Source organism: Streptomyces sp. NPDC104761 (genome assembly GCF_055583445.1).
The window spans coordinates 318,491-376,161 of record NZ_JBVJNZ010000009.1 but is presented as its reverse complement, the minus strand read 5'-3'; the positions used below and the strand labels follow the sequence as shown (position 1 = coordinate 376,161).

At 72.4% G+C, this 57,671-nt stretch carries 48 protein-coding genes and 1 pseudogene (2 of these 49 running past the window's edge); 30 read left to right on the top strand and 19 right to left on the bottom strand.

Annotated elements, in window-relative coordinates:
- The 16 genes in view from asnB to ACZ63F_RS25600 are tightly spaced (at most 17 nt apart) and all read left to right on the top strand, a layout consistent with a single transcriptional unit that may run on beyond the window.
- A protein-coding gene (gene asnB, locus ACZ63F_RS25675; protein ID WP_469713948.1) for an asparagine synthase (glutamine-hydrolyzing) crosses the window boundary here: on the top strand, positions 1–770 show its final stretch. The gene continues 1,165 nt to the left of window position 1, outside the view; 770 of the gene's 1,935 nt are visible here — the last part of the coding sequence; the start codon falls outside the window, past its left edge; the stop codon is at positions 768–770.
- A gap of 16 nt (positions 771–786) precedes the next feature.
- Positions 787–2,988, top strand: a complete 2,202-nt coding sequence (locus ACZ63F_RS25670) for a bi-domain-containing oxidoreductase (RefSeq protein WP_469713947.1) — start codon at positions 787–789, stop codon at positions 2,986–2,988.
- Positions 2,985–4,934, top strand: coding sequence for an alginate lyase family protein (locus tag ACZ63F_RS25665; protein WP_469713946.1), 1,950 nt, complete (start codon positions 2,985–2,987; stop codon positions 4,932–4,934). Before ACZ63F_RS25670 ends, ACZ63F_RS25665 begins: the two co-directional genes overlap by 4 nt.
- Before the next feature lie 7 nt (positions 4,935–4,941).
- On the top strand, positions 4,942–6,486 hold the full coding sequence (locus ACZ63F_RS25660; protein ID WP_469713945.1) for a right-handed parallel beta-helix repeat-containing protein: 1,545 nt from the start codon (positions 4,942–4,944) through the stop codon (positions 6,484–6,486).
- 1 nt (position 6,487) lies between these two features.
- Positions 6,488–7,732, top strand: coding sequence for an O-antigen ligase domain-containing protein (locus ACZ63F_RS25655; RefSeq protein WP_469713944.1), 1,245 nt, complete (start codon positions 6,488–6,490; stop codon positions 7,730–7,732).
- Between the two features lie 2 nt (positions 7,733–7,734).
- Positions 7,735–8,976 (top strand): glycosyltransferase, encoded by a 1,242-nt coding sequence (locus ACZ63F_RS25650; protein WP_469713943.1) that lies wholly within the window; start codon positions 7,735–7,737, stop codon positions 8,974–8,976.
- A complete protein-coding gene (locus tag ACZ63F_RS25645; protein WP_469713942.1) occupies positions 8,973–10,220 on the top strand; it encodes a class I SAM-dependent methyltransferase in 1,248 nt (415 codons plus the stop codon). The genes ACZ63F_RS25650 and ACZ63F_RS25645 overlap by 4 nt, the downstream gene beginning before the upstream one ends.
- Entirely contained in the window at positions 10,217–11,011 is a 795-nt protein-coding gene (locus ACZ63F_RS25640) for a sugar phosphate nucleotidyltransferase (RefSeq protein WP_469713941.1), read from the top strand. Before ACZ63F_RS25645 ends, ACZ63F_RS25640 begins: the two co-directional genes overlap by 4 nt.
- Complete coding sequence (locus ACZ63F_RS25635; protein WP_469713940.1) at positions 11,008–11,655, top strand: PIG-L deacetylase family protein; 648 nt, start codon at positions 11,008–11,010, stop codon at positions 11,653–11,655. Before ACZ63F_RS25640 ends, ACZ63F_RS25635 begins: the two co-directional genes overlap by 4 nt.
- Before the next feature lie 6 nt (positions 11,656–11,661).
- On the top strand, positions 11,662–12,687 hold the full coding sequence (locus tag ACZ63F_RS25630) for an NAD-dependent epimerase/dehydratase family protein (RefSeq protein ID WP_469713939.1): 1,026 nt from the start codon (positions 11,662–11,664) through the stop codon (positions 12,685–12,687).
- Between the two features lie 17 nt (positions 12,688–12,704).
- Positions 12,705–13,958, top strand: a complete 1,254-nt coding sequence (locus tag ACZ63F_RS25625) for a DUF4910 domain-containing protein (protein WP_469713992.1) — start codon at positions 12,705–12,707, stop codon at positions 13,956–13,958.
- Positions 13,955–15,262, top strand: a complete 1,308-nt coding sequence (locus ACZ63F_RS25620; RefSeq protein WP_469713938.1) for a hypothetical protein — start codon at positions 13,955–13,957, stop codon at positions 15,260–15,262. The genes ACZ63F_RS25625 and ACZ63F_RS25620 overlap by 4 nt, the downstream gene beginning before the upstream one ends.
- Positions 15,259–16,209, top strand: a complete 951-nt coding sequence (locus tag ACZ63F_RS25615) for a glycosyltransferase family 2 protein (RefSeq protein WP_469713937.1) — start codon at positions 15,259–15,261, stop codon at positions 16,207–16,209. The genes ACZ63F_RS25620 and ACZ63F_RS25615 overlap by 4 nt, the downstream gene beginning before the upstream one ends.
- The gene (locus ACZ63F_RS25610) at positions 16,206–17,438 is read left to right on the top strand and encodes a polysaccharide pyruvyl transferase family protein (protein WP_469713936.1); all 1,233 of its coding nucleotides are present in this window, start codon (positions 16,206–16,208) and stop codon (positions 17,436–17,438) included. Before ACZ63F_RS25615 ends, ACZ63F_RS25610 begins: the two co-directional genes overlap by 4 nt.
- A complete protein-coding gene (locus tag ACZ63F_RS25605; protein ID WP_352358663.1) occupies positions 17,435–17,986 on the top strand; it encodes a dTDP-4-dehydrorhamnose 3,5-epimerase family protein in 552 nt (183 codons plus the stop codon). The genes ACZ63F_RS25610 and ACZ63F_RS25605 overlap by 4 nt, the downstream gene beginning before the upstream one ends.
- Positions 17,987–17,993: 7 nt before the next feature.
- Positions 17,994–19,328 carry a glutamate-1-semialdehyde 2,1-aminomutase gene (locus tag ACZ63F_RS25600; protein WP_469713935.1) on the top strand — a complete coding sequence of 445 codons (1,335 nt, stop codon included), beginning with the start codon at positions 17,994–17,996 and terminating at the stop codon, positions 19,326–19,328.
- A 7-nt stretch (positions 19,329–19,335) separates the two neighbouring features.
- Here the strand turns inward: ACZ63F_RS25600 and ACZ63F_RS25595 are convergent, their stop codons facing one another.
- From ACZ63F_RS25595 to ACZ63F_RS25580, 4 genes are all read right to left on the bottom strand, one after another.
- Entirely contained in the window at positions 19,336–20,046 is a 711-nt protein-coding gene (locus tag ACZ63F_RS25595) for a phosphatase PAP2 family protein (RefSeq protein WP_469713934.1), read from the bottom strand.
- A 320-nt stretch (positions 20,047–20,366) separates the two neighbouring features.
- Positions 20,367–21,701, bottom strand: a complete 1,335-nt coding sequence (dacB, locus tag ACZ63F_RS25590; protein WP_469713933.1) for a D-alanyl-D-alanine carboxypeptidase/D-alanyl-D-alanine endopeptidase — start codon at positions 21,699–21,701, stop codon at positions 20,367–20,369.
- Between the two features lie 212 nt (positions 21,702–21,913).
- On the bottom strand, positions 21,914–22,615 hold the full coding sequence (locus tag ACZ63F_RS25585) for a hypothetical protein (protein ID WP_469713932.1): 702 nt from the start codon (positions 22,613–22,615) through the stop codon (positions 21,914–21,916).
- The gene (locus ACZ63F_RS25580; protein WP_469713931.1) at positions 22,612–24,258 is read right to left on the bottom strand and encodes a serine/threonine-protein kinase; all 1,647 of its coding nucleotides are present in this window, start codon (positions 24,256–24,258) and stop codon (positions 22,612–22,614) included. Before ACZ63F_RS25580 ends, ACZ63F_RS25585 begins: the two co-directional genes overlap by 4 nt.
- Positions 24,259–24,532: 274 nt before the next feature.
- On the opposite strand from ACZ63F_RS25580, the gene ACZ63F_RS25575 reads away from it, so the two are divergent.
- Positions 24,533–25,549 (top strand): ArsR/SmtB family transcription factor, encoded by a 1,017-nt coding sequence (locus tag ACZ63F_RS25575; protein WP_469713930.1) that lies wholly within the window; start codon positions 24,533–24,535, stop codon positions 25,547–25,549.
- Between the two features lie 38 nt (positions 25,550–25,587).
- Here the strand turns inward: ACZ63F_RS25575 and ACZ63F_RS25570 are convergent, their stop codons facing one another.
- Entirely contained in the window at positions 25,588–26,073 is a 486-nt protein-coding gene (locus ACZ63F_RS25570) for a hypothetical protein (RefSeq protein WP_469713929.1), read from the bottom strand.
- 315 nt (positions 26,074–26,388) lie between these two features.
- Here ACZ63F_RS25570 and ACZ63F_RS25565 point away from each other — a divergent pair, with 315 nt between their 5' ends.
- Positions 26,389–26,838, top strand: coding sequence for a hypothetical protein (locus ACZ63F_RS25565; protein WP_469713928.1), 450 nt, complete (start codon positions 26,389–26,391; stop codon positions 26,836–26,838).
- Between the two features lie 84 nt (positions 26,839–26,922).
- Positions 26,923–28,092 (top strand): hypothetical protein, encoded by a 1,170-nt coding sequence (locus ACZ63F_RS25560; RefSeq protein ID WP_469713927.1) that lies wholly within the window; start codon positions 26,923–26,925, stop codon positions 28,090–28,092.
- A gap of 319 nt (positions 28,093–28,411) precedes the next feature.
- On the opposite strand, the gene ACZ63F_RS25555 is transcribed toward ACZ63F_RS25560, so the two are convergent.
- Positions 28,412–28,816: a hypothetical protein gene (locus ACZ63F_RS25555; RefSeq protein ID WP_469713926.1), complete on the bottom strand. Its 405-nt coding sequence runs from the start codon at positions 28,814–28,816 to the stop codon at positions 28,412–28,414.
- Between the two features lie 1,231 nt (positions 28,817–30,047).
- Here ACZ63F_RS25555 and ACZ63F_RS25550 point away from each other — a divergent pair.
- From ACZ63F_RS25550 to ACZ63F_RS25540, 3 genes and pseudogenes are all read left to right on the top strand, one after another.
- Complete coding sequence (locus ACZ63F_RS25550) at positions 30,048–32,207, top strand: ricin-type beta-trefoil lectin domain protein (RefSeq protein WP_469713925.1); 2,160 nt, start codon at positions 30,048–30,050, stop codon at positions 32,205–32,207.
- Between the two features lie 453 nt (positions 32,208–32,660).
- Entirely contained in the window at positions 32,661–34,082 is a 1,422-nt protein-coding gene (locus ACZ63F_RS25545; RefSeq protein ID WP_469713924.1) for a DEAD/DEAH box helicase, read from the top strand.
- A 420-nt stretch (positions 34,083–34,502) separates the two neighbouring features.
- Positions 34,503–34,989, top strand: a pseudogene (locus ACZ63F_RS25540) (GNAT family N-acetyltransferase).
- 316 nt (positions 34,990–35,305) lie between these two features.
- On the opposite strand, the gene ACZ63F_RS25535 reads toward ACZ63F_RS25540, so the two are convergent.
- From ACZ63F_RS25535 to xylB, 8 genes are all read right to left on the bottom strand, one after another.
- Complete coding sequence (locus tag ACZ63F_RS25535) at positions 35,306–36,991, bottom strand: ribonuclease J (RefSeq protein ID WP_469713923.1); 1,686 nt, start codon at positions 36,989–36,991, stop codon at positions 35,306–35,308.
- Positions 36,992–37,346: 355 nt separating this feature from the next.
- Complete coding sequence (exaC, locus tag ACZ63F_RS25530; protein ID WP_469713922.1) at positions 37,347–38,870, bottom strand: acetaldehyde dehydrogenase ExaC; 1,524 nt, start codon at positions 38,868–38,870, stop codon at positions 37,347–37,349.
- Positions 38,871–38,972: 102 nt separating this feature from the next.
- Positions 38,973–40,229 carry a GAF domain-containing protein gene (locus ACZ63F_RS25525; protein WP_469713921.1) on the bottom strand — a complete coding sequence of 419 codons (1,257 nt, stop codon included), beginning with the start codon at positions 40,227–40,229 and terminating at the stop codon, positions 38,973–38,975.
- A 102-nt stretch (positions 40,230–40,331) separates the two neighbouring features.
- Positions 40,332–40,934, bottom strand: coding sequence for an N-acetylmuramoyl-L-alanine amidase (locus ACZ63F_RS25520; RefSeq protein WP_469713920.1), 603 nt, complete (start codon positions 40,932–40,934; stop codon positions 40,332–40,334).
- 53 nt (positions 40,935–40,987) lie between these two features.
- A complete protein-coding gene (locus tag ACZ63F_RS25515) occupies positions 40,988–42,001 on the bottom strand; it encodes an acetamidase/formamidase family protein (RefSeq protein ID WP_457739079.1) in 1,014 nt (337 codons plus the stop codon).
- Complete coding sequence (locus ACZ63F_RS25510; protein ID WP_469713919.1) at positions 41,998–43,485, bottom strand: APC family permease; 1,488 nt, start codon at positions 43,483–43,485, stop codon at positions 41,998–42,000. Before ACZ63F_RS25510 ends, ACZ63F_RS25515 begins: the two co-directional genes overlap by 4 nt.
- Positions 43,486–43,673: 188 nt before the next feature.
- On the bottom strand, positions 43,674–44,897 hold the full coding sequence (locus ACZ63F_RS25505; RefSeq protein ID WP_469713918.1) for an ROK family protein: 1,224 nt from the start codon (positions 44,895–44,897) through the stop codon (positions 43,674–43,676).
- A 54-nt stretch (positions 44,898–44,951) separates the two neighbouring features.
- Positions 44,952–46,397 carry a xylulokinase gene (gene xylB / locus ACZ63F_RS25500; protein WP_469713917.1) on the bottom strand — a complete coding sequence of 482 codons (1,446 nt, stop codon included), beginning with the start codon at positions 46,395–46,397 and terminating at the stop codon, positions 44,952–44,954.
- A 228-nt stretch (positions 46,398–46,625) separates the two neighbouring features.
- Here xylB and xylA point away from each other — a divergent pair, with 228 nt between their 5' ends.
- Together xylA and ACZ63F_RS25490 are read left to right on the top strand one after the other, a co-directional pair.
- Positions 46,626–47,792 (top strand): xylose isomerase, encoded by a 1,167-nt coding sequence (xylA, locus tag ACZ63F_RS25495; protein ID WP_469713916.1) that lies wholly within the window; start codon positions 46,626–46,628, stop codon positions 47,790–47,792.
- 467 nt (positions 47,793–48,259) lie between these two features.
- On the top strand, positions 48,260–48,538 hold the full coding sequence (locus ACZ63F_RS25490) for a hypothetical protein (protein ID WP_469713915.1): 279 nt from the start codon (positions 48,260–48,262) through the stop codon (positions 48,536–48,538).
- Here ACZ63F_RS25490 and ACZ63F_RS25485 read toward each other — a convergent pair.
- A complete protein-coding gene (locus tag ACZ63F_RS25485; RefSeq protein ID WP_469713914.1) occupies positions 48,524–49,840 on the bottom strand; it encodes an alpha/beta hydrolase family protein in 1,317 nt (438 codons plus the stop codon). The two genes, ACZ63F_RS25490 and ACZ63F_RS25485, sit on opposite strands and share 15 nt — an antisense overlap.
- Positions 49,841–50,130: 290 nt before the next feature.
- Between ACZ63F_RS25485 and ACZ63F_RS25480 the strand changes: the two genes are divergently transcribed.
- A complete protein-coding gene (locus ACZ63F_RS25480; RefSeq protein WP_469713913.1) occupies positions 50,131–50,313 on the top strand; it encodes a hypothetical protein in 183 nt (60 codons plus the stop codon).
- A gap of 66 nt (positions 50,314–50,379) precedes the next feature.
- Here ACZ63F_RS25480 and ACZ63F_RS25475 read toward each other — a convergent pair whose 3' ends face one another.
- From ACZ63F_RS25475 to ACZ63F_RS25465, 3 genes are all read right to left on the bottom strand, one after another.
- The gene (locus tag ACZ63F_RS25475; RefSeq protein ID WP_469713912.1) at positions 50,380–51,228 is read right to left on the bottom strand and encodes a hypothetical protein; all 849 of its coding nucleotides are present in this window, start codon (positions 51,226–51,228) and stop codon (positions 50,380–50,382) included.
- A gap of 160 nt (positions 51,229–51,388) precedes the next feature.
- Positions 51,389–51,694, bottom strand: coding sequence for a hypothetical protein (locus ACZ63F_RS25470; protein ID WP_469713911.1), 306 nt, complete (start codon positions 51,692–51,694; stop codon positions 51,389–51,391).
- Between the two features lie 139 nt (positions 51,695–51,833).
- On the bottom strand, positions 51,834–52,442 hold the full coding sequence (locus tag ACZ63F_RS25465; RefSeq protein WP_469713910.1) for a class I SAM-dependent methyltransferase: 609 nt from the start codon (positions 52,440–52,442) through the stop codon (positions 51,834–51,836).
- A gap of 141 nt (positions 52,443–52,583) precedes the next feature.
- Here ACZ63F_RS25465 and ACZ63F_RS25460 point away from each other — a divergent pair, with 141 nt between their 5' ends.
- The 5 genes from ACZ63F_RS25460 to ACZ63F_RS25440 all read left to right on the top strand — a co-directional run bounded on the left by ACZ63F_RS25460 (position 52,584) and on the right by ACZ63F_RS25440 (position 57,558).
- A complete protein-coding gene (locus ACZ63F_RS25460; protein ID WP_469713909.1) occupies positions 52,584–53,357 on the top strand; it encodes an MHYT domain-containing protein in 774 nt (257 codons plus the stop codon).
- Positions 53,358–53,394: 37 nt separating this feature from the next.
- Entirely contained in the window at positions 53,395–55,899 is a 2,505-nt protein-coding gene (locus ACZ63F_RS25455; protein WP_469713908.1) for a sensor histidine kinase, read from the top strand.
- Positions 55,896–56,333, top strand: a complete 438-nt coding sequence (locus ACZ63F_RS25450) for a roadblock/LC7 domain-containing protein (protein WP_469713907.1) — start codon at positions 55,896–55,898, stop codon at positions 56,331–56,333. Before ACZ63F_RS25455 ends, ACZ63F_RS25450 begins: the two co-directional genes overlap by 4 nt.
- An 18-nt stretch (positions 56,334–56,351) precedes the next feature.
- Positions 56,352–56,765, top strand: a complete 414-nt coding sequence (locus ACZ63F_RS25445) for a DUF742 domain-containing protein (RefSeq protein ID WP_351956076.1) — start codon at positions 56,352–56,354, stop codon at positions 56,763–56,765.
- Between the two features lie 187 nt (positions 56,766–56,952).
- A complete protein-coding gene (locus ACZ63F_RS25440; RefSeq protein WP_469713906.1) occupies positions 56,953–57,558 on the top strand; it encodes a GTP-binding protein in 606 nt (201 codons plus the stop codon).
- A gap of 8 nt (positions 57,559–57,566) precedes the next feature.
- On the opposite strand, the gene ACZ63F_RS25435 is transcribed toward ACZ63F_RS25440, so the two are convergent.
- Positions 57,567–57,671 carry the end of a PPOX class F420-dependent oxidoreductase gene (locus ACZ63F_RS25435; RefSeq protein WP_469713905.1) on the bottom strand. The gene runs 324 nt beyond the window's last position, so 105 of the gene's 429 nt are visible here — the last part of the coding sequence; the start codon falls outside the window, past its right edge; it ends in the stop codon at positions 57,567–57,569.

Here is a 57,671-nt window from a genome sequence, read left to right as displayed (position 1 = left end):
TGCGCTACCAGCTGGTCCCGCGGCCCCTGCGGCGCGGGGTGTCCGCGGCCGTGGACCGGCTGCCGGTCGCGACGAGCCGCCGCGGGTACCGGTCGGTGCGCTTCGCCAAGCGGTTCCTCTCCTTCGCCGACCTGCCGGAGGAGACCGCCTTCCGGCGCAGCTACACCATGTACGACCGGGACGAGCTGCTCGCCCTGCTCGATCCCGATCTGGCCGGGACGGTCGAGGACGTGCTGACCGAGCACGCGGACGTCTACGCGGACAACGACCTCGACGACTTCGTCAACCGCATGTGCCTCACCGACGCCCGGATGTTCCTGCCGGGCCTGAACCTCACGTACACCGACCGCTCCAGCATGGCCGCCTCCACCGAGGTGCGCGTGCCGTACGTGGACGTCGAGGTGGTCAAGGCCGCGTTCGCGGTGCCCGGCGACCGCAAGATCGTCGGACGGCAGGGCAAGGCCGTCCTGAAGGAGGCGGCCACCTCCGTCCTGCCCCGGGAGATCGTGTACCGGCCCAAGGGCCTGTTCAGCGCCCCGCTGCGGGCCTGGATGAGCCGGGACCTGGCACCGCTGGTGCGCGAGGTGGTCGACGACGGCGAACTCGTCCGGTCCGGGTTCCTGCGCCGTGAGGCACTGCAGCGGCTCGTCGCCGAGGACGCCGCCGGGCAGCGGGACAACTCGAAACATCTGTGGCACGTACTGACCCTCGAGTACTGGTATCGCGACGCGACCTCCGGGTCCGGCCAGCGCACTCGGCTGACGGCTTAGGAATCAGGGGACTTCGGTGAAACAGGTCGTACAGAACTACAAGAGCGGCGAGCTGGCGGTGCTCGACGTTCCGGTCCCGGGGTGCAAGCCGGGCGGGGTGCTGGTCCGCACCGCCTACTCGCTGATCTCCACCGGCACCGAGCTCATGAAGGTGTCCGAGGCCGGCATGTCGATGCTGGGCAAGGCCCGCTCCCGCCCCGACCAGGTGGCCAAGGTCATGCAGAGCGTGGCCACCAACGGACTGCCGGCCACCTACCGCAAGGTGATGGGCAAGCTGGACTCCTACACGCCGCTCGGCTACTCGCTGTGCGGGGTGGTCGAGCAGGTCGGCGCCGGTATCGACGACGTGAAGGCCGGCGACCTCGTGGCCTGCGCCGGCAACGAGCACGCGCTGCACGCCGAGCTGAACTGGGTGCCGAGGAACCTCTACACCCCGGTGCCGGACGGCCTCGCACCGCGTCATGCCGCCTTCGGCACCGTCGGGTCGATCGCGATGCAGGGCGTCCGCCAGGGCGAGCCGCAGCTCGGCGAGGTGGCCCTGGTCATCGGCCTCGGCCTGATCGGCCAGCTGGTGGGCCAGCTCCTCACCGCCTCCGGGGTCCGCGTCGTCGGCGCCGACCCCGACCCGGCGCGCTGCGAACTCGCCGAGCGGCTGGGCGCCGTGGCCTGCGGCGACCCCGCGTCCGCGGCCCTGGAGGCAGCCGTCGCCGAACTCACCGACGGGCACGGCGTGGACCAGGTGTACCTGGCCGCCGGCGGGGGCAGCAACCAGCCCGTCGAGCTGGCCGCCCGGCTCTGCCGGGACCGCGGCCGGGTCGTCGACATCGGCAAGTGCCGCCTGGACCTGCCGTGGAACGCCTACTACGAGAAGGAGCTCGACGTCCGGTTCTCGCGGTCGTACGGCCCCGGACGCTACGACCCGGAGTACGAACTGGAGGGGCGCGACTACCCGATCGGCTACGTGCGCTGGACCGAGCGCCGCAACCTCGCGTGCTTCCTCGACCTCGTCGCCCGCGGCAGGGTCGACGTGGAGCCCCTGGTCTCCCACGTCGCCGACTTCGAGGACGCTGTCGAGACGTACCGGCGCCTGAAGGACGGCGAGCTGAAGGCCGTGGCCGTGCTGTTCCGCTACCCCCAACAGCCTGAGGAGGCGCGGAAGGGCGGCGAGGCGGCCCAGGCGCCGTCGGTGGCCGTGCCCGCGGTGCGCCGCAGCGGGGCGGCGCCCGCCCCGGCCCGCTCCGCCGGCTCACCGGTGCGCCTCGCGTTCGTCGGCGCGGGGAACTACGCGACGTCGATGCTGCTGCCGCACCTGGCCCGGCGCGAGGGCGTCGAGCTGTCGACGGTCGTCACCACGACCGCGCTCTCCGCGGCCAACGCGCAGCGTAAGTTCGGCTTCGCCGAGGCGACCACCGACCTCGACGCGGTGCTCGGCGACAAGTCGATCGAAGCGGTGTTCGTGGTCACCCGGCACAGCTCGCACGCCGAGCTGACCCGCAGGGCGCTGCTCGCCGGCAAGACGGTGTTCGTGGAGAAGCCCCTCGCCCTCACCGAGGACGAACTGGCAGGCGTCCTCGCGGCGGTGGAGGAGTCCGGCAACGACCGCCTCCAGGTGGGCTTCAACCGCCGGTTCGCACCGCTGCTGACGGAGGCCAAGCGGCGCTTCGGTGCCCGGACCGGTCCGGCGAGCCTGCGCTACCTGGTCAACGCGGGCCAGTTGCAGCACGGCAGTTGGTATCTCCGCCAGGGCACCGAGGGCTCCCGGTTCGAGGGCGAGGGCGGCCACTTCGTCGACACGGCGAGCTGGCTGCTCGACGCCGACCCGGTCTCGGTGTACGCGGTCGCCCCGTCCGGCAACGAGGACCTGCAGGTCGTCCTCCGCTACCCGGACGGGTCCACCGCCACCATCAGCTACGTCACCACCGGCGCGCCGGGCTTCCCCAAGGAGACCCTGGACCTCCTCGCCGACGGCAAGGTGCTCAAGCTCGACGACTTCGTCCGCGCTTCGGTGTACGGCCGCAGCCGCTGGCTGAGTTCGCGGCTGCCCAAGGCCCGGGACAAGGGCCAGAACGCCGAACTGGCCGCGTTCGTCAAGGCCGTTCGGACCGGCGGGCCGATGCCGGTGCCGCTGGAGTCGCTGGTCGCGACCACCGCGGCCACCCTCGCCGTGCGCACCGCCCTGGCCTCCGGCACGTCCGTGGAGCTGGAGCGGGCCCGATGACCATGAGCGCGGGCTGGTACCTGCGACGGCTGTCCCGGATGGGGCCGGGGGAGGTCGCGGGCCGGGTGGGCGACACGGTGCGCAGACGGCGGTGGCGGTCCGTCCGGCCGGACGGACCGGCCGTGACCGGCGCCCGGTTCACCGCGGTCCTGCCCGCCGGGACGCTCGCGGCGGTGTCACCGGACGCCGCCAAGCGCCTCGTCGCCGAGGCCGACCGGCTGATGTCCGGGCACGCCGAGTTCTTCGGGGTGGTCCGCGACGACCTCACCGACCCCGACTGGTGGTACGACCCGAAGACCGGGCGCCGGGCTCCCTGGGGCTACGCCTTCGACGTGCCGTACCGCGACGAGGACGCGGTCGGGGACATCAAGCAGATCTGGGAGCCGTCCCGGCACCAGTACCTCACCGTGCTCGCCGCCGCCTACGCGGTCACCGGGAACGAGCGGTACGCCGAGCGCGTGGCCGAGCACCTGCGGTCCTGGTGGACGGCCAACCCCCCGCTGCGGGGCGTGCACTGGATCAGCGGCATCGAACTGGGCATCCGGCTGCTGTCCTGGGTGTGGATCCGCCGGCTGCTCGACGACTGGCCGGGCGCGGCCGGGCTGTTCGAGGAGAACCCGGTGGCGCTGAACCAGATCTGGCACCACCAGCGCTGGCTGGCCGCCTTCCCCAGCCGGGGATCCTCGGCCAACAACCACGTCGTCGCCGAGGCCGCCGGGCAGTTCGCCGCGGCCTGCGCGTTCGGCTGGTTCCCCGCCTCGGCGCGCTGGCGGGCCGACGCGCTGCGGTCGCTGGAGCGGCACCTGCGGAGCAACACCTTCGTCTCCGGCCTCAACCGCGAGCTGGCCACCGAGTACCACGGACTCGTACTGGAGCTCGGCCTGGCCGCGGTCGCCGAGGCGGACGCCGCGGGCGTGCCGGTCCCCGCCTCGGTCCGGCTGGTGCTGCTGCGGATGACCGACGCCCTCGCGGCCGTCGTGGACAACCGGCTGCGGCCGCCGCGCCAGGGCGACGCGGACGACGGGCACGGCCTGGTCGTGGACGGCGCGGGCACCGACCGCTGGGCCTCGCTCCTCGCCACCGGCGACGCCGTGTTCGGCCGGCTCGGCTGGTGGCCGGAGGTGACCGGCACCGATGTCCGCACCCCGCTGCTGGCCGCGCTCGTCAAGCGCACCCAACCGTCGGCGACCCGCCCGGCAGACCGGCCCGCGCACTTCGCCGACGCGGGCATGACCATCCTGCGCGGTCCCGGAGAGATCTGGTGCCGCTGCGACGGCGGTCCGCACGGCTTCCTGTCCATCGCCGCGCACGCCCACGCGGACGCGCTGTCCGTGGAGGTAAGGCACGACGGCGTCGACGTGCTCGCCGACCCGGGGACGTACTGCTACCACGGGCAGCCCGCCTGGCGGCAGTACTTCCGGTCCACCCTCGGCCACAACACGCTGCAGCTGGACGGCGCCGACCAGTCCGTCTCCGGCGGTCCCTTCCTGTGGACCCGGCAGGCCCGCACCCGCGTCCTGGCCGTGGACACCTCCGGCGAGGGGGCGGCCCACTGGTGTGCCGAGCACGACGGGTACCAGGGCTCCGTGCACCGCCGCCGGGTGGAGCTGACGGCCGCGGGACAGGAGCTGAAGCTGGTCGACGAGGTGCGCGGCCCGCGCCGGACCGTGCGGCTGGCGTTCCACCTCGGCCCGGAGATCGCCGCGGACCTGGTCGGGAACCAGGCGGTGCTCACCTGGATCCGGGACGGCGAGGGGCGTTCCGCCGTACTGGACCTGCCAGGCGAGCTGTCCTGGCGGGCGCACCGCGGCGCGACCGACCCGCCGCTGGGCTGGTACTCCGCGGGCTTCGGGCGCAAGGAACCCACGACGACGCTGATCGGCACCGGCACCAGCCCCGCCGCCGGCGCGGGCGGGTTCACCACCGTGCTCAGGTTCGGCGGCTAGGGGGCACGTGGTGATCAAGAGGCGGCACTGGGCGCCGGCGGTGGCAGCGCCGGCGCTGGCCCTGCTGCTGACAGCGACAGGCTGCGACAGCACGTCGGGCGCCGGGGCGGCGGAGCCGACCGCCGCGCCGTCCACGTCCACGTCCGCGGCCCGCGCCGTGGCCCGGGTGTGCGCCAACCCCGCGGCCGGGCCGGCGAAGGCGCCGCCGGGCGCGGTCACGGTCGACCCCGCGGTCGTCGGGGACCTGGCGGCGAAGACCAAGAACAGCCCGCCGCACACCACGTTCTGGCTCCGGCCGGGCAGGCACCGGCTCGATGCGGACCGCTACGCCCAGGTGATCCCCAAGACCGGGGACCGCTACCTCGGGGCGCCGGGCGCGGTGCTCGACGGCGGGAAGAAGAACCAGTACGCGTTCGCGGGCACCGCCCGCGACGTCACCATCCGCTTCCTGACCGTGCAGCACTTCGTCGCGCCGCAGAACGAGGGCGTGGTCAACCACGACTCGGCCGACGGGTGGGTGATCGAGCACGCGACGATCCAGGACAACTCAGGGGCGGGGCTGATGGCCGGTGCCCACCAACAGGTCCGCGCCAGCTGCCTGCGCGACAACGGGCAGTACGGCATGAACGCGTACAAGGGCGGCGGCGGGATCCGCGACCTGGTGGTCGAGGACAACGAGATCGTGGGCAACAACACCGACGACTGGGAACGGCGTCAGCAGGGCTGCGGCTGCACCGGAGGCATCAAGTTCTGGGCCGTCGACGGCGCGGACATCCGCGGCAACTGGGTGCACGGCAACCACGGAGCCGGGCTGTGGGCCGACACCGACGACAACGACTTCCTCATCGAGGACAACGTGCTCGACGCCAACGACGGTGCCGCGCTGATCTACGAGACCAGCTACAACGCGGTCATCCGGGACAACACGATCCGGCGGAACAACTGGGTCGAGGGCCGCAGGTACGCCGACCGCGGGGACAACTTCCCCTACGCGGCCCTCTACCTGTCCGAGTCCGGCGGCGAACCACGGGTCCGGGCCCGCACCGACAAGATCGACATCTACCGGAACGTGCTGGAGAACAACTGGTCCGGGATCACCCTGTGGGAGAACGCCGACCGGTTCTGCAACAGTCCGGCCAACACCTCGTCCGGTGACTGCACGCTGCTGGTGAAGAACACCCACCGCTGCGCGCAGCCGGCCATCGACAAGGCACCCCTGTACGCGGACTGCCGGTGGAAGACCCAGCGGGTGGACATCCACGACAACCGCTTCGTGCTCGACAAGTCCGTGGTCCAGTGCACCGATATGTGCGACCGCATGGCGGTGCTGTCCAACTACGGAACCTACCCGGACTGGTCCCCCTACAAGGGCGAGAAGGTGGCCGAGGCGATCACCCTCAAGCAGGACAACCACTGGCACGACAACGTCTACCGCGGACCGTGGCAGTTCGTCGCCCACGACCCGAGCCGGGTGCTCGACTTCGACGAGTGGCAGGGCACGGACTACCGGCAGGACGCGGGCAGCACCCTCCACGCAGGGGCCGGTGACTGAGATGGACACACGGACGGACAGCCAGACCGCCGCGGAACCGGCCACGGCCGGCACCCCGCGCATCGTCGGGATCGTCTGGGGACTGCTGGTCCTCAACACGCTCGGCTCCGCCGGGGCCAAGACCATCGTCCCGCTGCCCCGCTCCCTCATCCAGATGGTCACCATGGGCGCCCTGGTCGCCGCGTTCGCGCTGGCGCTCGCGGTCAACCTCCGGCTGCGCATCCGGCCCAGCGCCTACCTGCTCCTGCTCAGCCTGCTGCTGGTGACGAGCGTGCTCTCCAGCGCCCACCTGGAGTCCGGGTTCGGCGCGCTGTTCCGGTGCTTCAGGCTGGCTCTCTTCGTCGGCACCCTGTGGCTGCTCAGCCGCTGGTGGGACGGCAGCCTGACGTTCGTCCGGTACCACGTCCGGGCGTACTTCGCGGTCCTCGGCTCGGTCGCCGCCGGCCTCGTCGTCTCACCCGGCGCGGCCCTGCCCGACCTCTACGGCGGCCGCCTGGTCGGCGCGCTGTGGCCGCTCACCCCGCCGCAGATCGGGCAGTACGCGGCGGTGATCATCGGACTCACCGTGCTGCTCCTCATGGGCCGCAGGACCGACCGGACGAGCGCCGCGGTGGTCGTCGTGCCGTCCTTCGTGCTGCTCGCGCTGACCCACACCCGCACGGCCACGCTCGGCCTGCTCCTCGGGCTGGCGCTGGCGATCGGCTCGCTCGTCCTGACCAGCGCGGCCGCCCGCCGCTTCTTCGGCTGGGCGGTGCTGGTCGGCGCGGTGGCCGCGGTCGGGTTCGCCTCCGCTCTGCAGACGTGGTTCCTGCGCGGGCAGACCAAGGAGAACTTCTCCAGCCTCACCGGCCGGGCCAAGGTCTGGGACGCCCTCCTCGCCGCCCCCCGGACGACCTCGGAGCAGCTCCTCGGCGTGGGCCTGGGCGACAAGTCGTTCGGCGGGCTGCCGATCGACAACAGCTGGCTGGCGGTCTACAACGAACAGGGCCTGGTCGGCGTCACTCTGGTTGCGATCGTCATCGTCGTCCTCGGCGGGGTCGCGCTGCTGCGGCCGCCGTCGCTGCAGCGGGCCTGCGCGATCTTCCTGATCAGCTACTGCGCCATCGCCTCGTACACCGAGGCCGGTCTCGGCGACGCCTCCCCGTACCTGCTGCACCTGGCCCTGGCCGCCTCGCTGCTGGCGGCACCCGCCGCGGCGGCCCCCCTCCCGGCGCCCGAACTCCCCAGACGATCGGAGGTGACCTGACCATGCACGTCCTCGTGGTGCACAACCGCTACGGCTCCGCACAGCCGAGCGGGGAGAACAAGGTCGTCGACCAGGAGGTGGAGCTGCTGCGGGCGGCCGGCCACCGGGTCGAGGTGTTCGAGCGGCGCAGCGACGACATCGCCGCCCGGTCCCTCCTCGGCAAGGTCGCGGTGCCGCTCCTGGTGCCGTGGAACCCGGCGGTCCGCTCGGAACTCGCCGCCCGGCTGCGCACCGACCGGCCGGACGTGGTGCACGTCCACAACGTCTTCCCGCTCCTGTCGCCCGCGGTCCTCGCCGCATGCGCCGACGCCGGGGTGCCCGCCGTCGCCACACTGCACAACTACACCCAGGTCTGCCCGCCCGGCACCCTCCAGCGGGACGGCCGGCCGTGCACCGAGTGCGTCGGCACCGCACCCGTGCCCGCCGTCCGGCACGGCTGCTACCGGGGCTCCCGCCTCGCGACGGTGCCGCTGGCGGTCAGCCTGTCGGCCAACCGGCGCCGGTGGTGGACCGGTGTGGAGCGGTTCCTCTGCATCTCCGCGGCCCAGCGCGACGTCCTGGTGCGGTCCGGCATGCCGGCCGAGCGCCTGACGGTGAAGCACAACTTCGTGCCCGACCCCGGCAGTTGCCGCGAGGGCGAAGGAGAGCACCTGCTCTACCTCGGGCGGCTCGCGGAGGCCAAGGGCGTACGGCTGCTGATGGCCGCGTGGGACGAGCTCGCGGCCGGCGGCGGGGTGGGCGTACCACTCGTGATCGCCGGCACGGGGCCGCTGGAGCGAGAGGTGACCGCCTGGGCGGCGGGCCGGGACGACGTCCGCTACGCCGGTCTGCTGGACACGGCGGAGTGCCGGAAGGCCATCGCGCGGTCGGTCGCCGTGGTGGCTCCCTCGACGTGGCTGGAGGCGTTCGGCCTGGTGGTCGTGGAGGCGATGGCGGCCGGGGTGCCGACCGTCGCCGCCGGCCACGGCGCCTTCGTCGAACTCGTCGAGGACGGGGTCACCGGGCTGCTGCACCGGCCCGGCGACGCGGGCTCGCTCGCGTCCCGCATACGCCGGATCGCGGCCGACCCGGACCGTAACCGGGAGCTGGGCCGGGCGGCCCGGCGCCGCTACGAGCAGGGATTCAGCCCGGCCGTCGGCCTGGCGCGCCTGCTGGAGGAGTACCGCACCGCGATCGCGGGGCGGTCGGCACAGGCTCGCGGCGGGCAGACCCGCGCGAGCAGGGGGGATGGGGACACCACATGACACGATGCCGACTCTGCGGCTCGCAAGCGATGGCGAGCGTCGTCGACCTGGGGGCGACGCCGCCGTGCGAGAGCTTCCTCGCCGCGGACCAACTGGACGATCCGGAGCCCGCGTACCCGCTGCACCTGCGGGTCTGCACCGACTGCTGGCTCGCGCAGATCCCGCCGCTGATCACGCCGGAGGAGACGTTCAAGGAGTACGCCTACTTCTCCTCGTACTCGACGTCCTGGGTGGAGCACGCGCGCACCTTCGTCGACGGCGCCGCGGAGCGGCTGGCGCTCGGCCCCGACTCCTTCGTGGTCGAGGTGGCGAGCAACGACGGGTACCTGCTCAAGCACGTGGTGGGCCGGGGGATCCGCTGCCTCGGCATCGAGCCGTCGGTGAACGTCGGCGCCGCGGCACGGGAGGCGGGCGTGCCCACGCTCACGGAGTTCCTCTCCCCCGAGACCGGCGCCGCCGTCCGCGCCGAACACGGCCCGGCGGACCTGGTCGTCGCCAACAACGTGTACGCGCACATCCCCGACGTGGTCGGCTTCACCCAGGGGCTGCGCGCCCTGGTCGCCGACGACGGCTGGGTCTCCGTCGAGGTGCAGCACCTGCTGACCCTGATCGAGGAGAACCAGTACGACACGATCTACCACGAGCACTTCCAGTACTACACGGTGGCTTCGGCGATCCGGGCCCTGGCGAGCGGCGGACTCACACTCGTGGACGTCGAGTTGCTGCCCACGCACGGCGGCTCCATCCGGCTGTGGGCCCGGCCCGCCGAGGCGGCCGGCGAGCCGACGCGACGGGTGGCCGACGTCCTGGCCCGGGAGAAGGCCGCCGGCCTTCAGGAGCCGTCCGGGTACGCCCAGTTCTCCGCCCGGGTGGCCAAGGTCCGCCGGGACCTGCTGCGTTTCCTCGTCGACGCGGCCGAGCGCGGCGAGACGGTCGTCGGCTACGGCGCCCCGGGCAAGGGCAACACCCTGCTCAACCACTGCGGCATCCGCCCCGACCTGCTCGCCTACACCGTCGACCGCAACCCCTACAAACACGGCAGGTTCACCCCGGGCACCCGCATCCCGATCCTGGCGCCCGAGCGGATCGCCGCCGACAAGCCGGACTACGTCCTCGTCCTCCCGTGGAACCTGCGGGCCGAACTCGTCGAGCAGCTGGCCTTCGTCCACGAGTGGGGCGGCCGGCTCGTCTTCCCCATTCCGGAACTGAGCATCGTCGAGGCCGCGAAAGAGGTCACAGCATGAAGGTCGTCCTGTTCTGCGGCGGTTACGGGATGCGGATGCGCAACGGCACCTCCGACGACGTGCCCAAACCGATGGCCATGGTCGGCCCGAGACCGCTGATCTGGCACGTCATGCGCTACTACGCGTACTTCGGGCACAAGGAGTTCATCCTGTGCCTCGGGTACGGGGCCCACCACATCAAGGACTTCTTCCTCAACTACGAGGAGACCACGTCCAACGACTTCGTCCTGCGCGGCGGGAGGACCGAGCTGCTCTCCACCGACATCGCCGACTGGACGATCACGTTCGCGCAGACCGGCATCGAGTCCCCCATCGGGGAGCGGCTGCGCCGGGTGCGCCACCACCTGGACGGCGACGAGATGTTCCTCGCCAACTACGCCGACGTGCTCACCGACGCGCCCCTGCCCGAGATGATCGACAAGTTCGCCGCGCGCGACGCCGGGGCGTCGATGATGGTCGTGCCGCCGCAGTCGTCGTTCCACTGCGTGGAGCTCGGCGAGGACGGCCTGGTGGGCGGCATCACCGCGGTGAGCGAACTGCCGCTGTGGGAGAACGGCGGCTACTTCGTGCTCCGCCAGGAGATCTTCGACCACATACCGGAGAACGGTGACCTGGTCGCCGACGGCTGCGCCCGACTGGCCAAGCAGGGACGGCTGGTGGCGCACCAGCACCGCGGCTTCTGGAAGCCGACCGACACCGTGAAGGAACGGGCCGCGCTCGACGAGGCCTACACCCGGGGCGACCGCCCGTGGGCCGTGTGGGAACGGGACACCGCCGGAGTCAGGGCGTGATCCGGCTCGGGGCCGGCCCCCTGGACCGGATCGTCGCGGTGGGCGCGCACTGCGACGACATCGCCATCGGCGCCGGCGGCACCCTGCTGACGCTGTGTCAGGCGCGTCCGGGCATCCGGGTCGACGCGCTGGTCCTCACCGGTGGCGGCAGCGAGCGCGAGCAGGAGGAGCAGGCCGCGCTCGCCGCCTTCTGCCCGGGCGCCGACCTGCGGCTGACCGTGCACAAGCTGCCCGACGGCCGCTTCCCGGCGCACTGGGAGGAGGCCAAGTCCGCGGTCGAGGAACTGCGCACACAGACCGACCCGGACCTGGTGCTCGCGCCGCGCACCGACGACGCCCACCAGGACCACCGCGGCCTGGCCAAGCTGATGACGACCGCGTTCCGCGACCACCTCGTGCTCGGCTACGAGATCGTCAAGTGGGACGGCGACCTCGGCCGGCCGGCGGCCTACCAGCCGCTGGCACCCAAGACCGCCGAGGACAAGGTGCGGCTGCTGCAGGAGCACTACCCCTCGCAGCGGCACCGGCCCTGGTACGACCGGGAGGCCTTCCTCGGCCTCGCCCGGATCCGCGGCATCGAATGCCACGCGCGCTACGCCGAGGCGTTCGCCGTCACCAAACTCACGCTCAACCTGGGGGGTTGAACAACCTTGCGCGTACTACTGACCGGACACCAGGGCTATCTGGGCACCGTGATGGCCCCGGTCCTCAAGGCCGCAGGGCACGACGTCGTCGGCCTCGACTCCGGCCTGTTCGCCGACTGCGTCCTCGGCCCGCGGCCCGAGGACCCGCCGGGGCAGCGGGTGGACCTGCGCGACGTCACCGCCGAGCACGTGGCCGGGGTGGACGCCGTGATCCACCTGGCCGCGCTCTCCAACGACCCGCTCGGCTCGCTGGCGCCCGAACTCACCTACGACATCAACCACCACGCGTCCGTCCGCCTCGCCCGGCTGGCCCGCGACGCCGGGGTACGGCGCTTCCTGTACGCGTCCACGTGCTCGGTCTACGGCGCCGCCGGCGGCGACGACCTGGTGACCGAGGACGCCCCGCTGCGCCCGGTGACGCCGTACGCCGAGTCGAAGGTGCGGGTGGAGGACGACCTGCACGCGCTGGCCGACGACGACTTCACCCCGGTGTTCATGCGCAACGCCACCGCCTTCGGCTTCTCGCCGCGGCTGCGTGCCGACATCGTGCTCAACAACCTGGTCGGGCACGCCCTCTTGTCCGGCGAGGTCCTGGTGCTCTCCGACGGCACCCCGTGGCGTCCCCTGGTGCACGCCGCCGACATCGCGCGGGCCTTCACCGCCGCGCTGACCGCACCCCGCGAGGCGGTGCACGACCGGGCGTTCAACATCGGCAGCGAGGTCAACAACGTCACGGTCGCCGAGATCGCCGCACAGGTCGCCGAGGCGGTGGCCGGCTCCAAGGTGGTGATCACCGGGGAGACCGGCGCCGACCCGCGGTCCTACCGGGTGGACTTCTCCCGGTTCCGCGCCGCGATCCCCGGCTTCGACTGCGCGTGGACAGTGAAGCAGGGCGCGCTCGAACTCGCCGACGCCTACCGGAAGTTCGACCTCACCCGGGAGGACTTCGAGCAGCGCTTCACCCGCCTCGCCGTACTGCGCGCCGCGTCCGACGCCGGCACCGTCGACGACACCCTCAGGCGGCGCCGGTGACCGACGTGAGCAAGGAGATGTACGCCCTGGTGGAGCGGATGTACCCGCTCTGCCGGAGCATCACCGGCGACGGTGTGCGCGCCACCCTGGACATCGTCGGGGAGTACATCCCGCTGCAGGTGCACGAGGTGCCGACCGGCACGCAGGTGCTCGACTGGACGGTGCCGCAGGAGTGGAACATCCGGGACGCCTACATCGCCGACGGCGCCGGCCGGCGGGTCGTCGACTTCGCCGCGTCCAGCCTGCACGTGCTCGGCTACAGCGTCCCGGTGTCGGCGACCATGCCCCTCGCCGAGCTGCGCCCCCACCTGCACACGCTGCCGGAGCACCCGTCATGGGTGCCCTACCGCACCAGCTACTACAAGCCGGACTGGGGGTTCTGCCTGGCCCAGGAGACCCTGGACGCCATGCCCGACGGCGACTACGAGGTCCGCATCGACTCCACGATCGCCGACGGCCACCTCACCTACGCCGAGTACGTGGTCCCCGGCCAGGTCCCCGACGAGGTCATCGTCTCCTGCCACGTCTGCCACCCGTCGCTGGCCAATGACAACCTGGCCGGCATCGCGGTGGCGACGTACCTGGCCCGCGCCCTCGCCGAACAACCCACCTACTACACCTACCGGTTCCTGTTCGCCCCCGGCACCATCGGGGCGATCACCTGGCTGGCCCGCAACGCGGAACGGGTCGACCGGGTCAGGCACGGCCTCGTGCTGGCCTGCGCCGGAGACCCGGGCCGACTGACGTACAAGCAGAGCAGGCGCGGCGACGCGGAGATCGACCGGGTGCTGCAGCACGTGCTGACCGCGTCCGAACGCCCGCACCGCATCACCGAGTTCACCCCGTACGGCTACGACGAGCGGCAGTTCTGCTCACCCGGGTTCAACCTGGGCGTGGGCTCGCTCACCCGGACCCCGTACGCCGGCTACCCCGAGTACCACACCTCGGCGGACAACCTGGACTTCGTCTCCCCGGCGGCGATGGCGGACACCCTCGCCGTCTGCCGCGAGGCGTTCGCCGTCCTCGACCGCAACCGGCGGTACGTGAACCTCAGTCCCTACGGCGAGCCGCAGCTGGGCCGGCGCGGGCTGTACGACGCGCTCGGCGGCCGCAGCGACACCAAGCAGGCCCAGATGGCCATGCTCTGGGTGCTCAGCCTCTCCGACGGCGAGCACAGTCTGCTGGACGTCGCCGAGCGGTCCGGCCTGCCGTTCGACACCGTGGCCGCCGCGGCCGACGCCCTGCGCGGCGCCGACCTGGTCAAGGAATGACGCCCATGACCGTCCAGGGGGAGAACCAGCAGCAGACGGCACCACCGGCCGGGTCCGCCAGACGGGCCCTGGTCGGCAGGCTGTCCTGGGGCCTTGCCGACCAGGCGGCCTCCAGCATCAGCAACTTCGCGGTGGGCCTCTACGTGGCCCGCTCGCTCGGGGTGTCCGCATTCGGCGTGTTCAGCCTGGCCTGGGTGACCTACGGCGTGGTGCTCAACGTCTCCCGGGGCCTCGCCACCGACCCGCTCACGGTGCGCTTCAGCGGGGTGCCGGAGGCGGTCTGGCGCGGTGCGGTGGCCCGGTCGACGGGCACCGCGCTCGGCGTCGGCTCGGCCCTCGGCGTGGTGTGCCTGGCGGCCGGGCTCGGCCTCGGCGGCCGGGTGGGGCCCGCGTTCGCCGCCCTCGGTGTCCTGCTGCCGGGGCTGCTGCTCCAGGACGCCTGGCGGTTCGCGTTCTTCGCCGCCGGCGCCGGGCGGAAGGCGTTCGTCAACGACGTCGTGTGGGGCGTCGCCCTCGTCCCCGCCATGGTCGTGGCGGCCCACGTGGACACCGTGGCCGCCTTCGTGCTCGCCTGGGGCGCGTCCGCCACGGTGGCCGCGGGCTACGGATACCTCCAGTCCGGCATCCGGCCCCGGCCGGCCGAGGCCCGCGGCTGGCTGCGCGAACAACGCGACCTCGGCTACCGGTACCTGGTCGAGAACGTCAGCCTCAGCGGCGCCAGCCAGGTGCGGGCGTACGGGCTCGGCGTGATCGTCGGGGTCGGCGCGGTGGGCGCGGTGCGGGGCGCGGAACTCCTGATGGGGCCGTTCCTCGCGGTGCTGATGGGGCTCTCGCTGGTCACCGTCCCGGAGGCGGCCCGGGTGCTGCGGCGGGCCCCGCACCAACTGGGCAGGTTCTGCCTGCTCCTGGGCGGGGGACAGGCCGCCGGCGCACTGCTCTGGGGCTCGGCGCTGCTGCTGATGCCCGACCGGCTCGGCGACCTGGCGCTCGGCGACGTCTGGCACTCCTCCTCGCACCTCCTCGTGCAGATCACCCTCAGCGTCGCGGGAGCGGGCCTCGGCACCGGCGCGGCGGCCGGACTGCGCGCGCTCGGCGCGGCCCGGCGCAGCCTGCGCTGCCAGTTGTTCGCCTCCGCCTGCTACGTCGGCGGCGGGCTCGGCGGCGCGGCCGTCGCGGGCACGGCCGGCTCGGCCTGGGGCGTCGCCGCGGCGACCCTCAGCGGCTCGGCCGTGTGGTGGCTGCAGCTGCGGTCCGCGCTGCGCGAGCGCCACCGCCATCCCATCCCCGAAGTGAGGACCGCATGACCGACCGACCCAGGCTGAGCATCGGCCTGCCCGTGTACAACGGCGAGGAGTACCTGGCCGAGTCGTTCGACGCCCTGCTCGGCCAGACCTACGAGGACTTCGAACTGGTCGTCTCCGACAACGCCTCGACCGACGGGACCGAGGACATCTGCCGCAAGTACGCCGCGCAGGACTCCCGCATCCGCTACCACCGGCTGCCCCGGAACATCGGTGCCACCCCGAACCACAACCACGTCTTCGCCGAGTCCCGCGGCGAACTGTTCAAGTGGGCCTCGCACGACGACCTCTACGGCCGCGACCTGATCCGGCGCTGCGTGGAGGCGCTGGACGAGCGGCCCGACGTCATCCTCGCGCACACCGACCAGGCGGTCATCGACGGCGACGGGCAGGTGACCGTCCCCTACGAGTACACGCTCGCCACCGGCTCGCCGCACGCCCCGGAGCGCTTCCGCAGCCTGCTGTTCGAGCCGGGCGGCGACGACTTCTACGGGGTGATGCGCGCCGACGTGCTGCGCCGGGTGAAGCCCATGGACAGCTATCACCACGCCGACCGCACCTTCGTCGCCGAGATCACCCTGCACGGGCGCTTCCACCAGGTGCCGGAACTGCTGTACTTCCGCCGCGACCACCCCACCCGTGCCGAGCGGGCGAACCCGTCCAAGCGCTCCCGGTGCGTCAACCTGGACCCGCGCCGGGCAGGCCTGCTGCACCCGACGCCCCGGCTGCTCGCCGAGTACGTCTGGGGCTTCGCCTCGGCGATCCGGCGGGCGCCGCTGTCCGCCGCCGACCGGCGGGAGTGCTACCGCCACCTGGCCGCCTGGATGACCAGCCGGGTCCGGCCGAACGCCGGCGAGCGGGTCGAGGACCGTGCCCCGGTCGACCCGGCCCTGCTCACGGTCTCCGTCGACGACCTCGTCGCCGGCCGTGAGGGCAGGAGGCACGCATGACCTCCACGGACGCAACTCCCGTGCGCGTCGGGGTCTTCGGCCTGCTCGGCTCCGGCAACCTCGGCAACGACGGCTCCCTCGAAGCCGTCCTCGGGTACCTGCGCGCCGAGCACCCGGAGGCGGTCGTGGACGCGCTGTGCGGCGGGCCCGAGGCCGTGACCGCCCGGTTCGGGATCCCCGCCACCCGCCTGCACTGGAACCGCGCGGAGTACCGGACCGCGTCCCGTGCCGGCGCGATCGCCTCGAAGGGGCTCGGCAAACTCGTCGACGTCTTCCGCACCGCGGCCTGGGTGCGCCGGCACGACGTGGTGATCGTGCCGGGCATGGGCGTCCTGGAGGCCACCCTGCCGCTGCGGCCCTGGGGCTTCCCGTACTCGCTGTTCCTGCTGTGCGCGAGCGGCCGGCTGACCGGCACCCGGGTCGCGCTGGTCAGCGTCGGCGCCGCCGAGATCCGCAACCGGCCCACCCGGGCCCTGGTGCGCTGGTCGGCACGGCTGGCCGCGTACCGGTCCTACCGGGACGGCCAGTCCCGGGACGCGATGCGGGCGATGGGCGTGGACACCGGGCGCGACGAGGTCTACCCCGACCTCGCGTTCTCCCTCCCGGCACCCCGGGCGAGCGCGCCCACCGGCACACCGGGCCTCGTCTGCCTCGGCGTCATGGACTTCCACGGCGGCAACGACGACCGCGCCCGGGCCGAGGAGATCTACCGGCGCTACCTCGACGGGACGATCAGGTTCGTCCGCACGCTGGTCGAGGAGGGCAGGCCCGTGCGGCTCCTCACCGGCGACCAGTGCGATCTGGCGGTGGTCGCCGCCATCCTCGACGCGGTCGACTCACCGCTGGTCACCGCGGCCGAACCGGCCTCCCTGGCCGACCTGATGAACGAGATGGCAGCCGCCGACACCGTGGTGGCCGTCCGCTACCACAACTTGATCTGCGCGCTGAAGACCGGAACGCCCGTGCTCGCCCTCTGCTACGCGGCGAAGAGCGACGCGCTCATGGACCGGATGGGTCTGGGCGCGTACCGTCACCCGGCTCGCGAGGTCGACGCCGACCGGCTCCTCGAACAGTTCCGGGACCTGGAGAAGCACGCGGCGGAGCTACGGCAGACCCTCGCCGAGCGGAACCGGGTCGCCGCGGAGCAACTCACCCACCAGTTCACCGCCTTGACCACGACCCTGTTCCCGGCGAACGACCACGCCCACGCCCCACGGAAGGCTTCATGAAAGCGACCGAAGTCCCGGAGATCGCCGGCGCGTACCTCTTCGAGCCGACCCCGTACGCCGACGAACGCGGCTTCTTCTGCCGCACCTTCGACGCCGGCGTGGTCCGCTCGGTGGGCCTGGACCCGGACGCCTTCGTCCAGGACAGCGTGTCCCGCTCCGTCCGCGGCGTGCTGCGCGGCCTGCACCTGCGCTCCGGCGCCGGCGAGGCCAAGCTGGTGCGGTGCTCGTACGGGCAGATCTTCGACGTCGTCGTGGACCTGCGGCCGGACTCGCCGACGTACCTGGGCCGTGCCTTCTTCGAGTTGTCCGGCGAGACGCAGAAGACCGTGTACATCCCTGCGGGATGTGCGCACGGCTTCCAGGCTCTTACCGAAATCGCGGACACCTCTTACCGTATTGACCGTGAGCACGATCCGTCCGAGGACGTGACGATCGCCTTCGACGACCCGGAACTCGCCATTCCCTGGCCACTGCCGGCCACGTCGATGTCCCGACGGGACCGGGAGGCGCCGAGCCTCGCCGAGGTCCTGAAGCACCGAGAAAGATGAGGTCGGCGTGCACACCCAAGACACCGAGGGTTTCCTCCTGTCCCGCTCGCGGCAGGCCAACGAGCGGCTGCACGCCCTGATCCCGGGAGGCGCGCACACCTACGCCAAGGGCGACGACCAGTACCCCGAGAACCTGGCACCGGTCATCAGCCACGGCAGCGGTGCCCACGTGTGGGACGTCGACGGCAACCGCTACATCGAGTACGGCTCCGGCCTGCGGTCGGTCAGCCTCGGCCACGCCCACCCGCGCGTGACCGAGGCGGTACGGCGGGAACTCGACCGGGGCAGCAACTTCGTCCGGCCGTCCATCGTCGAGGTCGAGGCCGCCGAACGCTTCCTGGCCACCGTGCCGACCGCCGACATGGTGAAGTTCGCGAAGAACGGCTCCGACGCCACCACCGCCGCGGTGCGCCTGGCCCGCGCCGTCACCGGGCGCCCACGGGTGGCCCTCTGCGCGGACCACCCGTTCTTCTCCGTCGACGACTGGTTCATCGGCACCACACCGATGAACGCCGGCATCCCCGCGGCGACCACCGAGCTGACCGTGTCCTTCCCCTACGGCGACCTGGCCGCCGCGGAGGAACTGCTCACCCGGTACCAGGACGAGATCGCCTGCCTGATCCTCGAACCCGCCACCCAGACCGAGCCGCCGCCCGGGTACCTCGCCGGCCTGCGCGACCTGGCCGACCGGCACGGCTGCGTCCTGGTCTTCGACGAGATGATCACCGGCTTCCGCTGGTCCGAGGCAGGCGCCCAGGGCCTGTACGGCGTGGTCCCCGACCTCTCCACGTTCGGCAAGGCGCTCGGCAACGGATTCGCCGTCTCCGCGCTGGCCGGGCGCCGTGACCTGATGGAGCGCGGCGGACTGCGCGGCTCCGGCGACCGGGTGTTCCTGCTGTCCACCACCCACGGTGCGGAAACCCACTCGCTGGCGGCCGCGATGGCGGTGCAGGCCACCTACGTCGAGGAGGGCGTCACGGCGCGCCTGCACGCCCTCGGCGAGCGGCTGGCCGCCGGTGTCCGCGACGCCGCGGCCGCCATGGGCGTCGGCGACCACGTCGTGGTCCGGGGCCGGGCCAGCAACCTGGTCTTCGCCACCCTCGACGAGAACCTGCAGCCGTCGCAGGAGTACCGCACGCTGTTCCTGCGCCGGCTCCTCGCCGGCGGGGTGCTCGCCCCGTCGTTCGTGGTGAGCAGCGCACTCGACGACGCGGACATCGACCGCACCGTCGACGTGGTGGCCGAGGCCTGTGCGGTGTACCGGAAGGCGCTGGACACCGCCAACCCCACCGCCTGGCTGGGCGGGCGACCGGTGAAGCCCGTGTTCCGCCGCCTGGCGTGACGTGCCGTCAGCGTGCCGTGCCGGGCCTGTGCGCGGCGCTCCGGTCGGCCGTCCGGTCGACCAGCCAGGCGGTCGCCGGCGTCACCACCAGCGCGGTGCACCAGCCGCCGAGGGCGTCGGTCGGGTAGTGGGCGCCCAGGCCGACCTCGGCCCAGCCCATGGTGGCGCCGGCGGCCAGCGCCGCGCCGAGCACGAGGGACAGGCCGGCCGTCCTGCCGAGGCCGAGCCGGCCGGCCGCGAGCAGCGCCGCCATCAGGGCGAGCGCGGTGAAGAAGGCCGTGTGGCCGCTCGGGTAGGACAGATTGCCCGGACCGTGGATGGTGCGCCCCACCACGTGCTTGAGCAGCGTGGTCGTCCCCACGGTCAGGCCGGACCCGACGGCGACGAGCACCGCCGCGCGGGGCCGCCGCAACAGCAGGCAGCCCGCCACCCCGGCCACGACCACCAGCACCGACCCCGCGGGTTCCCCCAGGAAGTCCAGGGCCAGGGCGACATGCCGCCACGGCCCCCGCACACTGTCCGCCGTCGGCGGGACGAGCCACCGGTCCACCCCGCCCGGCTCGCTGTGCCCGGCGTAACGGACCCCGAGGACGACGACCACCAGCGCGGCGAACGCCGCGACCGGGCCCAGCCACGCGCGCAGCGACCGGGGCAACAGCGCGCGCGACGCGGACCGGGCCGGACCGATCTCCGGGTCCGCGCCTGCCGGACGATGCACCGTGAGCCCCCCGTCATGTCCGAACGCCCCCTCAGCGACCATAGCCGCCCGGCGCCGAACCGGTGGCCGGACCGGGGGCACGGTTCGAGCCGGTCGGGTCCGAGGGCACGGCCGCCGGCGTCGGCCGTCCCGGTCACGGTGCCGCGGCTCCCGCCGGTCGCCAGGTTCGGCGCGCCGCCGAGGACCCGGTCGAGCGCCGCCGGCCGGGTCGGTCCGGCGCCGAGCAGCACCGGTGCGTCGCCGAACCTCAGCAGCCCGAGCGGCCCCGTGCCCCCACTCCCCGTGTGCGGCCTCGCGCCGGCACGTGCGGGTGTCCGGCCTTATGCCCAGCAGCCGTTGACCGTGGCTGCCAGGCCGTCGAGGGCGTCCTTGGTGGCGGCCGGATCGGCGGGGGAGTTGTTCTCGATGAAGGAGAAGATCTTCCAGCGTCCGTCCTTGGCCCTGGTCAGCCCGCTCAGTGCGATCGCACCGGTGAGCGTGCCCGTCTTCGCCCGGACCTTGCCGACGGCGCACTGCGAGTCCGCGGTGTCGAAGCGTCCCCATTCGGGCCCCAGGGTGGAGCCCGCCTCTCCGGCGACGGGGAGGCCCTCGACGATGGACGCGAGGGTCCCCGCGTTGCGGGCGTCGTCGGCGACGTCGAGGATGTCGGCGATGGTCCGTGCCGGGATACGGTTGGCGCGGGACAGACCGCTGCCGTCGTGGATCTCGTAGTTGTCCAGCGAGATGCCGTACCCGCGGAGCACCTCGCGTACGGCCGCCGTGCCGTCCTCGAAGGTCGGCTGTCGGCCGGCGCCGATCGCGGTCATCCGCAGCAGGGTCTCGGCGATATCGTTGTCACTCACCTTGAGCATGTGCTCCACGATGGCGGACAGGGGTCCGGACCGGTGCTGGGCTACCGGCACGTCGCCCGTGCCGGCCGAGCCGTGGGTGACGCCGCCCGTGACGGTGACGCCTTGCTGGGCGAGGAACCCGGCGAAGACCTGGCCCGCGTCCAGGGAGGTGTCCGTGACCTGGTGGCCGTCGACCACCAGAGCCCGTACCGGTGCCACGGAGTCCGGGTAGTAGCCGTCGTTCCAGCCGGTCGCGAGCGTCGGCTCGGGGAAGAGGCTGTCGTCGACCTGGACCTTGACCGAGGTGAGACCCGCGCTCCTGAGTCCCGCGACGGCGGTTGTCGCCATCGCCTCGAGGTCGGCGCCGGTCAGGGTGCGGTCGCCGCCGCCGACGAGGGTGAGCGTGCCGTTGCCGTAGACGGCTCTGGTGGTGAACCGGTGGTCGGGGCCGAGCACCGTCAACGCGGCGGTGGCGGTGCCGAGTTTGGTGTTGGACGCGGGCATCAGCGCGGTGCTCGCGTCGTGGCCCCAGACGGCTTTTTCGGACGTGGCGTCGATGACGACGCCGCTCAGCGTGGAGCCGAGACGGGTGTCCTTCACACGGGTGTCGAGATTGTCCGCGATCTTCTGTTCGGCGGGGTCGAGTGCCGTGGCCGTGGCAGGGGAGGCGGTCTCGTCGGCGGCGAAGGCGCTCGTGCCGAACAGGAGCGTCCCGGCGATGGGCGCGGTCACGGCGACGACCGCCGCCCGGCGGAGCGCGGCGTGGCGGGTTCCGGCCCTGCCGCGACGGTCGGCCGTACGGACGGAGGATGGGGGGTTGGACATGCGAACCTCGTCGAAGTGCTCGTGGAACAAGTGGAGTTGGCAGATGAATCCGGAGTTCTCAAGAGAGAAAGCTACAGCCGTGATCCGGTTCTTCCGCCGCAACACAAGGGCGCCCCGCCTCCTGGCGAGACGGGGCGCCTTTCGTCCTCCGGCTTGCACGGGCACCTGGCCGACGATCCCGGTCGGCCCTCAGGGACGGTCGTAGTCGGCCGTCAGGGACAGTCGTAGGAGAAGCGGGCGGCGGCCGCCCGGTGGCCGGGGGACAGGATGCGCAGTTCCGCCCGTGCCGCACGGTGGCCCGGTCCCTGGTAGGTCCATCGAAGGTGCAGGCGCGCGTGTCGCTCCCCCCGGACCATCACCTCGTGCAGGACGCCGGACGCGGTGCCGTCGCTTCGGACCCACCGGTAGGAGAGGGTGCCGGGACGGCCGTTGGTGGTGACCAGGCCGACGATGTCCGCGGTGCCGTCGCATCCCAGAACCGACGGCCTCGCCGTGACGGCAACCTGGGTGACCGCCACGGACTGCCCGAAGCGCTGCCAGGCCAGGAAGGCGAGGACGGCCACCACCAGCAGCGCCGGGAGGGCGTTCTTGCGCAGCCTCCGGCCGGAGGGGGCGGGAGCCGACGACGTGGCGGGACGTGTCTGGACGGTGCGGTGCGCGAGGGCGGCCGTCACACCGGGGCCGAAACGCAGCACGCTGCCCTCGACGCGGTCGGGACGGGCCGGGGAGGCGCTCGCCGGGACCGGTTCGACGAGGGTGTCGTCCGTTTCGGGGCGCTGGATCCAGTGGCTGGCCAGCACGGTGGCGCTGTACTCGCTGTCGGGGCCGGCGGGCGGGTCGGCGGGTGCGAGCGCCCGCGTGGGCTCCTCACCCGGCACCGCCGGCGTGGGCGTGTCGTCGCTCTGAGCGGTCATCCGATCTCACACTGCCTGGTCAGGATCTGCTGCGAGGCGCCGCCGGAAGCCGGCGCCGGAGTGGTGGTGGCCCGGACCGTCCAGTAGCAGCCGTCGTTCTGGAAGGTGTGGTCGACGGGGATCGTGTACTGGGTGGCTCCGCTGCGCTCGAAGGTCTGTGACGCACCGTCGGGGGAGCCGGCCCCTCCGCTCGCGTTGTCCGTGAACCACGAGACGGTGACGGAGATCGGCCCGCTGCCGTCGGTGGTGACGGTGATGGTCGCGGTGGAGGTCGTGGGGCCCGTCTGCCGGAAGGCCGATACCGCGACGTTCTTGACGGCGGGAGCGACAGGCGGGGAGGAGGCGGTCGTCGGTGTTGCCGGCGTGGACGTGGTCGCCCCGCTGGGCGTGGTCGCCTCGCTGGGGGTCGTCGACTGCGTGGGTGAGCCGGTGGCGGGGGCGGAGGGCCGACCGGTCGGGGTGGCCGACGGGTCCGAGGGGGAGACACCGGGTGTCGGCGACAGGTCGCCTGACGGGGTGGGCGCCGTGGGCGGGGCGGTGGACGGCGCCGCTTCGGTGCCGGCCCGGGCCGTGGTGGTGGCCAGGGCGTCGGCGGCCGGCTCGCCGGCACCTGCCGAAGCGTGATGCATTCCGTAGGTGAGCAGGAGGCCCAGGAGTAGGGCAACGCCCGAGACGAGCATGCCGGGTCGGCCAGGTCGCCATGACCGGGCCCAGTCAGGGCGTGGTGCCCGACTCAGGACGGTACGTGCGGTGTCCGTGGTGGACCGGGGGGAGCGGGCCGAGGGCAGCAGCAGCGCCAGAAGGGCCACCAGGGCGGCGAGCCGGGCGCGGCCGCGTTCCTCCCAGTCGGCCCCGTAGCCGGCGCCGGCGATCGCCTCCAGTTCCGTCACGAACGCCTCGGCCTGCGCCGGCCGCCGGCCCGGTTCCTTGGCCAGACCGCGACGGACGAGCTCGCGCACCGCCTCGGGGACCTCCTCCACGGGGACGGGGGCGTCGACGTGCCGCAGGGCCAGTTCGGCGATGTTGTCGCCCGAGTACGGCTTGTGCCCCGTCAGGCACTCGAAGAAGGTGGCCGTGGCCGCGTACACGTCCGCGGCGCAGGAGGCGGGGGCCCCGGTCCACTGCTCGGGGGCCATGTAGGACGGGGTCCCGGCCACACCCGCGCTGGTGCCGGCGTCCACCGCGATGCCGAAGTCGACGAGCTTGGACGATCCGTCCGTCCCGACCAGGACGTTCTCCGGCTTGTAGTCGCGGTGGACGACGCCGACGCGGTGTGCGTCGGCGAGCCCGAGCAGCGATCCCTTGAGAAGGACGAGCGCGGCCTCGGGACCGAGTGGCCCCTGACGGGTCAGCAGCGTCCGCAACGAGACACCGTCCACCAGTTCCATGACGATGGCGGCGCCCTGCGGGCTCTCCACGTACTCGTACAGGCCGGCCACGTACAGGCTCTGCAGTCCGCCGAGCAGGCGCGCCTCCGCCCGGAAGTCGTGCACGAAACCCGGCCGCGTGCGCAGGGACTCGCTGAGGTACTTCACCGCGACCCGTACGCCGGTGTCCGCGTGCACGGCCAGCACGACGCGGCCGCTCGCGCCCGAGCCGAGTTCGAGAGACTCGGTGTATCCGGGTACCACCCATGTGCTCACGTCATCCCCCCAGACGCCGTGCCGCCCCGCCCGACCGACTCCCGAGGCGGCTGGACCACGCGTTGAGAGACACTTTTTCGGCCATGGCGGTTGCGGAACAGGACAAAGCCGTTCCCCCGTCGTCGGCGTGAGCGGTCGGGCCTGCCGGTGGCGAGAACACAGTCAACCAAGGGCGATCGCCACTCGTCCCCATGGATGACCCGTACCGCTTCGCCGACCCTTGTCTGTCGCGCATCGCCTCGGCCAACCCCCCACCACCACGAAAGAGGCCTGCATGCTCCGCATCCACTTCACGCCGCTCGACTTACAGAGCATCCGTGTGGCCCGGCGTCCCGATCCGCTGTGGGAACTCGTCTGCGCCGCCTGCCGGCTGGTCACGAATCAGGGGCCGCTCGAGTTCGGGGCATGGCGCCGCAACGTCCTGGAGCGGACGGTACGGGACCTGGAGGCGCGCCGTGCACTGCGCCTGCTGGGTACGCTCGTCCCGCCCGTCGGCTACATCCCCGACTTCCTCACCCCGTCCGTCCCGGACGAGGGCCTGCCCGCCGCCCTCGTACAGGTACGCGCGACGCCCCGCCGCCGTCTGCAGCAGGAGCTGGGCATACTCGCCGGCGCCCGCCGTCTCCCGGCGTGGACGACGGCGCTCGGCAGGCCGGGAGACCGCGGTATGGCATCGCTGGTCAGGGCGTTGGAGGTCTCCTCCAAGGCTCTGCTCGAACCGCGGTGGGGCCAGGTTCGCAGGGCCGTGCAGGACGAGGTCGACCTGCGGGCCCGCACCCTCCTGGACGGCGGTGTCCGCGCTCTGCTGGAGAGTCTCCCGTTCGCCCGCTGGCATCCCCCCGTGCTGGAGGTGGACTACCCCGTCGACCGGGACCTGCGTCTGGAGGGCCGGGGCCTGCTGCTCCTGCCCTCCTACTTCTGCTGGCGCAGGCCCACCGCGCTCGCCGATCCCACCCTCGGGCCGGTCCTCGTCCATCCGGTCGCCGTACGGCCCTTGGAGACGGCGGCCCCCGAGGGTGGCGGTCTGGAGCGGCTGCTGGGCCGTACCCGGGCCACCGTGCTGGTGCAGGTGGCACGTGGCCGCACCCGCACCACGTCCGAGGTGGCCCAGGCCGTGGGCATCGCCCTTCCCAGCGCCAGCTACCAGCTCGCCGTCCTGCGGGACGGAGGACTGGTGGCGAGCCACCGGGAGGGCCAGTTCGTACGGCACTCGGTGACGTCCGTGGGTCACCGGCTGCTGGGCGCGGACACCGGACGACGGACTGAGACTGATCCGGCCTACGGTCCCTGAGTCCTGCCCGGTGCGCCGGGCCGCGGAGGCCGTCCGGCTCAGCAGTTGCGGATCGAGTACACCGGTGACCAGTTGACGGCGTAGACCGCGTTGTCGGCCGGGATGGTCTGCAGCAGACCGCCTCCGGAGCCGTAGAGACCGGCGACGGCACCTCCGGTCTGGCTGTTCTGGGCCTCGGCCCAGTCGATCCAGTTCGAGAGGGTGTAGCGGTTGCAGGAGTAGAAGAAGAAGATCTTGAACTTGCCGGCCGTCGGATCCCAGACCGAGGCGCAGAAGTAGCCGCTCTGGCAGTACACGCCCCCGCCGGAACCGGCGTAGGCCGTGCGGACGGCCGGAGAAGCGGAGGGGGCGACAGCCAGGAGCGGTGCAGGGCGGCCCGTCTTCGGCGCCGCGGACATGGTCATGGCGTGACCGTGGAAGGCGCCGTGCGAGGCCGGGGCGGCCTGCGCGGTTCCGGTGGCGAGGAGGGCCGCCCCCATCGCGAGGGCGGCGCACAGTCCGACAAGTGAGCGCTTGGTAGGCACGGTTCGGCGGTCTCCCGTCCGGGATGGCGATGTTGTGCGTGGCCGGACCACGGTGACGTCCGGTACGGGCGACGTCAACGCCGCCCACGGGCCGCACCGATGCCGTCCTGTGGGCCGATCACGCCTCAACGGGCCTGCGGCCTGCGGCAGTTGGCCGCCGGTGGGCATGATGCGGCGGTGTCCGGGGGCAGCGGCCTTTCGAGGACGTTCGAAAGGCTTCTGCCGGGCCCGCGCGATCGGCGATCGTCGGCGCCAGGGCACGTTCCGTGCCGCTGTCCCAGATGTCCCGCTGTCGTCCCGACGGAGGTCTCATCCATGCGCGCGAAGCGCTCGCTGCTCGGCATCATCGGCGTGCTGGCCTGCACGCTGACGGCCGTCTTCGCCACCGGTCCGGCACAGGCGGCACCCGCCTCCGGCCCTCGTACCAGTAACCACGCACAGGCCGCGGCCGCCGTGTCCCCGACGATCTCTCCGTCCACCACCGTCAGCTACCGCACGGACGACCAGACGTTCACCTGTGGACCGGGGAACCTCTGCCTCGAGGTGTGGGATCCGACCGTGTCCAAGTGGAAGATCTTCTACCTCTACAACTGCAACCGCTACTACCTGTCCAACTGGTACGGCAACGGCTACTACCTCAACAAGCAGACCGGGTCGGTCACTTCCTACCTCTACGACGCCAACGGGAACGTGCTGCGCGCCTTCTCCCCGCCGCAGGTGGGTGACCAGAACTGGGACCCCGTCTGGTCCGTCCGCAACTGCTGACACGCGTGTCACGGCCGGCCCCTTGCGACGGTGGCCGGCCCCGACGCGTTCCTCTTCGGCCCCGTCCGAACCAGGGAGTCGCTCATGCCACCCCGCACCTCGCACAGACCGCGAGGCGGATTCGCCCTCGTGGCGGCCTTGTCGGTCCTGATGGCCGCCCTGTTCGCCACGGCGGCACCCGCCCGCGCCCAGACCCCCTCACCCACCACCGCGCGCACGGCCTCGGTGAACGTACCGCCGGGCGTCACCGCCGGAATCGCCGTGTACGACCGCCGGACCGGGACGTTCACCGAGCAGTCCGACGTCCACACGCAGTTCCGTTCCGCGTCGGTGGTGAAGCTTCTGATCGCTCTGGACCATCTGTGGGACCGCGGCCCCGGCTACGGCCTGCCGTCGGACGACCGGGCCCGTCTCGACAGCATGCTGCGCTCCAGCGACGACTCCGCGGCGGACTTCTACTGGACCCAGGACGGTGGCTCGGCGATCATCGACCGGATGATCCCCCGCCTGGGGCTGACGGACACCGCCGGCCCGCCTGCGGACTACCCCGGCTACTGGGGCTACACCGCCCTGTCGGCGGCCGACACCGTGCGGATCTACCGCTGGATCCTGGACAGTGCACCCGCCGCCCTGCGGGACATCGTCATGGGCGACCTGCGCGCCTCCACCCGGTGCGGCGTCGACGGTTTCGACCAGCGGTTCGGCATCCCGGCATCGTTCCAGCAGCCGTGGGCGGTCAAGCAGGGCTGGTCCGGCTTCGGCGAGAGCAGCGACTGCGCCGACACGACCGCCTCGGCCGCCGGCCGCCGGGTCACGACCGCACCCGGCGCGGGGGTCGACCTCGCCCGGCCCGCACTGCACACCACGGGAACCGTGGGCGCGGGTGACCGTTCGATCGTCGCCGTCTTCACCCTGCACCCGCAGGGCACCTCGTTCGGCGCCGCGTACAGCGCCCTCGACACGCTGGTACGGTCCCTGAACGTCCCCGGCGCCGTCCCGCGCTCCGGTTCGTGGTACGGCACATGGGGCTCCCACGTCCAGGTGCGCGCCGACACGACCACCAGCTCACAGGCGCTCACCCGGCTGCCCGCCGGGGTCGACGCGCTGATCGGGTGCCAGAAGCAGGGCGAGGAGGTCACCGTCGGGCAGTACACGAACGACTGGTGGGCCTATCTCCCCCTGTACGGCGGCTACATCACCAACATCTACGTCAACTACCCGGACAACAGACTGCCCGACGTCCCCGTCTGCTGAGGTCCCGGCCGGCCGGGCACGTCGTAGGCGATTCAGCCGGAAACCGCCCACGACGGCCCGCGCCGGCCCGCGGACCCGCAGCCACCGACATCGTGGCGACAGGCCGAGGTGGTCACCTCGGCGCCACCGTCAGCACAGGGGCAGCGGGTCCGTCCCGCGGTAGCTGGACCTGTCCTTCATGGAGCCCCACTCGCCGTTGTCGGCCTCGGTGAACACCCAGCGGCTCGGGTGCGGTCCGCCGACGTAGCGGCAGTCGAACCGGCTGGGGACGGCGGTCGGTGCACCACCGGTGGGGCTGCACAGCCGTCACCGCTCACCTTCAGCAGTCGGGGAGCGGGTCCGTCTCGCTGGAGATCGCCGTGTCCTTCATGAAGCCGAGCTGGCCATTGTCCGCGACCGTCATCTCCCAGCGTGTGGAGTGCGGCCCGCCCACCCATGCCTGGTTGTCCTCCTTGCACCAGAACCAGCTCGGGTTGGAGTACATGTAGCCGACGACGGTGTTCGGGTCCGGGTAGATGTGGTTGTCCCCGACCGTGCCGTACACCCGCGCGCCGGAGACGTTGTTGCACCACCACTTGGTGGAGCCGTCGTTCCAGCACGGGCTGGCGGCAGCCGCGGAGGGCGCGGTCGCCACCGCGATCCCCACGGTGAGCGCCGTGGCCGCCAACAGAGCACCCAGCCTCCTGGCCCTGGTGCCCCTGCCGGGCCGAATTTCCTTGCGCATGTGCTCCCCCTCGGTTTCACGGGCTGAGTCCGTCCGTCCGAGTCTGGAGTGGTCGCCGCACTCCGGTCACACCTTTCGACCACGGTCGAAAGGCTCCGGCCTTCCGGGAGCAACGCGTCTGTTCGCCTGCCTTTCCGCGCCTCTGGAAAGGAGGGAACTCGGCCGCGCAGAACGGCGCCGGACTGGCATGCCACACCCCTTGCTGACCTCGCAGGTCTCGTACCGGTTGGACTGCTTGCCACGGGCCTGGACTGCGGCTCGGCTGTCCCGTGCCCGCACCACGAGGTCCGCCCCGGTGGCGGCCCGCCTCGCGCCCGTCGACCCACACCGTGGTGTCGTGGTCGACGGCCTGGAAGTGCAGCGGGATCCGCCGGCCGGTCCACTCGTGAGGGATCGGAAGCGTGCGGCGGTACCAGACGGCCTCCAGGAAGTCCCGGCAGCCGACGCCCGACAGAGGGCGCCTCGGGTGCGAAGGGAACCGTGACGGCGGAGCGAGTTCCCGGTGTGGCAGGCCGTGTTCCGGCCGGTGCGGGACCCGCGCTCCTCCCGGGGACCGGGACCGCGTCGCGCCAGGGGCCCGCTTCTTTGCATCGATGCAAATTCGCCGCAACCCCCGGGAGAGGGCCACGCGCATGGCGCCCAGGGCCAGCAGATCGCTGAAGCAGAACACCGCGTCCGGCGGTTCGGGACGGTCCAGGAGCCGCGCCATCGCCATGGCTCCGTACCGGCGTTCGTAGTGTGGGAGGGACACCATGAGCGACTCGTCCACGTGAGACCGGCCTGCGCGAACGCCTCCCGACCACCACGGGTGCGCAGGACGGCGGTGCCGCCCGTGGGGTCCTGGTGGACGGCGATGGCGGCGATGCGCCGACGCCCCAGGCCGATCAGAGCGCGTCGCTCGCCGCCTGGACCCGCACCTTGGTGGCATCGGTCACCCGGGCGTAGCCGTGACCACATGGGACACCATGCGGATCGAGACGCCGGCACGCTCGGCGACGTCTCGGCGCGTGGGGGCCGTCATGACGTGTTGACCTCGGTTCCGCGCGGTGCATACAGTCCAGGCGGTTTGCATCGATGCAAAAACCTGCTGCCGAGGCATTGCGAAGGGTCGGCGTGCGGCTCCATACTCCCCGACTGCGGGCATTTACATCGTTGCAAGCGATGTCCGTCGCACCTGCCGTCTCCGCACGGACGGGCCGCGTCCCCATCCGTCACCGCACAAGGAGCCGCCATGGCCACCTCGCCACCGCACGACCGTCGCAGACGTCGTGCGCGCCTCCTGCTCAGCCTGCTCGCCTCGGTCCTCCTCTGTCTGCTCGCCCTGCCGGCCAACGCCTTCGCCAACACCCCGGGCAACGTCCTGTACAGCCCCGCCTCCAGTACGGAGGGCATGGCCTACACCCGCATGATCCGCCTGCAGAACAGCGGATCGGCCAACGGAACACTGCTCGCGAGCTTCGAGCACTGGAGCACCGACGGCAGTTCCAGCTCGTATGTGATCCGCCGCAGCACCGACGACGGTGCCTCGTGGTCCACCCTGTCGACGACCGTCGGCGACACCTTCTCCTACCAGCCCTTCCTCTTCGAATATCCGCGGACCCTCGGGGCCTACCCGGCCGGAACCCTGCTGTTGGTGGGCGCCACACTGCCGGCCGACCGGTCCGGCGTGACGTTCCGCGAATGGCGCAGCACCGACCACGGCGCCACCTGGACCTACGTGGGGGCCCCGCAGACCTCGCACGGAGCGGACGGCAGCGGAATCTGGGAACCCTTCGTCGGCCTGGACTCCGCGGGCAAGATGCTCATGTACTTCTCCGACGAGCGCCAGAACACCACCTACAGTCAGTTCCTCGGGCACATCGTCTCCACCGACGGCGGCGACACCTGGAGCGCCAACCCCGACGGCAGCACCCGTGTGGCTCCCGGTGAGGTCAAGGACGTCGCCAGCACCGTACAGGCCGACCGGCCCGGCATGATCACCGTGGCCCGCATTCCGTCCACCGGGACCTACGTGGCGAGCTACGAGGTGTGCGGTCCGCAGAACTGCCTGGTGCACACGAAGACGTCCACCGACGGCGACACCTGGGGCAGCGGCCCCTCCGACCTGGGTACCGTCCCGAAGACCGACGACGGCAGAGAGCTTTTCAGCACCCCCGTCATCGCCTGGAGCCCGGCCGGCGGGCCCCAGGGCGAACTCATGCTCACCGGTCGCAGCGAGTCACGTGTGGCCGGCGGGGCTCCCGAGAACCAGCAGGTGGTCCTTCTCAACACCGCCGGCGGCAGCGGGTCCTGGTCCTGGATGCCCTCTCCCATCGCGGTGCCCACCAGTGGAGCACCGTCCAACTGCGGTACCAACTACAGTCCTGAGCTGCTGCCCTCGGCCGACGGCAGGAGCGTGCGCTACAGCGCGGCGGGCGTCGCCGGTCCGTACAACTGCCAGGAGCTCACCGGTTCGGGCAACGCCGGTGTCCTCCCCTACACCGCCGACTTCGTCTCCAGCGACGGCGGTTGGACGCAGTACGGCGGCACCTGGTCGGCTTCCGGCGGGACCTACTCCGAGTCCGCCGCGGGCACCGGCGGCAACAAGGCCGTCACCGGCTCCACCGGCTGGACCGACTACACCCTCCAGGGCGACGTCCGCCTCGGCGGCACGACCGGCAACGGCAACGCCGGCTTCCTGGTCCGCGCCACCGACCCGACCACCGGAGCGGACAACGTCGACGGCTACTACGTGGGCCTCACCGGCTCCAACCTCTTGATCGGGCGCGAGAACTACGGCTGGACCCAGTTGGGCAGCACGCCGATACCCGGCGGCCTGTCCGCCGGCTCCTGGTACCACCTGACCGTCCAGGTCTCCGGCTGCGTCATCTCCGTCCAGGGAGCGCCGTCCGGTTCCTGGAGCAACCCCGCCTACCTCAGCCTGAGCGACTGCGCCTTCTCCCACGGCTCCGTCGGGGTCCGCGACTACGCCACCACCGCGTCGTGGCGCAACGTCACCGTCCGCACGGCGGGCGCGGTCACGGGTCCGGGCACCACCGGCAAGTGCCTCGACGTCGACACCAACACCAACACCAACCAGAACGCGGCCCAGCTCTGGGACTGCAACCAGGCCACCGGACAGCAGTGGACAGCCGCCGCCGACGGCACCCTGCGCGCCTTCGGCAAGTGCCTCGACATCGACAAGAACGCGACCGCCGACTTCAGTAAGGTCCAGCTCTACGACTGCAACGGCGCGGGCGGCCAGCAGTGGGTCCCCCGGGCTGACGGCAGCCTGTACAACCCTCAGTCCGGACGTTGCCTGGACGACCCCCAGGGCAACACGGCGAACGGAACACAGCTGCAGATCTACGACTGCAACGGGCTGTCCACCCAGGTGTGGCACCTGCCCTGAGTCCACAGGCGCGGATGAGCGCAGGGGCGGGCCCTGCACCACGCCCGCCCTTGCGCATCACACGGCAGGAGGTGCCGCGCCGCAATGACCCGGGGACAGGGCTCCAGCGGTTCGAGCCCGGCATCCCGCATGATCAGCACCCGATCGCGTGGATCCATCCGCGGACGTCCCGTCGCAACCCGGCCTCCTCCTGAAGTGGCCGCTTCCGGGCAAGGGCGTTTTTCACAGGTGGAGGCCTTGTGGCACAGGCGCGTCGAGCCAATCCCCACAGACAGGTCCAGCTGTCGTTCCCCGGCCGAGCGGCGCGGCCACGCGAGGCCCGGGCAGCGTGCCTCGTGCTATTGTTGCGGTTTTGCAGCGTCGCTGTGTTGGTGCTCCGTTCGGTGTCTCTGGCCGGCGGCAATGTCCCTGCCGCGCCTTCCTCGGTACGGTCCCTTCGGAGGAAGGCTCTCTGTGAGCGAATCACCACGTGCCGATGCCCGGCAGCAGGACGATGTGTCCGAGGCGTCGGGCGCCACTTCGGCAGTGCCCACGGTGACGTCCTTCGCGCAGCTGGGGCTGCCGTCCGAGGTTCTGCGCGCGCTCGACGAGCACGGGGTGACTGTGCCCTTCCCTATCCAGGCGGCGGCGCTTCCGAGCGCGCTCGCGGGACGGGACGTCCTGGGCCGGGGCCGCACAGGATCCGGCAAGACGCTCGCCTTCGGCCTGGGGATGCTCGCCCGGACGGCCGGGAAGCGCGCGCAGCCGAAAGAGCCGCTGGCGCTCGTTCTGGTGCCCACCAGGGAGCTGGCGCAGCAGGTCGGTGAGGAGCTCACCCCGTACGCCGAGGCGCTGCGGCTGCGGCTCGCGACCGTGGTGGGTGGAGTGTCCATCGGACGGCAGGCCGCCGTGCTGCGGGATGGTGCCGAGATCGTCGTCGCCACACCCGGTCGGCTGCACGACCTCATCGAGCGCAGGGGCTGTCGCCTGGGACGGGTGCGTATCGCGGTCCTGGACGAGGCCGACCAGATGTGTGACATGGGGTTCCTGCCGCAGGTCACCGAGGTCCTGGACCAGGTGCGTCCCGGCGGGCAGCGGATGCTGTTCTCCGCCACCCTCGACCGCGATGTCGACCAGCTGGTGCAGCGCTACCTGCACGACCCCGCTGTCCACTCCGTGGACCCTTCGTCCAGCGCGGTCTCCGTGACCGAGCACCACGTCCTCGTCGTGCACGGCCCGGACCGGTACGCCGTGACCACGGAGATCGCCGCTCGGGACGGCCGCGTCCTGCTGTTCCTGGACACCAAGCACGGCGTCGACCAGCTCACGCGGCATCTGCGGGCCAGCGGCGTGGCCGCCGCGGCCCTGCACAGCGGGAAGTCCCAGCCGCAGCGCACCCGGACCCTGGCCCAGTTCAAGAACGGGCAGGTCACCGCGCTGGTAGCAACGAACGTCGCCGCACGCGGCCTGCACGTCGACGACCTCGACCTCGTGGTCAACGTCGACCCGGCCACCGACCCGAAGGACTATTTGCACCGCGCTGGCCGCACGGCCCGGGCCGGCCGCTCCGGCAGCGTCGTGACACTCGTCCTGTCGGGACAGCGTCGCGAGACGAGCCAGGTGATGGCGGACGCCGACGTCGCCCCCAAGGTCACCCATGTGCGGTCCGGCGAGGCGGAGCTGAGCCGGATCACTGGTGCCAGGGCCCCCTACGCAAAGCCTCTCGACGGCGAGCCGGCCGTACCGCGGCCCAAGAACCACAACGCCCCGTTCCGCGGTCTGGGCAGCGCCAAGGACGCGAAGGGCGGCTCCGGCGGCAGGGCGTCCCGCAAGAGCAGCGAGGCCCGCAAGCTCGCGGAGGCACGCAAGGCGGCCCGGGTGCGGCGCGGCGGCTGAGACCGGCTTCCCGGACAGCCGGGCGGTGACTTTGCCTACGCTGCTGGACGGGTACGTGGGACCGGAGACAGGCGCTCCAAGCCGTCCACGCCTGCGGGCTCCGGGATCTGAAACCGGGCAACATCGTCATGGCCGACGACGACCAACGCGCCCTCGATTTCGGCATCGCCCGGGCCGTGGGGCCCACCCGGCTGACCGCCACCGGGGTGGCCTTCGGTACTCCCCGACATCTTGCGCCCGAGCAGGCGCAGGGCGACGAAGTCGGTGCGGTGACGTGGCCGATCGGGGCCTGGGCGAGTGGAGGAGCCGGCCAACCGCGCCTTCGCCGAGCACCACGTTCCCGGGCGCGGTGCGGGGAACGCCTGCCCGAGGAGCCGACCCGCCGTAAGAAGGCACTCCCCGGTGCGAAATACTCTCCCGATGAGGTCACGCACTTCCCGGATCAGTCAGCCGATCACGATACGGAGGGCCGTTGCGCGGGATGCCAAACGGCTTACGCGGCTCGTGCGTGGCTCAGGCGCCTACGGGGGTAAGTACGCAGCCGCGGTCGCGGGCTACCGGGTCGGTCCTGATTACATCGAGACCCACCGCGCCTTTGTGGCCGTCGGCGCCGACGACCAGGGCGGCCGGGTCCTCGGGTTCTACTCGCTCGTCCTCGCGCCACCGGAGCTCGACCTGCTGTTCGTCGCCGACGAAGCGCAAGGACGGGGCATTGGACGTGCTCGTGGCGCACATGCAGTCCGAGGCCCGTGCCGCCGGGCTCGACCGTGTCAGGGTCGTGTCGCATATTCCCGCCGAGGGCTTCTACCACCGCGTTGGTGCGGTGCGGACCGGGACCGCGTTCGCGAACCCGCCCGTCGTGCCGTGGGACCGTCCCGAATTCGAGTTTCGCATTCCTTCGGAATGACGCGGTGTGCCCTTCGGCGGGGCACCGGCTTCGCCTGCACGGTGGCAGGCATGCAGGAGCCGCTGGACGCCGCGCGCTCCGTGTGCCGTCGCCTCTGCCCCGGCGGGGTCGGTCGCTTGCGCCAGCGGCCCGGGTGGCCAGGCCGCCAAACACTGCGCACCTACTCGAGGACGATCCGCTTCCCCACGGGCCTTGCCGCCGTCCCGCAGTGGCGAGCCGTCACCGACATCTACGGGCCCTGAGCCCTGGAGGCCGGCGCGATGCCGCGTGCACTCGGGCCGCGGCCGGAACCGGGACCGTGCTGCCGGGCTGTGTTTCAGGCGTCGATGATGACGGGGATGATGAGGGGCTTGCGGCGGTGGGTGCGGAACGCCCAGTTCGCCACGGCGCGGGCGAGGAGTTGTTCGAGTTGGCGCGCGTCCCCGACGCCTTCCTCGGCCGCGGTGGCCAGGGTCTTCTCGATGACGGGGATGACCGGCTCGAAGGTGGTGTCGTCGTGGACGAAGCCCCGGGCCAGGAAGTCGGGGGCCTCGGCGAGGGCGCCGGTGTCCGCGTCGACGATCGCCACCACCGTGACCACGCCTTCGGCGGCGAGGGTGAGGCGGTCCTTGAGGGACGCTTCGGTGGCGCCGCCGACTTCCATACCGTCCACGTAGACGTTGCCGGCGGGGACCTTGCCGGTGATGGACACGCGCCCGTCGACCAGGTCGACGACGACGCCGTCCTCGGCGATGACGACCCGGTCGGGGTCGACACCGGTGCGGATGGCGAGGTCGGCGTTGGCCCGCAGGTGGCGCCATTCGCCGTGCACGGGCATGACGTTGCGGGGCTTGACGATGTTGTAGCAGTAGACGAGTTCGCCGGCGCTGGCGTGCCCGGAGACGTGCACCTTGGCGTTGCCCTTGTGGACCACGTGGGCGCCCCACCGGGTGAGTCCGTTGATCACCCGGTAGATGGCGTTCTCGTTGCCGGGGATGAGGGAGCTGGCGAGCAGGACGGTGTCGTCCTTGCCGATGCGGATCATGTGGTCGCGGTTGGCCATCCGTGACAGCGCGGCCATGGGTTCGCCCTGGGAGCCGGTGCACACCAGAGTGATCTTGTGGTCCGGGAGCTTCTCCAGCTCCTTCGTGTTCACGACCAGACCGGAGGGGACCTTCAGATAGCCCAGGTCGCGGGCGATCCCCATGTTGCGGACCATCGACCGGCCGACGAAGGCGACCTTGCGGCCGTGCTGGTGGGCGGCGTCCAGGACCTGCTGGATGCGGTGCACGTGGCTGGCGAAGCTGGAGACGATGACCCGGCGCGGCGCGGTGCGCATCACCTGCTCGATCGCCGGGTTCAGCTCTCGCTCGGAGGTGGTGAAGCCGGGTACTTCGGCGTTGGTGGAGTCCGTGAGGAACAGGTCCACGCCCTCCTCGCCGAGGCGGGCGAAGGCGCGCAGATCGGTGATGCGGTCGTCGAGAGGGAACTGGTCCATCTTGAAGTCGCCGGTGTGCAGCACCATCCCGGCCCGGGTGCGGATGGCGACTGCAAGGCTGTCGGGGATGGAGTGGTTGACCGCCACGAACTCGCAGTCGAAGGGCCCGAAACCGCGCCGGTCGCCCTCCCGCACCCGCACCGTGCGCGGCCGGATGCCGTGCTCCTTGAGCTTGGCCTCCAGGAACGCCAGCGTCAGCTTGGAGCCGACGACGGGAATGTCGGACCGCTCGCGCAGCAGGTACGGCACGCCGCCGATGTGGTCCTCGTGGCCGTGGGTGAGGACCACGGCCACGATGTCGTCCAGCCGGTCCCGGATCGAGGTGAAGTCCGGCAGGATCACGTCCACGCCGGGCTGGGTCTCCTCGGGGAACAGCACACCGCAGTCGACGATGAGCAGCTTGCCCGCGTGCTCGAAGACGGTCATGTTGCGGCCGATCTCACCTAGGCCGCCCAGGGCGGTGACCCGCAGCCCTCCTTCGGGAAGGGGCGGTGCGGCTTTAAGCTCGGGGTGCGGATGACTCATACTTTGACGGTACCCGGAGAGCGGGGCGGAGTGATCCATTGCCTGCGCGATCTCCTAAAAGCGGTACCGTCTTCCGCGGCCGAACCGTTCGCCCGGTGCTGGAGAAGATCTCGTGCACCCTGTCGTGTTTTCCGGCGTTCGCCACCTCCCGGTGGGCCTCGGCGTTGGTCCACTACGCTCGGCGCCCCGGCCAGCCATGCCGGTACCCGATGTGATGCCCCATGAACTCGACGACGGGTCGCGCAGGTGCGGCTAAGGCTCCAGTTAGTGACGGAGTGTAGTCGCTCTTTCGGGTTGCCTGGAGTGGGACGACGCCTCCAGGCAACCGACTTCAAGCTCTGGAAGAACCCAAGCTCTAGAAGAACCCGAGCTTCCGCGGGCTGTAGGAAACCAGCAGGTTCTTCGTCTGCTGGTAGTGGTCCAGCATCATCTTGTGCGTCTCGCGGCCGATCCCCGACTGCTTGTAGCCGCCGAACGCCGCGTGTGCCGGGTAGGCGTGGTAGCAGTTGGTCCACACCCGGCCGGCCTGGATCGAACGGCCCGCGCGGTAGGCGGTGTTGATGTCGCGGGTCCAGACGCCCGCGCCGAGGCCGTACAGGGTGTCGTTGGCCATCTTGATCGCGTCGTCGAAGTCGTCGAAGGACGTCACCGAGACGACCGGGCCGAAGATCTCCTCCTGGAAGATCCGCATCCGGTTGTCGCCCTCGAAGATGGTGGGCTGGACGTAGTAGCCGCCCTTCAACTCGCCGTCGTGTTCGACGCGTTCGCCGCCGATCAGGATCTTCGCGCCCTCCTGCCGGCCGATGTCGAGGTAGGAGAGGATCTTCTCCAGCTGGTCGTTGGAGGCCTGGGCGCCGATCATCGTGTCGGTGTCCAGGGGGTGACCCGGCTTGATCTGCCGGGTGCGGGCGACCGCCGCCTCCATGAAGTCGGCGTAGTGGCCGCGCTGGACGAGGGCGCGGGACGGGCAGGTGCAGACCTCGCCCTGGTTGAGGGCGAACATGGTGAACCCTTCGAGGGCCTTGTCGCGGAAGTCGTCGTCGTGCGCCCAGACGTCGTCGAAGAAGATGTTCGGGGACTTGCCGCCCAGTTCGAGCGTGACCGGCTTGATGTTCTCCGAGGCGTACTGCATGATCAGGCGCCCCGTGGTGGTCTCGCCGGTGAAGGCGACCTTCGCCACCCGCGGGCTGGACGCGAGCGGCTTGCCCGCCTCCACGCCGAACCCGTTGACGATGTTCACCACGCCCGGCGGCAGCAGGTCCGCGATCAGGCTCATCCAGTAGTGGATGGAGGCCGGGGTCTGCTCGGCGGGCTTGATGACGACCGCGTTGCCCGCGGCGAGGGCCGGTGCGAGCTTCCAGGTGGCCATCAGGATCGGGAAGTTCCACGGGATGATCTGCGCGACGACCCCGAGCGGCTCGTGGAAGTGGTACGCCACCGTGTCGTCGTCGACCTCGCCCAGCGAACCCTCCTGCGCGCGGATCGCCCCCGCGAAATACCGGAAGTGGTCGATCGCCAGCGGGATGTCGGCGGCCAGCGTCTCGCGCACCGGCTTCCCGTTCTCCCAGCTCTCGGCGACCGCGAGCGGCTCGAGGTGGGCCTCCATCCGGTCGGCGATCTTCAGGAGGATGTCGGAACGCTCCGTCACCGACGTACGGCCCCAGCCCGGCGCCGCCGCGTGCGCCGCGTCCAGCGCCCGCTCCACGTCCTCGGCGGTGCCCCGCGCCACCTCGGTGAACGGCTGCCCGTTCACCGGCGACGGGTTCTCGAAGTACTGCCCCCGGGCCGGAGGCACGTACTCGCCGCCGATGAAGTGGTCGTAGCGCGCCTGGTAGGAGACGATCGCGCCTTCGGTGCCGGGCGCCGCGTAACGGGTCATGGTGGCCTGCCTCCTTGCAGATGCGCTGCCCGCCGTCGGGCAGCTCCCGGCGCGGAGGCTAGGTGAGCGGACGTTGCGAACACGTTGCGCCGCAGGCCGGCGTCAGCCGGCCGGTGCCGTCAGCTCCGCCTCCAGGGCCGCCAGCCGGGACCGTACGACCGCCGTCGGCCGCACCGCGGCCAGCGCCCGCCACACCTCGACGTCGTCCTCGCCCCACGGGGCGTGCGCCCACTCCGCCAGCAGGTCGGGGTCCTGACACCCGATCAGCGCGGCCCGCACCCCGTCCGCCAGCCGCTGCCTGAGCCGCACGACCGCGGGTGCCTGCGAGCCCGGCAGCAACGGGCCGGTGTACGCCCCGACGGCGGCCGTCACCGCGCCCGCCTCCAGCCGCCGCTCCACCACACCCGCGTCCGACTCCACCGGCGCGGCCAGCCGGTAGGGACGGGAGGCGAGCAGCCCCGGCCCCAGCAGCCGGCGCAGCCGGACCAGTTCCGCCCGCAGCGTCACCGGCGTCACCGACTCGTCCTCGTACAGCGCGCACAGCAGTTCGTCGCCGGTCAGCCCCTCCGGGCGGCGGGACAGCAGCACCAGCAGCTCGCTGTGCCGGCGGCCGAGCCGGATCCGCCGGCCGTCCAGGCGGAGCTCGGCCTCGTCCCGGCCGAGCGCCGTCAGCGCGGGCGCCTCGTCGGCCGGCGCCGGCGGATCGAGCAGCGCCAGCTGCGACTCGGCGGCCCGCGCCACAGCCTGGACGAAGCCCAGGCTGTGCGGATGCGCCAGCCGGTCGCCACCGGTGATGTCGACCGCGCCCAGCACCCGCCCGGTGCGCGGATCGTGCACCGGAGCCGCCGCGCACGTCCACGGCTGCACCCGGCGGATGAAGTGCTCCGCCGCGAACACCTGCACCGGCCGGTCCACGGCCACCGCCGTCCCCGGCGCGTTGGTGCCGACCGCGGTCTCCGACCAGCGCGCGCCCGGCACGAAGTTCATCCGGTCCGCCCGCCGCCGGGTCGCCGGATGCCCCTCGACCCACAGCAGTCTGCCGTCCGCGTCGCACACCGCCAGCAGATGCTCGCCGTCCGCCGCGAACGTGCCCATCAGCTCCCGGAACAGCGGCATCACCCGGGCCAGCGGATGCTGCGCCCGGTACGCCCCGAGGTCACCGTCCGTCAGTTCCACGTGCGCCGCGCCGTCCGGTCCCACCCCGGCCCGCGCGGAACGCCGCCACGACTCGGCGACCACGGACCGCACCGGGCGTGGCACGGTGCCGGCCGTGGTGAACGTCTCGTGTGCCCGGCGCAGCAACCGGGCACGCTCGGCAGGGTCGGCCCCCGGCTCCAGGGCCACCCAGGGATCGGTCAACTCGGCCTCCCGACGGCGATGCGGCTGGGAACATCGTCATGCGGGGGGTTCGTGCCGACAACCGTTTCGACCGGCCTCCCTCCGTCGACCGGCCCGCGGGCCTCACTCGGCCTGTCCCACCAGCCTCATGTAGCGGACCCAGTCCCAGTGCCTGCCCGGATCCGTGTGGTCGGTCCCCGGCACCTCGACGTGCCCGATGACGTGCTCCCGGTCCTTCGGGATGCCGTACCTCTCGCAGATCGACGCCGTCAGGCGCGCCGACTCCTGGTAAAGGGCGGTGGTGAAGTACTCCGGTTCGTCCACCCAGCCCTCGTGCTCGATGCCGATGCTCCGCGTGTTGTAGTCCCAGTTCCCCGCATGCCAGGCCACGTCCGTCTCCCGCACGCACTGCGCGACATGCCCGTCGGCCGAGCGGACCAGGTAGTGCGCGGACACCCGCTTCTTCGGGTTCCGGAAGATGGACAGCGTGCCGGCGTACGCCTGCTGTGTGACATGGATGATCACCCGGTCGATCGCGTACTCGTCGGGGCGCAGGGCCGGTGTCCGGTTCTCGCCGCTCGCCGCCTGCCACTCGGCCGCCGGATAGTCGACGACCCCGGTCTGCGCGCCCGCCCGGCCCGCGGGGAGCAGCGCGTACGGGACGGCGGCGAGGGCCGCGCCCTTCAGGAGCCGTCGCCTGCTGGGGAGCGGTCGTGCCCGGTCCATGGATGGGGTGCCTTTCGGAAGCGTGCTCGCGGCACGGGGGAGTCGAGGGCCGGTCAGCGGCGCAGGGCCGCCGCCGTCTCACGCAGTCGCGCATGCAGTCCGCGGTAAGTCTCGCGCGCGGGCAGCCACTCCTTGCGGAGCTTGGCCACACACGTGTAGTTGGTGTCGCACACGTTGGCCAACGGCGATTCCACCGTCTGGGTTGCGTACTGGTACGCGTCGAGTTCGCCGAACCCGTAGTCGCGCACCAGCCACTGCACCAGGTCGAGCTGCGATATCCGGAAGGCGTCCTCCAGCGGACGCGCCGACCCCGTCGAGACGATGTGGGTGTCCGACTCCAGCCGGGGCCACGGCGTCGCGATCCCCTTCAGCAGCTCCACGATCACGACCGTGTTCATCGCGCACTCCACGGCCACCCCGCAGGTCTCGCCCTCGCCCTGCCGGGCGTGGCCGTCGCCGAGGCTGAGCAGCGCGCCCTCGACGTTGACCCCCAGGTAACAGGTGACACCGGCCCGCATCTCGGGCGTGTCCATGTTGCCGCCGTGCGCGTCCGGCACCAGGGCCGAGCGCACCTCCAGGTTCGCGGGGGCCACCCCGACGGTGCCGTGCATCGGGTCCATCGGAAGTTCCAGCTCGATGCCGCCCTCGTGTGCCCGGAACAGGGCCGTGCGCCGGGTGCGGTCCAGCTGCCAGATCCAGACCGTCTCCGGCAGCGGCGGCTGGAGCGTGGCGGTGGTGTGTGTCGAGGTGAGCGCCCCGAACAGGGGGACCGTCGTGGACGCCGCCCAGTCCCGGGCCGGTTCGATCGACACGAAGTGCACGGCGACGGTGTCGCCCGGCTCCGCGCCCTCGACGTGGAAGGGGCCGGTCTGCGGGTTGAGGAACGGGAACTCGCAGACCTCGGACACCAGGTCCTTCTCCGACCGCACCCGGCCGGCGAAGCAGTCCTCCGTGTACAGGTCGAGAACCGTGCCGGGCGCGATCCGTGCCACCGGCGGCGCCCCGCCGAACGTCCATGCGTAGTCGTCCGGTCCGGGCCGGACGGTGAGGATGCGGGGGTCGCTCATCGCGGGGGTGCTCCGTTCTGTGCGGCGACGACGTCAGGGGCGTCGTCTTCGAGGTGGACCCGTGCGGTCTCGGCTATGCGCTCGGGGTGGCGCCGGACCAGCACCAGGAGGACGACCACTCCGGCCGCCATCCACACCCCGACCACCGGACCGGCGTACGACACCGGGGCGGTCAGCTTCGTCACGAAGTCGAAGACGGGCAGACCGGCCGCGGTGAGCAGGGCGGGGACGAAGGCCACGATGCCCAGCAGCGGGAGGAGCAGGTGCCGTACCGGCTTGAGCGACGGGCGGCCGCGGCGCAGGAAGTAGCCGGCACAGGCGAGGTTTACGACGATGTAGACGCCGATGACGACCGTGACGATCACCGTGGCCAGCAGCAGGAACGCGGTCACCGGGTCGTAGCCGAAGCCCAGCCCCAGCACCGCGCCGACCGCCACGGCGGTCTGGACCGCGATGCCGGCCACGGGGGAGCGGTAGCGCGGGTGGAGCGTGGCCAGGACACGCGGGAGGACCCGGATACGGGCCAGCGCGAAGGCCGTCCGCGTGGAGACGTTGGCGCAGGCGTTGGCGTTGGCGATCGTCGAGTTGACGACCGCGAGGAACACCAGCACCCAGAAGAGCCCGAAAGAGGCCCGGGCGACGCCCTGCCAGGACGCCTCGCCCGCCGCCCCGAAGGAGGCGAACCGGTCGGGGCCGAAGTACACGGTCATCGCGTAGGTCGTCACCACGTAGAACAGCCCGATCCCCAGTGCCGCGCCGAGCACCGCGCGGTGCATGGTGCGGCGCGGGTCGCGGGTCTCCTCCGCGAGCGGTGCGGCCGCCTCGAAGCCGGCGAACGCCAGCACGGTGTAGACGGAACCGGCGAAGACCCCGCTGACCCCTCCGTAGCCGTGCGCCGTGTGCGAAGTCCCGAACACGGAGAGGGTGTTGCGGTCGCCGGCCCGGATGATCAGCCAGCCGGCGAAGACGAGGAACACCGCGATCTCGAAGACCCCGAGTACGGTTCCGAAGCGGGCCGAGGCCTGTACGCCCAGATATCCGGCGACGGCGATGACGGCGGCGCCGGCCAGGGCCCACGGCCACCACAGGTCGGCCGGCCAGGAGGCCCACTCGTCGTGCAGGGTCCCCGCCGCGGTGAACCCGAGCTGGAGCAGCAGCAACGGCGGCACCAGCGCCTCCACGAACACGTAGCCCCAGCCGACCAGGAACCCCACGGCCGGATGCAGCCCCTGCGCCGCGTACGTGGCCACGGACCCGGCGGCCGGCAACTCGCGCGCCAGCTCGGCCACGCACGACGCGGTGAACAGACAGGCCACCAGAGCGATCAGCACGGCCAGCGGCAGGCTGCCGCCTGCGAACGCAGCCCCCGCCGGAATGGACGCGGCGACGGCGGCCGCGGGCGCCATGGCCGTGACGCTCTGGAACAGCACCTCCCGCAACCCCACCGCGTCCCGCCGCAGTCCCGCGGCCGCCTCTCCCGACATACGTCCCCCCCGACGTGCGTGTTCTCCTCGTTCCGGCGGATGCCTCGCGTGAATCACGGTACGGCGCTTGCGGGTTGGGCAGAAGAGCGCCCGGGTGATCCGTGGACGGAGCGGCGACTGTGGACAACCGCGCGACCCGGAGGGGTGAACGCGGTGCGTGCTTCCCCAGGCTCCGGCGAGAGCGACCCTCACACGGGCTCGGTCAGACCCCGCTCAGCCACGATCGCCGGATCGTCCAGGACGGCCCGGATCACCGAGTGGGCCGCGCCGAGGAGGGGGCCCTCGGAGCCCAGGCGGGAGACGGAGACCGGGCAGGCCGGGCCCGTGGTGCGGTCGGCCAGTTCGGCTTCCAGCGACGGCAGGAGCCAGGGAGCGAGACCGGCGAGGGCCCCGCCCAGGACCACGGACTCGGGATCGAGGAGGTTGACGGCGCCGGTGAGGGCGATGCCCAGGGCCGTACCGGCGTCCTCCAGGGCATGTCGGACGCCCTCGTGGTCCGCGCCCGCCTGCTGTGCGAGCAGTCCCACCGCGTCCTCGCGGGATTCGAGGCCGGCTGCGCGCAGCACCGCCTCCTCGCCGGCGTACTGCTCCAGGCACCCGCGCCCGCCGCAGGCGCACCGCGGCCCGTCGGGGTGGACCGGCACATGGCCGAGCTCGCCCGCGAAACCGCGTCTCCCGCGCAGCAGCTGTCCGTCCACCACGACGGCGGCGCCGATGCCGATCTCGGCCGACACGTGCAGGAAGTCCTGGGGCGTCGCGTCCCCGAGCCACAGCTCGGCCAGGGCGCCGAAGTTGGCCTCGTTGTCCACCGTCAGCGGGAGGCCGGCGGGCAGCAGCGCGGCGAGGTCGGTGCCGTGCCAGTCGAGGTTCGGGGCGTGGACGACCGTGTGCCCGTCGCGGGCCACGAGGCCGGGAACGGCGACCGCGAGACCGGTGGCCCACAGCCCGTGCTGTTCGGCGTCCGCCGCGACCCGCCGGACCAGGCCGGTCAGCTCCGCCAGCACCGGGCGCGGGTCCCGGCCCCGGTTCGCGCCGTGCCGCACGGCACGCGCGCGTACCTCGCCGCGCAGGTCCACCGCGCACACGGCGAGATGGTCGACCCCGACCTCCGCCCCGAGACCGGCCGGACCGTGCCCGCTCACCGCGAGCGCCGAGCCCGGCCGCCCGACGCGGTTGGGCCGCTCAGGTCCCAGTTCCTCCAGGAGCCCCCAGCGGATCAGCTCGTCGACGAGGGTCGACACGGCCGCTCTGGTGAGGCCGATGCGGGAGGCGACCGCGGCCCGCGACAGCGAGCCCTCCGCACTGACCGCGTGCATCACGCGAGCGAGGTTGCGCCGGCGCATGCCCTGCTGGGTGTCCGGCAGGGCACGGCCGGTCGCCGTCGGGCGGGCCTCGTGCAGCGGTGCGGTCATGCCTCCATCAATCCTCTGGGACCGTCTGGAATCCTCTCGGCAGTCCCCTGCCGATCAGCGGGCTTCCGGCGTCCGCTCCAGCAGCGGGGCCGCGTCGGAGAGTACCCCGGAGATCCTGGACAGCGTCGCCGCGTCCCGCTCCACCGCGTCCAGTACGGGCCCTGCGGCCGTGTTCCAGCGGCGTGCCACCGCCGCCGGGTCCTCACCGGTGAGCAGCCCGGCCGCCTGCGCGGCGGCGCCGAGAGCGACCAGCTCCTTCGCCTCGGGCACCTGCACCGGCCGCCCGGACAGCCGCCGCACCGTCTCCTGCCAGGCCCGGCCCCGGGCGCCGCCGCCGATCAGCAGCAACGGGCTGGTCCGGTCGGCGTCCTCGTCGAGCACCAGGTCCAGGGCGCCCAGCAGGGCGTGCACGGCGCCGTCGTAGGCGGCCTGGAGGAGCTGGCCGGCGGTGGTGTCGTGGCGCAGGCCGTGCAGCAGTCCGGAGGCGTTGGGCAGGTTCGGGGTGCGTTCGCCGTCCAGGTACGGCAGCAGGGTCACCGAGGTGCCGGGCTCGACGGCCTCGCGGTCCAGGCCGAGCAGCGCCGCGACCCGGTCGACCGCCAGGGTGCAGTTCAGGGTGCAGGCGAGCGGCAGCCAGTCGCCGTGCGCGTCGGCGAAGCCCGCCACCGTGCCGGTCGGGTCCGCGGGGCGGTGCCTGGAGACCGCGTACACCGTGCCGGAGGTGCCGAGGCTCAGCACGGGGGTGCCCGGAAGCAGCCCGAGCCCCAGCGCGGCCGCCGCGTTGTCACCGGTGCCGGGCGCCACCAGGGTGCCCTTGGAGAACGGCAGGTCGTGGCTGTCCCGGACGGTGCCGGCCACCTCGCCGGGCCGGACCACCCGGGGCAGGAGCGCCGGGTCCAGGCCCACGTGGGCGAGGGTCTCCGCGTCGTACGCCTCGGTCGCCGACGCCCACCAGCCGGTGCCGGAGGCGTCACCCCGGTCGGTCGTGCCCAGCCCGGTCAGCCGCTCGGTGAGGTAGTCGTGGGGGAGCCGGACCGCCCTGGTCGCCCGGACCGCCTCCGGCTCGTGCTCGGCCAGCCAGGCCCACTTGGTGACCGTGAACGAGGCGCCCGGCACACTGCCGGTGCGCTCGGCCCAGGCCTTCGGGCCGCCCAGCTCCTCGACGAGCCGCTGCGCCTGCGGCGCCGAGCGGACGTCGTTCCAGAGCAGCGCGGGCCGCACCGGCTCCCCGTGCTCGTCCAGGGTGACCAGACCGTGCTGCTGCCCACCGATCGACACGGCCGCCGCCTCGTGCGCGGCGTCCCCGCACTGGCGCAGCGCCTCGCACAGCGCGTCCCACCACTGGCGCGGATCGCTCTCCCGGCCCGCACCGGTGGTCACGGTGTGCGGTGCCTGTCCGCTCGCCACGACCTCGCCGGTGGACGCGTCGACGACCAGCGCCTTGGTGGACTGGGTGGACGTGTCCACGCCGACGACGAGCGGACCCTCGGCTGCTGACATCGGGCTCTCCCTTTTTCCGCGGCTCGCGGTGTATCTGACCTGCATTTTTTCCGGTTCGTCGGGGTGTCGCGACCCGGTTTTCGTCCTTCGGGGACAGGGTGACCCTTCCCAGGGACGCGTTGGCATACTAATTTGTAAACCGCGATGACGAAATAGTCGGCACGACAGTCATCCACCGGTCATCCACCGCAGTCATCGAGCACAACCCCCGAGCAAGGAGCCGCGGCAATGAGCTTCCAGCCCACCCCCGAAGACAGGTTCACCTTCGGCCTGTGGACCGTCGGCTGGCAGGGAAGGGACCCGTTCGGCGACGCCACCCGCCGCGCCCTCGACCCCGTCGAGACGGTCCAGCGCCTGTCCGAAATGGGCGCCCACGGTGTGACGTTCCACGACGACGACCTGATCCCCTTCGGGTCCTCCGACACCGAGCGCGAGTCGCACATCAAGCGCTTCCGGCAGGCCCTCGACGCCACCGGCATGAAGGTGCCGATGGCCACCACCAACCTCTTCACCCACCCGGTCTTCAAGGACGGCGCGTTCACCGCGAACGACCGTGACGTACGCCGTTACGCGCTGCGCAAGACCATTCGCAACATCGACCTGGCCGTCGAACTGGGCGCCGAGACGTACGTCGCCTGGGGCGGCCGCGAGGGCGCCGAGTCCGGCGCCGCCAAGGACGTGCGGGTCGCCCTCGACCGCATGAAGGAGGCCTTCGACCTCCTCGGCGAGTACGTCACCGCCCAGGGCTACGACCTGCGCTTCGCCATCGAGCCCAAGCCGAACGAGCCGCGCGGCGACATCCTGCTCCCCACCGTCGGTCACGCCCTCGCCTTCATCGAGCGCCTGGAGCGTCCCGAGCTGTACGGCGTCAACCCCGAGGTGGGCCACGAGCAGATGGCGGGCCTGAACTTCCCGCACGGCATCGCGCAGGCCCTGTGGGCGGGCAAGCTCTTCCACATCGACCTCAACGGCCAGTCCGGCATCAAGTACGACCAGGACCTGCGCTTCGGCGCCGGTGACCTGCGCGCCGCGTTCTGGCTGGTCGACCTCCTGGAGAGCGCCGGCTACGCGGGCCCGAAGCACTTCGACTTCAAGCCGCCGCGGACCGAGGACCTCGACGGCGTGTGGGCGTCGGCCGCCGGATGCATGCGCAACTACCTGATCCTCAAGGAGCGCGCGGCCGCCTTCCGCGCCGACCCGGAGGTCCAGGAGGCACTGCGCGCCTCCCGCCTGGACCAGCTGGCCCAGCCGACCGCCGCGGACGGCCTTCAGGCCCTCCTCGCCGATCGCACGGCCTTCGAGGAGTTCGACGTGGAGGCGACCGCCGCGCGCGGGATGGCCTTCGAGCGGCTCGACCAGCTGGCGATGGACCACCTCCTGGGCGCCCGCGGCTGAACACGCACGCGCGTGTGAGGAACACGCACGCTTGAGGAACACGCACGCGCGCGTGAGGGCCGCTTTCGCAGCGGTGTCCTCACGCGCGCGTGTCGCCTTCGTGCCCGGATCCGGTGCCCGCACGGCCGGTTCGCACCGGAAATGCTCCGGAATCGTGCGGTCCGTGGCATGAGTCCGTGTCAACTCCCGCTCCGGGCTCGCGCGACGACCGGCACGCGGTGACTCTTGGCGGTATGGCCATGCCGCCCGTACCGCCACGACCGCCCGGTCCGCCGAACGGCTCTCCGCCGCCCGGCGGAGGCTACGACCCGCCACCGTACGGGGGTTACGACCCGCCACCGCACGAAGGCTTCGCAGCGCATCCGCACGCCGGCTTCGGCGCTCCCCCCGGCGACCAGGAGCCGACCACCGCCGTCGGGTGGATGCCACCACCCCCACCGGAGCCGCCCCGCCGGCGCAGGGGCCCGTTGTTCGCCGTTCTGGCCCTGCTGGTGGCCGCGGTGGCCGTCGCCGCCGTCGTCCTGATGGTGTCCGGCGGCTCGACCGACGGGAAGCCCGGTGCGAACAGCCCGAGCCCCTCCGGTCCGGCCCGGCCTTCGCCCGGCCTCCCGGGCGGGCTGCCCAGCAGCCTGCCGTCGGGCCTGCCGAGCGAACTCCCTTCGCAGTGGCCCTCGGAACTGCCCAGCGGCCTGCCGAGCGAGCTGCCGAGCGGTCTGAACTCCCTGCTGCCCTCACTGCTGGGGTAGCCGCCCGCTCGGATGCGCCTGTTGCAGCGTCCGGAACCACCGGACCACGGCGGCGGTTCCCGCCTGCTGGGAACCGAGATGGCGGGAGCCGCGGTAGTCCGGGGTGCCGAGGTCGACCACCGGCGCGTCGACGCCGTGGGCGCGCAGGGCGGCGTGGCAGTGGGCCGTGTTCGTGTTGACGGCCTGCTCGTCCCCCTCGGCGTAGTAGAGCCTGACCGGAGCCCGCGGCACCCAGTCGGTGCACACGCCGTCCGTGGTCCGCAGGGCCGCCGCCAGCCGTCCGGTGGGGTGGGCCAGCATCGCCCGGCCGCGGGCGGTGAGTAGCGCGTCGAGGGAGTCCGGGGTGCCGGCCACAACCTCCTGGCCGGTGTGCGTGCCGTCCAGCAGACTCTCGATCGTGCGGTCGTACGGCGCCCGGAACACCTGGGCCGGTGTGTCGTACAGGTGGTGCAGGCGGTCGAAGGCGACCAGGAACAGCGCCGTGTAGATCACACTCGCCTTCGGGTCCGTCCGCCCGGCCAGGAGTGCCGGCAGCGCCGCGTCGCGGAACGCGTAGGCGCCGCTGACGGGTGCGACGGCGCGGATCCGGAACCAGTGGTCGGCCCCCTCCTGGAGCGACCGGGCCAGTCCCAGGGCCGCCGAGGCGCCCTGGGAGAAGCCGGTGGCCAGGACCCCGCGGCGCAATTCCCGGCCCTGCCGCGTCGCGACCGTACGGGATGCCCGCAGCATGTCCAGGGCGGCCGTCGTCTCCGAGGGCACGTCCATCCAGGCCTGGGGTCCGGGCCCCAGGCCCATGCCGAGGTAGTCGGGGAGCACCGCGGCGAACCCGGCGGACGCGTACGTCAGGGCGGGTGCCTGGTCCCACACCTCGGCCGAGACCGAGGCGACGTCGCCCTTGAACAGTTCGGTGCCGTGCGTGAACGACACCGACCGCAGCCGTCGTTCGCTGCTGCGGGGCAGGGCCAGCAGCCCGCTGGCGGTGGTCGGCCTGCCGTGCGGGTCCACCGTGCGGTACACGATCCTGAAGGTGTCCAGGCCGTAGCGCACGGCGCCGGTGTCCCAGGCTCCGTCCTCGTCGCCCGCCAGCTCGGCCGCGGCCTGCCGGGCGGTCAGCGTCCGCAGGTGCTCGAAGGACACCACCGTGCCCCGCGACGCGTGCGCCCCCGCCGGGGCGGACGTGGCCGCCGCCGGTGCACCGGATCCCTGCGCGACCGCGGCCGTCGCGCCGCTCGCCGCCAGGGCCACCGATACCGCCGAAACCACCAGTAATCTGCTGATCCGCTTCATATCCGTTTGCTTCATGCCGTGACCGTACGAACCGCCGCAGCCACCGGCCATCCGGCCAACCGGCCTGTGCGGGTGGGGTTTTCCGCAGGGCCGGGGCGTGCCGGGCCGCTCCGGACGTCCGGCACGGCGACCGGGGGGCGGTTACCCTGGGAGCGGAGCTGCTTCACAACCTGTTCGAGTCGGCACCAGGGGGCCAGTAGGGGTGGCTCGTCAGGGATGTCTCAGGGTCGTGGTCCGGAACCGCGGGAAGCGCGGGCCCGTTCTCACATCAGAGAGCGGCAAGGGCCGCGAAGGAGGCGACGCTGATGTCGAAGAACGCGAAGATCGCCGCAGGAGGTGTGGCGGTCGGGCTCATCCTGCTGATATGGCTGCCGTGGTGGGTGACGTTCCTGATCGTGGTGGGCGTCCCGGTGGCCGCGTACCTGATCCTCGACCCCTCGCAGCGGCGCAGGCTGCGCCGGGTCACGCGCAGGGAGATCGGGCGCTGAGCCACCTGCCCGGGACCGCGCCCCGCCCCTGACCTGTGCCTGGTGGCGGGATGCGGCCCGGCAGGCTCACAGGGGCCGTACGGCCATCTTGTCGAGGGCTTCCAGGAGCCCGGGGAGCTCGGGACCCCGGCCGACCGGCAGGACCTCGCCGGGTTCCTCGTCGAGGAGCACGAAGGCGATGTCGTCGGTCCGGGCCACCAGGGACCAGCCGGGCCCGTCGGCGCGCAGCGTACGTGCGTCGCCGGGGGCGAACGAGGAGCGCACCCGGCCCAGCGGCGGAGGCGCGTCCACGTAGGCCCACGCCTCGGCCAGGACCCGCCGCACTCCGACGTGACCCTTCGGGGCCTCCGGGGCCGCCTCGGCGTCCTGTGGAGCCTTCTCGGGGCCTTCCGCGGCCTCGGCGGCCGCCGCCGGGAAGTGGTCGTCGCTGATCTGCTCCCGCCAGATCGCCCACTGGAGGGCGATCTCGTCCGCGCCCAACCGCCGCTGCGCAGGACCCCAGGTGCTGGTGTCCGGCGGGGTCAGCGGGGCCTGGTCCGCCACCTCCGGACCGGGGTCGTGCGGTGCGGGCACGTTGGGTGCCGCCACGGCGACCGCCAGCGGCCAGCCGGGCAGGGCGGCGACCACCGTGCGCTCGTCCGGCGACAGGTCGTACTCCATGCCGCAGTCCCAGGACGCGATCGCGACGGCGACCAGCGAGACGTCGTCGATCACGACCGTCCAGCGCGCCCCTTCGCCGTCCTGGCCGAGCACCAGGCCGTACCCGTCGGCGCGCGGCGCCAGGTCCAGCGCCGCGCACGCCTCCGGATAGTCGTCGCCCAGCACACTCGGAAACTTCGCCGGCGTCAGCAGCACCGCCGTGAGCACGTACAGTGCCTCGTCCGCGGCGACGGCCTCCTCGTCGGTCCCGGCCATCCCTGCCTCCCCAGTGGTTCGTCCAACGGCGCGCACCCTAGTGCGACGGGAAGGCCGTTGTCACGACCGGCCTCCACACGCGAGCTGCAGTTTTCCACCGGGACGGGACGAAACGACCCGACGGGCACGGAAGACCCACGACCTCGCCGGTGCCGGAGGGTCAGGACACCGGCAGCCCGAGAAGGTCGCGCGCCACCGCCGCCGGCGACTCGTCGCGCTCCCGGGCCAGGGCGACCACGGCCCGAGACGCCAGCTCGCTCACCCCGAACGACAGCGCCTCCGGCGACACCCAGCCCGCCGCCTCCTCGATCCGGTCCTGGTCGTCCTCCGCCCGGGCCGCGACATAGGCCGCGGCGGCCTCGAACAAGTTGTGCGCGCGCCGCTCACGGCTCGCTCGCGGTTCCGGCACCGCTTCGCCCTCGGTGCCACGCCGTCTGTCTGCGTACCTGCGGATCCGGTCGAACACCCGGGCCTCCTTGCCTTTGTCGGCTTTCGCCTGCGAACATCTGCCTTCCTCCGTCGAACGTAGGGTTGAAGCCCCGGCAACAGAAGAGGGCGTGGCGCGCAGGGCGCGGCCCCGGCGCCTTCGCCGCGGCGGTCGCCGGCTAGCGTCCGCGGACCGCCAGCGCCAGGAACCGGGCGTCCTCGTCCACGTACGACGTCATGCGCCACCCCGAGCCGGCCAGCAGCGGGCCGAGATTGCCCTCCGCGCGCAGGTCGTCCGGCGTGATCTGCCGCCCCTGGCGGGCCGCCAGGGCGGACCGGCCGATCGGGTGGAACAGGGCGAGGGTGCCGCCGGGGCGGACCACGCGCGCCAACTCCCGCAGGTTCTCGGCCGGACGGGGCAGATGGGCGATCAGGCCCGCGGCGAACACGGCGTCGAGGGACTCCGAACGCACCGGCAGCGCGGCGACGTCGGCGAGCAGCAACTGCCCGTCACGGTCCCGCCCGGCCTGCCGGGCGGCCTGGAGCATCGCCGGCGTGAGGTCCATCCCGAGGACCGCGCCGGTGGGCCCCACGGCCCGGCGCAGCGCCGGCAGGGCGCGCCCGGTGCCGCACCCCGCGTCGAGGACCCGGTCGCCCGCACGCAGCCCCATATCGGTGACGGCGGCCGCGTACGCGGGACCGTCGTCGGGAAACCTGCTGTCCCAGTCGGCCGCCCGTGCGGTGAAGAACTCCCGGACGTGTGTGTGGTCATCGCTCATGGTCCGCATGATCCCTCACCGTCACGGAGGACGACCCAGCGCGCACGTTCGAGCGGGACGCGATCGTTCCGGCACATCACTGAGTCATATTGGAACACCTTTCGAAATGCGCCCCCTTTGTGCGCCCGTGCCCCCTAGCGTCCCTGGGCCATGGGACACCTGCACCACGCCACCTTCGGGTGGCTGACCCCCGTACTGTCGTACGCCATGGCCTGCATAGGCGCCGCACTGGGGCTGCGCTGCACGGTCCGCGCGCTCGCCGGCACCGGCCGCTCGCGTCGCAACTGGCTGCTCACCGCGGCCTCCGCGCTCGGCACCGGCATCTGGACCATGCACTTCGTGGCCATGCTCGGCTTCAGCGTCAGCGGCACCGACATCCGCTACGACGTACCACTGACCGTCCTCAGTCTGCTCGTCGCCGTGGCCGTCGTCAGCGCCGGCGTCTTCGCGGTCGGCTACAGCCGCGACCGCAACCGGGCACTCCTGCTCGGCGGACTCACCACCGGACTCGGCGTCGCCAGCATGCACTACCTCGGCATGGCGGCCGTCCGGCTGCACGGCGCCGTGCACTACGACCCGATGCTCGTCGGGCTCTCCGTCCTCATCGCCGTGGTCGCCGCGACCGCGGCCCTGTGGGCGGCGCTCAACATCAGGTCGCCCGTCGCCGTCACCGTCGCCTCCCTGGTCATGGGAGCGGCCGTCAGCAGCATGCACTACACCGGCATGTTCGCGGTCAGCGTGCACGTCACGCCGTCCGGCAGCCCCCTGCCCGGGGCCACGGCGATGCAGTTCATCTTCCCCCTCGCCGTCGGCCTCGGGTCCTATCTCTTCCTCACCTCGGCCTTCGTCGCGCTCTCGCCCACGGCCGGGGAACGCGAGGCGTCCGCCTCGGCCCAGCGGCCCGTCGCGGGCGCCGCGCGCTGAACGGCGCCCGGACCCACCTTTCCCGAGCGAGGAGGCCATGCGTACACCCCGTAGGACCCCGACAGCAGGCCCGGACACACCGTCACCGCGGCCGCCGCGCGGCCGCCGCGCGCACGCCGGACCACCCGCCGACGAAGCGGTCGACGACGTCGTCGGCACCGCATCCGACAACGTGGCCACCCGGCCCCGAGGCTGGCGGATCCGTCCGCGGACGGTGCGGGCCAAGGTCGTCTGCCTGCTCATGGTGCCGGTGATGTCCCTGCTCGCGCTGTGGGCGTACGCCACGGTCACCACGGCCCAGGACGTCGCCCGGCTGCGCCAGTCCCAGCGCGTCGACGCCGCACTGCGCACCCCGGTCGCCGCCGCCGTCGCCGCGCTCCAGGCCGAGCGGGCCGCCGCGGTCCGGTACGCGACCGACCCCGCCGCCGAACAGACCGCGGACCTCAGGAGACTGGGTGCCGGCACCGATCAGACCGTGGCCGCGCTACGGCTCGGCAAGGACAGCACCGTCGCCGACGGCGAGGAGCTGCCCTCGGGTGTCGCCCAGCGCCTGCAGGCCTTCGTCACCGGCGCCGAGCAACTGCGCGCCCTGCGTCGGGAGGTGCAGAACCGCGGCGCCGGCTGGAACGCGGCCTACGGGCAGTACACGCAGGTCATCGCCTCGGCCTTCGCCGTGGACGGCGCCCTCACCGGCATCCAGGCCGACGACATGGGCTCCGACGCGCGCGTGCTGCTCGAATTCTCCCGGGCGGGCGAGGCGCTGGCCCAGGAGGACGCGGTCCTCGGCGGCGCCCGCCTGGCCGGCGGCCTCGACGGCGAGCGGCTGCGGCTGTTCACCGGCGCCGTCGACACCCGCCGCGTCCTCACCGACGCCGCCGTGGCCGACCTGCCCGGTGCCCAGCGCACCGCCTGGCACCGCCTCGCCGACGGGGACGACTACGCCGCGCTGGGTGCCGCCGAGGACCGGATCCTGGCGGCCTCACCCGGAGCCAAGGCGGTCGGCGCGGCGCCGGAAGACACCTGGAATTCCGCGCGCACGCGCGTGCAGGACGGCATGCGGAGCATCGAGGCCGGCACGGCCCACGCGGTGGCCGGCCGGGCCGACCCGTTCGCACGCGGCCTGCTCACCCCGGCCGGCGCCGCCGTCCTGTGCGGTCTGCTCGCCGTGGTCGCCTCGCTCGTCATCTCCGTGCGCATCGGACGCGGCCTCGTAGTCGAGCTGGTGAGCCTGCGCAACAGCGCCCTGGAGATCGCCCGTCGCAAACTGCCCGAGGCGATGCGCAGGCTGCGGGCCGGCGAGGAGATCGACGTCCGCGCCGAGGCCCCCCCGGGGCCGCCCGCGGAGGACGAGACCGGACAGGTCGCCGAGGCCCTCGCCACCGTGCACCGGGCCGCCCTGCGGGCCGCCGTGGAACGCGCCGAACTCGCCAGCGGCATCTCGGGCGTCTTCGTCAACCTCGCCCGCCGCAGCCAGATCCTGGTCCACCGCCAGCTGAGCCTCCTGGACAGCATGGAACGCCGCTCCGACGACCCCGGCGAACTGAGCGACCTCTTCCGTCTCGACCACCTCACCACCCGCATGCGCCGCCACGCGGAGAGCCTGATCATCCTCTCCGGGGCGGCCCCCGGCCGGGCCTGGCGGATGCCCGTGTCCCTCACCAACGTCGTACGGGCCGCCGTGTCCGAGGTCGAGGACTACGCGCGCGTGGAGGTACGGCAGCTCCCCGAGGCGGCCGTCGTCGGCGCCGCCGTCGCCGACCTCACGCACCTGCTCGCCGAGGTCGTGGAGAACGCCGCCCAGTTCTCGCCGCCGCACACGCGCGTGCGCGTCACCGGAGAGCCCGTCGGCAACGGCTACGCCCTGGAGGTCGAGGACCGCGGGCTCGGCATGGGCCAGGAGACCCTCGCGGAGGCCAATCGGCGCATCGAGCAGTCCGAGGCCCTCGACCTGTTCGACAGCGACCGGCTCGGCCTCTTCGTGGTCAGCAGGCTCGCGGCCCGGCACGGCATCAAGGTGCACCTGCGCACCTCCCCGTACGGCGGCACCACCGCGGTGGTCCTGCTGCCCAAGGCCCTGCTGCACGGCGGCCCGGCCGAGCACCCCGGCCGCCCGGCCGCCGACACCGGCCAGGCACCGGCACGCGCCCACGCGCGCGTGCCCGGCGCCGCCCTCCCGGAGCCCGCCTCCGCCGGCCGGCCCGCCCTCGCCGTCACCCACACCGCACCGCGTCCCGCGCCCGAACCGCCGCCCCCCGGAGTCACCACCTTGAGGCCGCACCGCCCGCCGAACGACTCCGAACCCTCCGACGACGACCTGCCACGCCGAGTGCGGCAGGCGAGTCTCGCCCCCCAACTGCGCGATCCCCGCGTCGAGGAACCCGCGCCCGCCCGCGGCCGGGACGAGCGCACCCCCGAACTCGTCCGCGACCGCATGGCCGCCTACCGCGACGGCTGGGCGCGCGGCGGCGGCAGACGCCCCGGCCGGGCAGCCGCCCCGGAACCCGAAGACGGCACCGACCGCACCGAAGGAGACCGCCCATGATCCAGGACCCGACCCCGCGGACGGACCGGCGCTCCGGCGAGCTCGACTGGCTCCTCGACGACCTGGTGCTGCGCGTCACCGAGGTCCGGCACGCCGTCGTGCTCTCCAACGACGGCCTCGCCGTCGGCGCCTCGACCGGCCTCGAACGCGAGGACGCCGAGCACCTCGCCGCCGTCGCCTCCGGTTTCAACAGCCTCGCCAAGGGCGCCGGACGGCACTTCGGGGCGGGCGGGGTGCGCCAGACCATGGTCGAGATGGACGACGCCTTCCTTTTCGTGGCCGCCGCCGGCGACGGCTCCTGTCTCGCCCTGCTCACCGACGTGACCGCCGACATCGGCCTGGTCGCCTACGAGATGGCCCGCCTGGTCAAGCGCGTCGGCGAGCACCTCTACACCGCACCGCGCGTCGCCGCCCGGCCACCCGCCGCCGGCTGAGCCGGAAGACCTCCACCGATGACCGAGTACATGACCGGCACCCCGCACGAGCCGGGCAGCCAGTGGTACGACAGCGAGGCCGGCCCGCTGGTCCGCCCCTACGCCATGACCGGGGGCCGCACCGAACCCGGCCCCACCGGCGTGAAGTTCGACCTGATCGCCCTGGTCACGCTCGACCCGGGCAGGGCCGGCGCCGACGACGACACCGCGCTCGGACCCGAACACCGGGCGCTGGTCGACCTGTGCCGGGTGGAGACGCAGTCCGTCGCCGAACTCGCCGCCGGCGCGGACCTTCCCGTCGGCGTGGTCCGGGTGCTCCTGGGGGACCTGCTGGAACTGGGCCGCGTGACGGTGAGCCGCCCGGTGCCACCTGCGCAGCTGCCCGACGAACGGATTCTGCGCGAGGTCATCGCGGGATTGCGGGCACTGTAGTGAGCATCCGGAAACAACCGGGCCCGAGCCGGTCAGAACCGACGGCTTCCGGTCCAACGGCCCGCGGCGAGCACGCGGTTGTCATGATGCCGGCTTCGCATCCTCCCGTCCTGCCCGGCCCGTGTCCCGACGTCCACCGCGGCAGGTCCTCCAGGCACTCCCGCAGGCCCTCCCGAGAGAAGTGATCATGGTCTCCGAGCACCCCGAGTCCACCGCCGACGACACGTCGGCCATGGCGCTGAAGATTCTGGTCGCCGGCGGCTTCGGCGTCGGCAAGACGACCCTGGTCGGCGCCGTCAGCGAGATCCGGCCGTTGCGCACCGAGGAGATGCTCAGCGAGGCGGGCCAGCTGGTGGACGACACGGACGGCGTCGACCAGAAGGTCACCACCACCGTCGCCATGGACTTCGGACGGATCACCATCCGCTCAGGTCTCTCCCTGTACCTCTTCGGCACCCCGGGCCAGGACCGCTTCTGGTTCCTCTGGGACGAACTGTCGCAGGGAGCCCTCGGCGCCGTCGTCCTCGCCGACACTCGCCGACTGGAGGACTGCTTCCCGGCGGTCGACTACTTCGAGCACCGGCGGATCCCGTTCGTCGTCGCCGTCAACTGCTTCGCCGGTGCCCGCTCCTACGGCGCCCACGACGTGTGCCGCGCCCTCGACCTGGACCGGGGCACGCCCGTGGTCCTGTGCGACGCCCGGGACCGGGACTCCGGCAAGGAGGTACTGATCCGGCTCGTCGAGTACGCCGGGCGGATGCACACCGCCCGGCTCCTCGACTCGGTGGGCTGATCCGAGCCTCAGCCCGTCAGGTCCTTGAACGCCACGACCTTCTCCACGGTGACGTGGACCAGCAGTTCGCCCGGGACGCCGTTGCGGGCGCCGAACTCCTCCGCGCGCTCCGC

Coding starts and splice junctions, on each gene's coding strand:
- ACZ63F_RS25480 (WP_469713913.1), top strand. CDS start 50,131: ATGTCGAAGAACGCGAAGATCGCCGCAGGAGGTGTGGCGGTCGGGCTC.
- ACZ63F_RS25640 (WP_469713941.1), top strand. CDS start 10,217: ATGAAGGTCGTCCTGTTCTGCGGCGGTTACGGGATGCGGATGCGCAAC.
- ACZ63F_RS25565 (WP_469713928.1), top strand. CDS start 26,389: ATGCGCGCGAAGCGCTCGCTGCTCGGCATCATCGGCGTGCTGGCCTGC.
- ACZ63F_RS25620 (WP_469713938.1), top strand. CDS start 13,955: ATGACGCCCATGACCGTCCAGGGGGAGAACCAGCAGCAGACGGCACCA.
- ACZ63F_RS25485 (WP_469713914.1), bottom strand. CDS start 49,840: ATGAAGCAAACGGATATGAAGCGGATCAGCAGATTACTGGTGGTTTCG.
- ACZ63F_RS25460 (WP_469713909.1), top strand. CDS start 52,584: ATGGGACACCTGCACCACGCCACCTTCGGGTGGCTGACCCCCGTACTG.
- ACZ63F_RS25665 (WP_469713946.1), top strand. CDS start 2,985: ATGACCATGAGCGCGGGCTGGTACCTGCGACGGCTGTCCCGGATGGGG.
- ACZ63F_RS25650 (WP_469713943.1), top strand. CDS start 7,735: ATGCACGTCCTCGTGGTGCACAACCGCTACGGCTCCGCACAGCCGAGC.
- xylB (WP_469713917.1), bottom strand. CDS start 46,397: ATGTCAGCAGCCGAGGGTCCGCTCGTCGTCGGCGTGGACACGTCCACC.
- ACZ63F_RS25520 (WP_469713920.1), bottom strand. CDS start 40,934: ATGGACCGGGCACGACCGCTCCCCAGCAGGCGACGGCTCCTGAAGGGC.
- ACZ63F_RS25605 (WP_352358663.1), top strand. CDS start 17,435: ATGAAAGCGACCGAAGTCCCGGAGATCGCCGGCGCGTACCTCTTCGAG.
- ACZ63F_RS25450 (WP_469713907.1), top strand. CDS start 55,896: ATGATCCAGGACCCGACCCCGCGGACGGACCGGCGCTCCGGCGAGCTC.
- ACZ63F_RS25615 (WP_469713937.1), top strand. CDS start 15,259: ATGACCGACCGACCCAGGCTGAGCATCGGCCTGCCCGTGTACAACGGC.
- ACZ63F_RS25440 (WP_469713906.1), top strand. CDS start 56,953: ATGGTCTCCGAGCACCCCGAGTCCACCGCCGACGACACGTCGGCCATG.
- ACZ63F_RS25585 (WP_469713932.1), bottom strand. CDS start 22,615: ATGACCGCTCAGAGCGACGACACGCCCACGCCGGCGGTGCCGGGTGAG.
- ACZ63F_RS25505 (WP_469713918.1), bottom strand. CDS start 44,897: ATGACCGCACCGCTGCACGAGGCCCGCCCGACGGCGACCGGCCGTGCC.
- ACZ63F_RS25560 (WP_469713927.1), top strand. CDS start 26,923: ATGCCACCCCGCACCTCGCACAGACCGCGAGGCGGATTCGCCCTCGTG.
- ACZ63F_RS25555 (WP_469713926.1), bottom strand. CDS start 28,816: ATGCGCAAGGAAATTCGGCCCGGCAGGGGCACCAGGGCCAGGAGGCTG.
- exaC (WP_469713922.1), bottom strand. CDS start 38,870: ATGACCCGTTACGCGGCGCCCGGCACCGAAGGCGCGATCGTCTCCTAC.
- ACZ63F_RS25645 (WP_469713942.1), top strand. CDS start 8,973: ATGACACGATGCCGACTCTGCGGCTCGCAAGCGATGGCGAGCGTCGTC.
- ACZ63F_RS25475 (WP_469713912.1), bottom strand. CDS start 51,228: ATGGCCGGGACCGACGAGGAGGCCGTCGCCGCGGACGAGGCACTGTAC.
- ACZ63F_RS25625 (WP_469713992.1), top strand. CDS start 12,705: ATGTACGCCCTGGTGGAGCGGATGTACCCGCTCTGCCGGAGCATCACC.
- xylA (WP_469713916.1), top strand. CDS start 46,626: ATGAGCTTCCAGCCCACCCCCGAAGACAGGTTCACCTTCGGCCTGTGG.
- ACZ63F_RS25575 (WP_469713930.1), top strand. CDS start 24,533: ATGCTCCGCATCCACTTCACGCCGCTCGACTTACAGAGCATCCGTGTG.
- ACZ63F_RS25655 (WP_469713944.1), top strand. CDS start 6,488: ATGGACACACGGACGGACAGCCAGACCGCCGCGGAACCGGCCACGGCC.
- ACZ63F_RS25610 (WP_469713936.1), top strand. CDS start 16,206: ATGACCTCCACGGACGCAACTCCCGTGCGCGTCGGGGTCTTCGGCCTG.
- dacB (WP_469713933.1), bottom strand. CDS start 21,701: ATGTCCAACCCCCCATCCTCCGTCCGTACGGCCGACCGTCGCGGCAGG.
- ACZ63F_RS25550 (WP_469713925.1), top strand. CDS start 30,048: ATGGCCACCTCGCCACCGCACGACCGTCGCAGACGTCGTGCGCGCCTC.
- ACZ63F_RS25465 (WP_469713910.1), bottom strand. CDS start 52,442: ATGCGGACCATGAGCGATGACCACACACACGTCCGGGAGTTCTTCACC.
- ACZ63F_RS25445 (WP_351956076.1), top strand. CDS start 56,352: ATGACCGAGTACATGACCGGCACCCCGCACGAGCCGGGCAGCCAGTGG.
- ACZ63F_RS25455 (WP_469713908.1), top strand. CDS start 53,395: ATGCGTACACCCCGTAGGACCCCGACAGCAGGCCCGGACACACCGTCA.
- ACZ63F_RS25535 (WP_469713923.1), bottom strand. CDS start 36,991: ATGAGTCATCCGCACCCCGAGCTTAAAGCCGCACCGCCCCTTCCCGAA.
- ACZ63F_RS25510 (WP_469713919.1), bottom strand. CDS start 43,485: ATGTCGGGAGAGGCGGCCGCGGGACTGCGGCGGGACGCGGTGGGGTTG.
- ACZ63F_RS25515 (WP_457739079.1), bottom strand. CDS start 42,001: ATGAGCGACCCCCGCATCCTCACCGTCCGGCCCGGACCGGACGACTAC.